Origin of the sequence: Streptomyces sp. LHD-70, from assembly GCF_031157275.1 — a bacterium.
GTDB lineage: Bacteria > Actinomycetota > Actinomycetes > Streptomycetales > Streptomycetaceae > Streptomyces.
The window spans coordinates 57429-111757 of the sequence record NZ_JAVIFW010000025.1 but is presented as its reverse complement, the minus strand read 5'-3'; the positions used below and the strand labels follow the sequence as shown (position 1 = coordinate 111757).

44 protein-coding genes (1 of these 44 only partly in view) are annotated in these 54329 nt (G+C 71.3%); 17 read left to right on the top strand and 27 right to left on the bottom strand.

Features of this window, described 5'->3' with window-relative positions; genetic code table 11:
• Nucleotides 1-325: hypothetical protein (locus tag RCO28_RS34185; protein ID WP_308945239.1), on the top strand; the 325-nt coding region annotated here is incomplete at its 5' end.
• A gap of 146 nt (nt 326-471) precedes the next feature.
• On the opposite strand, the gene RCO28_RS34180 is transcribed toward RCO28_RS34185, so the two are convergent.
• The gene (locus tag RCO28_RS34180) at nt 472-1479 is read right to left on the bottom strand and encodes a stage II sporulation protein M (protein WP_308945238.1); all 1008 of its coding nucleotides are present in this window, start codon (nt 1477-1479) and stop codon (nt 472-474) included.
• Between the two features lie 94 nt (nt 1480-1573).
• Between RCO28_RS34180 and RCO28_RS34175 the strand changes: the two genes are divergently transcribed.
• Nucleotides 1574-2515, top strand: coding sequence for an RDD family protein (locus tag RCO28_RS34175; RefSeq protein WP_308945237.1), 942 nt, complete (start codon nt 1574-1576; stop codon nt 2513-2515).
• Nucleotides 2516-2534: 19 nt separating this feature from the next.
• Here the strand turns inward: RCO28_RS34175 and RCO28_RS34170 are convergent, their stop codons facing one another.
• Together RCO28_RS34170 and ahcY are read right to left on the bottom strand one after the other, a co-directional pair.
• Nucleotides 2535-3164, bottom strand: coding sequence for a hypothetical protein (locus RCO28_RS34170; protein ID WP_308945236.1), 630 nt, complete (start codon nt 3162-3164; stop codon nt 2535-2537).
• 201 nt (nt 3165-3365) lie between these two features.
• Nucleotides 3366-4823 (bottom strand): adenosylhomocysteinase, encoded by a 1458-nt coding sequence (gene ahcY, locus RCO28_RS34165; protein WP_308945235.1) that lies wholly within the window; start codon nt 4821-4823, stop codon nt 3366-3368.
• Nucleotides 4824-5184: 361 nt separating this feature from the next.
• Between ahcY and RCO28_RS34160 the strand changes: the two genes are divergently transcribed.
• The gene (locus RCO28_RS34160) at nt 5185-7383 is read left to right on the top strand and encodes a PTS fructose transporter subunit IIABC (RefSeq protein WP_308945234.1); all 2199 of its coding nucleotides are present in this window, start codon (nt 5185-5187) and stop codon (nt 7381-7383) included.
• Between the two features lie 90 nt (nt 7384-7473).
• Here RCO28_RS34160 and RCO28_RS34155 read toward each other — a convergent pair whose 3' ends face one another.
• From RCO28_RS34155 to RCO28_RS34125, 7 genes are all read right to left on the bottom strand, one after another.
• Nucleotides 7474-8451 (bottom strand): cation diffusion facilitator family transporter, encoded by a 978-nt coding sequence (locus RCO28_RS34155; protein WP_308945233.1) that lies wholly within the window; start codon nt 8449-8451, stop codon nt 7474-7476.
• A gap of 110 nt (nt 8452-8561) precedes the next feature.
• A complete protein-coding gene (gene manA, locus RCO28_RS34150; RefSeq protein WP_308945232.1) occupies nt 8562-9713 on the bottom strand; it encodes a mannose-6-phosphate isomerase, class I in 1152 nt (383 codons plus the stop codon).
• 139 nt (nt 9714-9852) lie between these two features.
• Nucleotides 9853-10983 (bottom strand): SIS domain-containing protein, encoded by a 1131-nt coding sequence (locus RCO28_RS34145; protein WP_308945231.1) that lies wholly within the window; start codon nt 10981-10983, stop codon nt 9853-9855.
• Between the two features lie 94 nt (nt 10984-11077).
• On the bottom strand, nt 11078-11248 hold the full coding sequence (locus tag RCO28_RS34140) for a Trm112 family protein (protein WP_308945230.1): 171 nt from the start codon (nt 11246-11248) through the stop codon (nt 11078-11080).
• 406 nt (nt 11249-11654) lie between these two features.
• On the bottom strand, nt 11655-13022 hold the full coding sequence (locus RCO28_RS34135; protein ID WP_308945229.1) for a phosphomannomutase/phosphoglucomutase: 1368 nt from the start codon (nt 13020-13022) through the stop codon (nt 11655-11657).
• A 126-nt stretch (nt 13023-13148) separates the two neighbouring features.
• The gene (locus RCO28_RS34130; RefSeq protein ID WP_308945228.1) at nt 13149-14765 is read right to left on the bottom strand and encodes an L-lactate permease; all 1617 of its coding nucleotides are present in this window, start codon (nt 14763-14765) and stop codon (nt 13149-13151) included.
• Nucleotides 14766-14947: 182 nt separating this feature from the next.
• Nucleotides 14948-15373, bottom strand: coding sequence for a DUF3499 domain-containing protein (locus RCO28_RS34125; RefSeq protein ID WP_308945227.1), 426 nt, complete (start codon nt 15371-15373; stop codon nt 14948-14950).
• A gap of 330 nt (nt 15374-15703) precedes the next feature.
• Between RCO28_RS34125 and RCO28_RS34120 the strand changes: the two genes are divergently transcribed.
• The gene (locus RCO28_RS34120) at nt 15704-16165 is read left to right on the top strand and encodes a metallopeptidase family protein (RefSeq protein WP_308945244.1); all 462 of its coding nucleotides are present in this window, start codon (nt 15704-15706) and stop codon (nt 16163-16165) included.
• Nucleotides 16166-16202: 37 nt separating this feature from the next.
• Here RCO28_RS34120 and RCO28_RS34115 read toward each other — a convergent pair whose 3' ends face one another.
• The 3 genes from RCO28_RS34115 to RCO28_RS34105 form a co-directional block, all read right to left on the bottom strand.
• Nucleotides 16203-17717, bottom strand: coding sequence for a DUF5719 family protein (locus tag RCO28_RS34115; RefSeq protein ID WP_308945226.1), 1515 nt, complete (start codon nt 17715-17717; stop codon nt 16203-16205).
• Nucleotides 17714-21505 carry a glycosyltransferase gene (locus RCO28_RS34110; protein WP_308945225.1) on the bottom strand — a complete coding sequence of 1264 codons (3792 nt, stop codon included), beginning with the start codon at nt 21503-21505 and terminating at the stop codon, nt 17714-17716. Before RCO28_RS34110 ends, RCO28_RS34115 begins: the two co-directional genes overlap by 4 nt.
• A 224-nt stretch (nt 21506-21729) precedes the next feature.
• Entirely contained in the window at nt 21730-21993 is a 264-nt protein-coding gene (locus RCO28_RS34105; RefSeq protein WP_077974550.1) for a WhiB family transcriptional regulator, read from the bottom strand.
• Nucleotides 21994-22701: 708 nt separating this feature from the next.
• Between RCO28_RS34105 and RCO28_RS34100 the strand changes: the two genes are divergently transcribed.
• The 3 genes from RCO28_RS34100 to RCO28_RS34090 are packed head-to-tail and all read left to right on the top strand — an operon-like array spanning nt 22702 to nt 25508.
• Nucleotides 22702-23214, top strand: coding sequence for a cysteine dioxygenase family protein (locus RCO28_RS34100; RefSeq protein WP_308945224.1), 513 nt, complete (start codon nt 22702-22704; stop codon nt 23212-23214).
• A gap of 33 nt (nt 23215-23247) precedes the next feature.
• Nucleotides 23248-24204 (top strand): 2-phospho-L-lactate transferase, encoded by a 957-nt coding sequence (cofD, locus tag RCO28_RS34095; protein WP_308945223.1) that lies wholly within the window; start codon nt 23248-23250, stop codon nt 24202-24204.
• A complete protein-coding gene (locus RCO28_RS34090) occupies nt 24201-25508 on the top strand; it encodes a coenzyme F420-0:L-glutamate ligase (RefSeq protein ID WP_308945222.1) in 1308 nt (435 codons plus the stop codon). The genes cofD and RCO28_RS34090 overlap by 4 nt, the downstream gene beginning before the upstream one ends.
• A gap of 110 nt (nt 25509-25618) precedes the next feature.
• Here RCO28_RS34090 and RCO28_RS34085 read toward each other — a convergent pair whose 3' ends face one another.
• From RCO28_RS34085 to RCO28_RS34075, 3 genes are all read right to left on the bottom strand, one after another.
• On the bottom strand, nt 25619-26626 hold the full coding sequence (locus RCO28_RS34085) for a DNA-3-methyladenine glycosylase 2 family protein (RefSeq protein WP_308945221.1): 1008 nt from the start codon (nt 26624-26626) through the stop codon (nt 25619-25621).
• Between the two features lie 102 nt (nt 26627-26728).
• Nucleotides 26729-27811 (bottom strand): NDP-sugar synthase, encoded by a 1083-nt coding sequence (locus RCO28_RS34080; protein WP_308945220.1) that lies wholly within the window; start codon nt 27809-27811, stop codon nt 26729-26731.
• A gap of 226 nt (nt 27812-28037) precedes the next feature.
• Nucleotides 28038-29705 carry an N-acetylmuramoyl-L-alanine amidase gene (locus tag RCO28_RS34075; RefSeq protein WP_308945219.1) on the bottom strand — a complete coding sequence of 556 codons (1668 nt, stop codon included), beginning with the start codon at nt 29703-29705 and terminating at the stop codon, nt 28038-28040.
• Nucleotides 29706-29864: 159 nt separating this feature from the next.
• Between RCO28_RS34075 and RCO28_RS34070 the strand changes: the two genes are divergently transcribed.
• The 4 genes from RCO28_RS34070 (at nt 29865) to RCO28_RS34055 (ending at nt 36286) form a co-directional block, all read left to right on the top strand.
• Entirely contained in the window at nt 29865-30617 is a 753-nt protein-coding gene (locus RCO28_RS34070) for a TIGR03089 family protein (RefSeq protein ID WP_308945218.1), read from the top strand.
• 240 nt (nt 30618-30857) lie between these two features.
• Entirely contained in the window at nt 30858-32411 is a 1554-nt protein-coding gene (locus RCO28_RS34065; protein ID WP_308945217.1) for an LCP family protein, read from the top strand.
• Nucleotides 32412-32645: 234 nt separating this feature from the next.
• Nucleotides 32646-34529: an LCP family protein gene (locus RCO28_RS34060; RefSeq protein ID WP_308945216.1), complete on the top strand. Its 1884-nt coding sequence runs from the start codon at nt 32646-32648 to the stop codon at nt 34527-34529.
• Between the two features lie 68 nt (nt 34530-34597).
• Nucleotides 34598-36286: an LCP family protein gene (locus tag RCO28_RS34055; protein WP_308945215.1), complete on the top strand. Its 1689-nt coding sequence runs from the start codon at nt 34598-34600 to the stop codon at nt 36284-36286.
• Nucleotides 36287-36348: 62 nt separating this feature from the next.
• Here the strand turns inward: RCO28_RS34055 and RCO28_RS34050 are convergent, their stop codons facing one another.
• On the bottom strand, nt 36349-37386 hold the full coding sequence (locus RCO28_RS34050; protein WP_308945214.1) for a glycosyltransferase family 2 protein: 1038 nt from the start codon (nt 37384-37386) through the stop codon (nt 36349-36351).
• Nucleotides 37387-37623: 237 nt separating this feature from the next.
• On the opposite strand from RCO28_RS34050, the gene RCO28_RS34045 reads away from it, so the two are divergent.
• Nucleotides 37624-38991: an LCP family protein gene (locus RCO28_RS34045; RefSeq protein ID WP_308945213.1), complete on the top strand. Its 1368-nt coding sequence runs from the start codon at nt 37624-37626 to the stop codon at nt 38989-38991.
• Between the two features lie 28 nt (nt 38992-39019).
• Here the strand turns inward: RCO28_RS34045 and RCO28_RS34040 are convergent, their stop codons facing one another.
• Complete coding sequence (locus RCO28_RS34040) at nt 39020-39568, bottom strand: acyl-CoA thioesterase (RefSeq protein WP_308945212.1); 549 nt, start codon at nt 39566-39568, stop codon at nt 39020-39022.
• Nucleotides 39569-39677: 109 nt separating this feature from the next.
• On the opposite strand from RCO28_RS34040, the gene RCO28_RS34035 reads away from it, so the two are divergent.
• On the top strand, nt 39678-40931 hold the full coding sequence (locus RCO28_RS34035; protein WP_308945211.1) for an LCP family protein: 1254 nt from the start codon (nt 39678-39680) through the stop codon (nt 40929-40931).
• Between the two features lie 123 nt (nt 40932-41054).
• Here the strand turns inward: RCO28_RS34035 and RCO28_RS34030 are convergent, their stop codons facing one another.
• The gene (locus RCO28_RS34030) at nt 41055-42089 is read right to left on the bottom strand and encodes an acyl-CoA dehydrogenase family protein (RefSeq protein WP_308945210.1); all 1035 of its coding nucleotides are present in this window, start codon (nt 42087-42089) and stop codon (nt 41055-41057) included.
• Between the two features lie 154 nt (nt 42090-42243).
• Nucleotides 42244-43350 (bottom strand): acyl-CoA dehydrogenase family protein, encoded by a 1107-nt coding sequence (locus RCO28_RS34025; RefSeq protein ID WP_308945209.1) that lies wholly within the window; start codon nt 43348-43350, stop codon nt 42244-42246.
• 235 nt (nt 43351-43585) lie between these two features.
• Between RCO28_RS34025 and RCO28_RS34020 the strand changes: the two genes are divergently transcribed.
• Nucleotides 43586-44911 (top strand): UDP-glucose/GDP-mannose dehydrogenase family protein, encoded by a 1326-nt coding sequence (locus tag RCO28_RS34020; protein WP_308945208.1) that lies wholly within the window; start codon nt 43586-43588, stop codon nt 44909-44911.
• A 2-nt stretch (nt 44912-44913) separates the two neighbouring features.
• Here the strand turns inward: RCO28_RS34020 and RCO28_RS34015 are convergent, their stop codons facing one another.
• Complete coding sequence (locus RCO28_RS34015; RefSeq protein WP_308945207.1) at nt 44914-45462, bottom strand: CGNR zinc finger domain-containing protein; 549 nt, start codon at nt 45460-45462, stop codon at nt 44914-44916.
• Between the two features lie 99 nt (nt 45463-45561).
• Between RCO28_RS34015 and RCO28_RS34010 the strand changes: the two genes are divergently transcribed.
• Complete coding sequence (locus RCO28_RS34010) at nt 45562-45933, top strand: VOC family protein (RefSeq protein ID WP_308945206.1); 372 nt, start codon at nt 45562-45564, stop codon at nt 45931-45933.
• A 26-nt stretch (nt 45934-45959) separates the two neighbouring features.
• On the opposite strand, the gene RCO28_RS34005 is transcribed toward RCO28_RS34010, so the two are convergent.
• From RCO28_RS34005 to RCO28_RS33990, 4 genes are all read right to left on the bottom strand, one after another.
• Entirely contained in the window at nt 45960-47123 is a 1164-nt protein-coding gene (locus RCO28_RS34005) for a dipeptidase (protein WP_308945205.1), read from the bottom strand.
• A 128-nt stretch (nt 47124-47251) separates the two neighbouring features.
• Nucleotides 47252-48445 carry a dipeptidase gene (locus tag RCO28_RS34000; protein ID WP_308945204.1) on the bottom strand — a complete coding sequence of 398 codons (1194 nt, stop codon included), beginning with the start codon at nt 48443-48445 and terminating at the stop codon, nt 47252-47254.
• 171 nt (nt 48446-48616) lie between these two features.
• Nucleotides 48617-49156 (bottom strand): 5-(carboxyamino)imidazole ribonucleotide mutase, encoded by a 540-nt coding sequence (purE, locus tag RCO28_RS33995; RefSeq protein ID WP_308945203.1) that lies wholly within the window; start codon nt 49154-49156, stop codon nt 48617-48619.
• Nucleotides 49153-50292, bottom strand: coding sequence for a 5-(carboxyamino)imidazole ribonucleotide synthase (locus RCO28_RS33990; RefSeq protein WP_308945202.1), 1140 nt, complete (start codon nt 50290-50292; stop codon nt 49153-49155). The genes purE and RCO28_RS33990 overlap by 4 nt, the downstream gene beginning before the upstream one ends.
• 217 nt (nt 50293-50509) lie before the next feature.
• On the opposite strand from RCO28_RS33990, the gene RCO28_RS33985 reads away from it, so the two are divergent.
• Nucleotides 50510-51067 (top strand): GtrA family protein, encoded by a 558-nt coding sequence (locus RCO28_RS33985; RefSeq protein ID WP_308945201.1) that lies wholly within the window; start codon nt 50510-50512, stop codon nt 51065-51067.
• Here RCO28_RS33985 and RCO28_RS33980 read toward each other — a convergent pair.
• Nucleotides 51060-52340 carry an ATP-binding protein gene (locus RCO28_RS33980; protein ID WP_308945200.1) on the bottom strand — a complete coding sequence of 427 codons (1281 nt, stop codon included), beginning with the start codon at nt 52338-52340 and terminating at the stop codon, nt 51060-51062. The genes RCO28_RS33985 and RCO28_RS33980 overlap by 8 nt on opposite strands.
• Nucleotides 52341-52476: 136 nt before the next feature.
• The gene (locus RCO28_RS33975; RefSeq protein WP_308945199.1) at nt 52477-53163 is read right to left on the bottom strand and encodes a response regulator transcription factor; all 687 of its coding nucleotides are present in this window, start codon (nt 53161-53163) and stop codon (nt 52477-52479) included.
• A gap of 429 nt (nt 53164-53592) precedes the next feature.
• Between RCO28_RS33975 and RCO28_RS33970 the strand changes: the two genes are divergently transcribed.
• Nucleotides 53593-54329, top strand: partial view of an oligopeptide:H+ symporter gene (locus RCO28_RS33970; RefSeq protein WP_308945198.1) — the start only. It continues 784 nt past the right edge of the window; only the first 737 of its 1521 coding nucleotides appear in the window; it begins with the start codon at nt 53593-53595; its stop codon lies beyond the right edge, outside the window.

Genomic DNA, 54329 nt, shown 5'->3' with positions numbered 1-54329 from the left:
CGGAGACGGGGTATCAACATATCTGGCGTTGATTTTTGGCACGCTGTTGAGTTCTCAAGGAACGGACGCTTCCTTTGTACTCACCCTCTCGGGCTTTCCTCCGGGCGCTTCCCTTCGGTGTTTCCAACCTTACCAGATCCTTTTCCCGTTCCGTTTCCTGTCGGAAGCGATTCGGAATTTGAATCCGTGGCCGCTGGAGAGCCGTTTGCCTTTGAGCGCCTTTCGGCTCCCTTTCGGCGATGTTCCGAGTTTATCAGAGCATTTCAGTCGGTCTTACCGGCGTCTTGACTCTGGTGAATCGGAAGAGTGCTTCACTTGGAAATGACTTTCCGGAAGCTTGTAAATACTAACTGTTGCGGTGGAACTTGTCCAGCTCCAGGCAACTGTTCGAATCTACCTCCCCGCTCGAGCTGTGTCAACAACCTTTGCGGGCGAAGAGGAGACTAGCAGCTCAGCGGGGTTGGTCGCACATCAAGCCGCTGTCGGGGCGGACGTGCTGCGCTCGGTCGGGTCCAAGTCCCCGGTCTCCCCTCGTCGTGCCGCCCGCCGCCCCACCACGTAGACGTACGTCAGGAACGCGAGCTCCGCGGCGATGCCGATGCCGATCCTTGCCCAGGTAGGGAGGCCGGACGGGGTGACGAAGCCTTCGATGGCACCGGAGATGAAGAGGATCAGTGCCAGTCCGATCGCCATGCCCACGGCTGCTCGGCCTTCTTCCGCCAAGGCGGTGCGGCGGGTGCGTGGGCCAGGGTCGATCAGGGTCCAGCCGAGTCTGAGGCCTGTGCCGGCCGCTACGAAGACGGCGGTGAGTTCGAGGAGGCCGTGCGGGAGGATCAGGCCGAGGAAGGTGTCCAGGCGGCCTGCCGATGACATGAGGCCGAGACCCACGCCCACGTTGAGCATGTTCTGGAAAAGGATCCAGATGACCGGCAGGCCCAGGAACGCACCGAGGACCAGGCACATTGCCGCTGCTTGTGCGTTGTTCGTCCACACCTGTGCGGCGAAGGACGCTGCCGGGTGGCTCGAGTAGTAGGTCTCGTACTGCCCTCCGGGGCGGGTCAGCTCCCGTAGTTCGTCGGGGGCGGCGATCGCGGACTGCACTTCTGGGTGGGTCGCGATCCACCAGCCGATGAGCGCTGCGACTGCCGTCGAGAGAAGTGCGGTGGGCACCCACCAGTGGCGGGTTCGGTAGAGCGCCGCGGGGAATCCGGAGGTCATGAAGCGCGTGACGTCGCGCCAGCCTGCGCGGCGCGTGCCGGTCACGGCACTACGCGCGCGTGCGACGAGTTGTGTGAGCCGACCCGTGAGCTGTGGGTCAGGGGCGCTGGACTGGATCAGGGAGAGGTGGGTGGCGGTGCGTTGGTAGAGCACGACGAGTTCGTCGGCCTCGTCGCCTGTGAGGCGGCGTCGGCGGCGCAGGAGTGCGTCCAGGCGGTCCCACTCGGGCCGGTGGGCGGACACGAACACGTCGAGATCCATCAGGCCGCTGCTCCCCTCCTCGTACTGCAGCGCGCTGCGTCCACAGCTTGGCAGACTGGCTGTTCCAGGGGCAGGGCGGAAAGGGCGGGCACGCGTGAGTGAGCTGGTGACGGGCGAGGCGGTGGCGCTCGAGCTGCGTACGGCGAGGCTGCCGAGCAGGGCGTTGGCCGTGCTGATCGACCTGGCTGCGGCGTTCGCCGTGTACATCGCCGTGTCTGTGGCGCTGTTGGCGGCCACTGCTTCGCTCGATGACGCGGCTGTCGCGGCTATCTCTGTGGCGACGTTTCTTCTGGTGCTCGTAGGCGGACCGATCGCGGTCGAGACGCTGAGTCACGGGCGGTCGTTGGGGAAGCTGGCGTGTGGGTTGCGGGTGGTGCGGGACGACGGGGGGCCGATCCGGTTCCGGCATGCGCTGGTGCGTGGGGCGATGGGCGTGATCGAGATTCTGGCGACGTTCGGGATCGTCGCCTGCATCGCTTCGCTGGTGTCCGCTCGCGGGCGACGCCTTGGGGACGTTTTCGCGGGGACGCTCGTCGTACGGGAGCGGGTGCCTGCTGGGCGGGCTTCCCATGTGCCGCCTCCGCCGCCGTGGCTTGTGGGGCGGTTCTCCGAGCTTGATCTGTCGGGTGTGCCGGACGGGCTGTGGCTGGCGATTCGCCAGTACCTGACGCGGATGGGGCAACTCGATCCGCAGGTGGGTGCGGCCATGGCCGAGCGGTTGGCCGGGGATCTCGTGTCGTGCACCGGGGCGCCGCTGCAGCATGGTGTGCCACCCGGCGCGTATCTGGCCGCGGTCGTTCACGAGCGGCAGACCCGGGATGTCCGGCGGGCGTTCGCCGCTGGGGATCCGGGAGCGTCGGACGGCTTCGGGGGCGGGTCCGGGCAGCAGGCGGTTGCGTCCGTTGGACCTCGGCAGCCCGCCGTTCCGGACGTGCGGGATACGCACAACGCCGAGGCTGCGCGGGCGCGGCCGGTGGTCGGTGCGGAGCCGGAGGTTGAGGCTCCGCCTGCGACCGGGTTCGTGCCGCCGGCCTGAAGTCCGGCGGCCGTCGTCGTCAGTCGGCCGGCGTTGTGGGGAAGTGCGACGGCGGAGACTCCAGGTGCTCCAGCTCGATGCCGGGGGCTGCGAGCACGACGTCGCCGGCGATGTGCACGGTGCTCTGTTCGCCCGTGTCCAGGGCTGTGACCTGGTACGCGTCCACAAGCAGCGGGCCGTTGTCAGTGGCGTGTGGTTCTGTCTTCAGCAGGGTCCAGGACTGGTCGAGGGTGCGTGGGGCGAGGACCGGCTGGGTGAAGCAGACGAGGCGTACGCGAGTGGCGGGGGTGCCTGGGGTGAGACGCAGCAGACGGGCTGTGGCGATGAGGAATGCCGGGGAGGCGCCGGTGAAGGCGTGAGCGGCGACGTTGCCTTCGGTGGCGTGCTCGCCGGTGGGGTCGGTGCGCACCCAGGTGACGCCGTCCACGGCGGCGCCGCGCACCTGCCAGCTCGCGGCGTGCAGTTCGGCGCGGATGGGGCGGCCCAGTTCGTCGATGGCCAGGTCGACGGAGCCCGCGTGGTCGCCCGCGGGGGTGGTGAGTTGGGAGACGTAGCGCCAGCCGGACGGGCCGGGGGCGCAGTGGAAGTGTTCTTCGCCGAGGGGGGTGTGGTCGTGGGGGTCGTGGAGCGAGTAGCGGCCGCGAGGCATGAGGGGCGGGTCCTTCGTGGGGGCCTTGGTCGGCTGGGCGGGTTGAGCCGGGGGCGCGGGCCTGACCGGGCCGGCACCGGGAGGCCTTGGCGGTTCGGGTGGCCATCAAGGGTGCAGGCCCCCGCCACGAGGGCGAGGGCCTGCTTCAGGCTACGGCCGACGGTGTCCGGTGGCCGGTGCGGTCCGGACGCCGGGGTCGGGTCAGTAGCGGTAGTGGTCCGGCTTGTACGGGCCGTCGACCTGCACGCCGATGTACTCCGCCTGCTCCGGGCGCAGCTCGGTCAGCTTCACGCCGAGCGCGTCCAGGTGGAGGCGGGCGACCTTCTCGTCCAGGTGCTTGGGCAGCACATACACCTCCGTCGGGTACTCCTGCGGCTTCGTGAACAGCTCGATCTGCGCCAGCGTCTGGTCCGCGAAGGAGTTGGACATCACGAACGACGGGTGACCGGTGGCGTTGCCCAGGTTCAGCAGACGGCCCTCGGACAGCACGATGATGACCTTGCCGTCAGAGAACGTCCACGTGTGAACCTGCGGCTTGACCTCGTCCTTCACGATCCCGTCGATCGCCGCGAGACCGGCCATGTCGATCTCGTTGTCGAAGTGGCCGATGTTCCCCACGATCGCCTGGTGCTTCATCCTGGCCATGTCCGAGGCCATGATGATGTCCTTGTTGCCCGTCGTCGTCACGAAGATGTCAGCGACCTCGACGACGTCCTGGAGCGTCGCAACCTGGTAGCCGTCCATCGCCGCCTGCAGCGCGCAGATCGGGTCGATCTCCGTGACGATCACCCGGGCACCCTGACCGCGCAGCGACTCCGCGCAGCCCTTACCCACATCGCCGTAGCCACAGATGACCGCGGTCTTGCCGCCGATCAGCACGTCCGTGGCCCGGTTGATGCCGTCGACCAGCGAGTGCCGACAGCCGTACTTGTTGTCGAACTTCGACTTCGTCACCGCGTCGTTCACATTGATCGCCGGGAACAGCAGAGTGCCGTCACGGTGCATCTCGTAGAGGCGGTGGACGCCGGTCGTGGTCTCCTCGGTCACGCCGCGGATCTCCGAGGCGAGCTTGGTCCACTTCTGCTGGTTCTCGCCGAGGGTGCGGTGCAGGAGCTGGAGGATGACGCGGTGTTCGTCGGACTCCGCCGTGTCCACGGCGGGGACCTTGCCGTCCTTCTCGTACTCGACGCCCTTGTGGACGAGGAGGGTGGCGTCACCTCCGTCGTCGAGGATCATGTTCGGGCCGCCGGTGGGCGAGTCCGGCCAGGTCAGGGCCTGCTCCGTGCACCACCAGTACTCCTCCAGGGTCTCGCCCTTCCAGGCGAAGACCGGGATGCCGGCGGGGGCGTCCGGAGTGCCGTTCGCGCCGACCGCGATGGCGGCGGCGGCGTGGTCCTGGGTGGAGAAGATGTTGCAGGAGGCCCAGCGGACCTCGGCGCCCAGGGCGGCGAGGGTCTCGATCAGGACGGCGGTCTGCACGGTCATGTGCAGAGAGCCGGTGATGCGGGCGCCGGCCAGGGGCTGAGCGGCCGCGTACTCCTTGCGGATGGCCATCAGGCCGGGCATCTCGTGCTCGGCGAGAGTGATCTCCTTGCGGCCGAACTCCGCGAGGGAGAGGTCGGCGACCTTGAAGTCCTGTCGGTTGGCGACAGTCGTCATGGCGAGCTGCTCCTCGTAATCGGTCGAGGTTGGGCATGGCTGGTCTGCGGCGACGAGCATAGGAATGCCCGGCACTCGCAGCGCAGTCGTCCGAGGCCCTCTCTCCCTCGGACAGCCCGGAGGCCGCCCGACCGCCATCAGCAGCGACGTCTGGCTGGGTTACGAATCTACACCGATCAGCCCAGTGAGCCCCAGCCCCCTTCGACCGCGCCAGCGTTGAACGGCACCCGAGCAGAGCCCCGACAATTGGGACCTTTGCGGTTTCGGATCCAGCTGTACGTGTTGCAGGATGCCTTGAGATCGGGAACATATGCGCGATCTTGTTGAGCGATCTTGTTGATGAAGGCGTAAGGAGATCCACGTGACCAGTCCGAGCGACCCGCCTGAGACCGCGGGCCAGGCAGGGCAGAGAAAGTTGGTCGCGGTGACCGCCTGCCCGACCGGCATCGCCCATACGTACATGGCGGCGGAGAAGCTGCAGCAGGCGGCCGAGGGGCTCGGCATCGGGATGAAGGTGGAGACGCAGGGCTCCATCGGCTCGGAGAACGTGCTCTCCGACAACGATGTCAGAGAGGCCGACGGCGTGATCATCGCCGCCGACAAGGAGGTCGATCTCGACCGCTTCGCCGGGAAGCGGATCCTGAGCGTGGGCGTCGCCGAGGGCATCCGCCACCCCGAGGAGCTGATCGACCGGGTGCAGAGCGCGCCCGTGCACGGCGGCGGCGGTTCGGCGCCCGCGGGCGGCGCGATAGGCACCGGCGGTGGCGGCGGCAAGGAGCGCAGCCTCGCGTACAAGGCGCTGATGAACGGCGTCTCGTACATGATTCCGTTCGTCGTCGTCGGCGGTCTGCTGATCGCGATCTCGCTGTCGCTCGGCGGTCACACCGACCCCGAGGGCGGTCTGGTCATCCCGGACGGCTCGTTCTGGAAGCACGTCAACGACATCGGTGTCATCGGCTTCACGCTGATGGTGCCGATCCTGTCCGGCTATATCGCGTACGCGATCGGCGACCGGCCCGCGCTCGTGCCGGGCATGATCGGCGGCTGGATCGCCAACACCGGTGAGCTGTACGACTCCGAGGCGGGCGCCGGCTTCATCGGTGCGATCGTCACGGGCTTCCTGGCCGGCTATCTGGTGCTGTGGATCAAGAAGATCAAGGTGCCGAAGTTCGCCCAGCCGATCATGCCGATCATCGTGATCCCGATCGTGGCGACCTCGGCGCTCGGCCTGTTCTTCATCTACGTCATCGGCAAACCGATCGCGTGGATCTTCGAGCATCTGACCAGCTGGCTCAGCGGCATGACGGGCACCAGCGCGATCCTGCTCGGCGCGATCCTCGGACTGATGATCGCCTTCGACATGGGCGGACCGGTCAACAAGACGGCGTTCCTGTTCGGCGCGGGGCTCATCGCGACCGGCAACCAGAGCGTCATGGGCATGTGCGCGGCGGCCATTCCGGTCATGCCGCTCGGCCAGGGCCTCGCGACGCTGATCCGGCGCAAGCTATACACGGAGCAGGAGCGTGAGACGGGCCTGGCCGCGCTGTTCATGGGCTTCTTCGGCATCTCGGAGGGTGCCATTCCGTTCGCGGCGGCGCGGCCCGCGCAGGTGATCCCCGCGAACATGCTGGGTGGCGCGGTGGCCGGTGCGATCGCGGGTCTGGCGGGGGTCGAGGACGCGGTGCCGCACGGCGGTCCGATCGTCGCCGTACTCGGTGCCGTGGGTGGTGTGGCGATGTTCTTCGTGGCTGTGGCGATCGGTTCGGTCGTGACGGCGCTGACCACGGTCACGCTCGTCGACATCAGCGAGCGCAAGCGGCGCGGTGCGGCGATGGTCCCGGCCGGGGGCGCCGAGCCGGCGCTCGCGGGCGTCGGGGCGGGTGCGGCCGGTGCCGGGGTCGCGGGTGTGGCTGCCGCGAGTGCCGCTCCCTCCGCGGGCCCGCTGGAGAAGAGCCCGGGCACTACGGGCACTCCGGGCCCGCTGGAAAAGAGCCCGGCGCCCCCGCGTAAGGCGGATGCCGAGCCCGAGGACGCGGCCCACGCTGCTCCTGCGGCTCCCGCAGCGGGCGCTGTGGAGGGCGAGGGCGGGCCCGAGGGCGGCGCCGAAGTCCTCTCCGGTTACCTCACGGACCGGACGGTGAAGCTCCGCCTTGACTCCCAGGACAAGGAGTCCGCGATCCGCGAGCTGGCCGGCATGCTGGCGACGACCGGCAAGGTGGCGGACACCGAGGAGCTCGTCCAGACCGCGCTGCGGCGCGAGGCCCAGGGCACCACGGGTCTCGGCGAGGAGATCGCGATCCCGCACGCCAAGACGGACGCGGTGACGTCCCCGGTGGTCGGCTTCGCGCGGTCGCCGGAAGGCATCGAGTGGGGTGCGCTCGACGGTACGCAGGCCAAGCTGATCTTCATGATCTCGGTGCCGGAGGCGTCCGCGGGCGACGAGCATCTGCGGATCCTGGCGCTGCTCTCCCGCAAGCTGATGGACCCGGGCTTCCGTGAGCGGCTGATGGCGGCGCCGGACAAGCGGGCGGTCGTCGACGTACTGCGTGAGATTCAGTAGGCACGCGCATCTCGGACAAGAGACGGCGAGGGGCCCCGCACTTCCGGAGTGCGGGGCCCCTCGCCGTACGAACCGATGAGTGGGGCGGCGTCAGTGCGCGCCGTCCGTACTCGGGCCGCCCGGGGACTTGGCCGGGTTGACGCCTGCGGCGGCCGCGGACTCGCTGTAGACGTCCGGCTCCAGGTAGATGACGCGGGCGATCGGGACGGCGGCGCGGATGCGGTCCTCGGCGGCGTTGATCGCGTGGGCGACGTCCGCCGCGGTGTCGTCGTGCTCGACGGCGATCTTGGCGGCGACGAGGAGCTCCTCCGGGCCGAGGTGGAGCGTGCGCATGTGGATGACGCGGGTGACGGTCTCGCCGTCGACGAGCGCCTTCTCGATCTTCTCGACCTCGTCCGTGCCGGCGGCCTCGCCGAGCAGCAGCGACTTGGTCTCGGCAGCGAGGACGATCGCGATCAGGATGAGCAGCACACCGATGCAGAGGGTGCCGATGCCGTCCCAGACGCCGTTGCCGGTGATCAGCGCCAGGCCGACGCCGCCGAGGGCGAGGATCAGACCGACGAGGGCGCCGAGGTCCTCGAGGAGCACGACGGGCAGTTCGGGCGCCTTGGCGCGGCGGACGAACTCCTTCCACGACTGCTTGCCGCGGACCGCGTTGGACTCCTTGATCGCCGTACGGAACGAGAACGTCTCGGCGATGATCGCGAAGACCAGGACGCCCACGGGCCAGTACCAGGCCTCGATCTCGTGCGGGTGCTTGATCTTCTCGTAGCCCTCGTAGATGGCGAACATTCCACCGACCGAGAAGAGGACGATCGAGACGAGGAACGCGTAGATGTAGCGCTCGCGCCCGTATCCGAAGGGGTGTTGCGGGGTGGCCTCGCGCTTGGCCTTCTTGCCGCCGAGGAGGAGCAGGCCCTGGTTGCCCGAGTCGGCGAGCGAGTGCACGCTCTCCGCGAGCATCGACGACGAGCCACTGAAGAGGAAGGCAACGAACTTCGCTACCGCGATCGCGAGGTTGGCGGCGAGTGCCGCCACGATCGCCTTGGTCCCGCCTGACGCGCTCATGAGTGCCCGTTGTCCCTTCGTACGTTCACGTACGCCTCGTACGTGCCAAAACTCGCCGTGCTCATGCCGTGCGGTGGGTCATTGTTGCAGCACGGCCGGAGAGCGACGCCTCAGGCCACCACGGTCGCGCGGAACAGGGTGCCGTTTCCGGAGATCTCCGTTTTCTCCCCCGCGGGGACGAAGACCGACTCTCCGGGCGCGAGTTCCAGCTCTCCGGTGCGGACGGTTCCGGCGGTGCAGAGCAGGATCTGCGGCGTACGCGCCATCAGGTCGCGCGGCGCCGAACCCTCGGGCAAGGAGAAGCGGGAGAGGCGGAACTCGTCGATCGGCGTCTCGTAGACCTCTTCCCCGCCCGGGTCGGCCTCGGGGCGAAGGACGCCCGGGTCGGTGGCCTGGAAGCGGACGATGCGCAGGAGTTCGGGCACATCGACGTGCTTGGGCGTGAGTCCGCAGCGCAGGACGTTGTCGGAGTTGGCCATGATCTCGACGCCGAGGCCGTTCAGATACGCGTGCGGGACGCCGGCGCCGAGGAACAGGGCCTCGCCGGGCTGGAGTCGGACGTGGTTGAGGAGCATGGCGGCGATCACGCCGGGGTCGCCGGGGTAGTCGCGGGCGATCAGCGCGTACGGCTCGTAGTGGCCGCCGATGCGCTCGGCGGCGGCCGCGGCCTCGGTGACCGTGGCGGCCATCTCGTCGCGGTCCGCGGTCAGTACGGCGGTGAGGACCTCGCGCAGCGCGGCCTCTTCGGGGTGGGCGTGCAGCAGATCGACGTACGGCTTCAGGGAGTTGACGTCGAGGCCTTCGAGGAGGCGGGCGGCGTCGTCGGGGTCGCGGAAGCCGCACAGGCCGTCGAACGGCGTGAGCGCGCAGATCAGTTCGGGCTTGTGGTTGGCGTCCTTGTAGTTGCGGTGCGGGGCGTCGATCGGGATGCCGCGCTGCTCCTCGTCCTCGAACCCCTCCTTGGCCTGGGTGAGGTCGGGGTGGACCTGGAGGGAGAGCGGGGCGCCGGCGGCGAGGAGCTTGAGCAGGAAGGGCAGTCGGGGTCCGAACTTCGCGACCGCCTCGGGGCCGAGTTCGGCCTCGGGGTCGGCGGCGATCACCTCGTTCAACGGGCCGCGCGTGAGGCGCGAGGGGGCGCCGGGGTGGGCGCCCATCCACATCTCGGCCTGCGGTTCGCCGGTCGGTTCCACACCGAGGAGCTCGGGGATGGCGGTGGTCGAACCCCAGGCGTACGGGCGGATGGTGTTGGAGAGGCGGTCCATACGGGACTTCTTTCGTACGTGGGTCACTCGGCCTGGGCGGACGCGGGCCCGGTCCCTGCTGGGGCTGCGGGCCGGCCTGGGCGGCGGTGGCGGGCGGGGTCCGGCGGGGCCGGGTGCTGCGGTCGGTCGGCGGGGATCATCATCGGGCCCCGGAAGCGAGCGCCAGGTAAACGGCGGCGAAATCCGTGACGGCGATCAGCTCCGCGAGCGTCTCCAGTTCGGTGCCCTCTTCTGGTTCGAGCTCGCTGATGGCGGTGTCGTGGCCGAGGGCGAGTTCGCGGGCGGCCGGGGCTGCGCTGAGTGCGCCGCCCGGGCGGTCGCGCAGCAGGACGGCACGCGCGCGTAGTGCCTGTTCTTCCTCGACGCGGTCGCGGAAGAAGTCCTCGGGGTCGCCGCCCGCCGCGAGGTCGCCGGTGAGCAGGGGGCCGTGCGCGGGCAGGGCCTCGGGGAGTTCGGCGGCGAGGGCGGGGCTGCAGGCGAGTTCGCCGAGAGAGGCGGCGAAGCGGCGGCCGACGGGGCCTGCGGCGGGGCCTTCGGTCCAGATCAGCGGGAGGGTCTCGTACAGCTCGGCGGCGAGGGTCTTGGCCGGGTTGCTGTACGTGGCGATAGCGGGGCCGCAGCGCTCGGCGGTGGCGTCGAGCCGGTCGGCGACCTTGTGCAGCGCCTCGGGGCCCGCCTCGATCAGGCCGGTGCGGTCGAGGAGGACGAGCAGGGGCGTGAGCAGCGCCCACAGGACGTCGGGGCCGACGAGCGCCAGCTCCTCGTACTCCTCGTGGAGCGGCGTCGCCATCGGTACGGCCAGGCCGTGCTTGCCACCGATGGTCTCGGTCAGCGGGGATCGCGCGGGGGCGACGGAGATGACGTTCAGGCCGCGCCGGTAGGCCTGTTCGGCGAGGACTTCCAGGCCTGGTTCGGTGCCGTCGGGGGTGGCGATGAGCAGCAGGTCCACGGGGCCGGACCAGCCGGGCAGCGCCCAGCGCAGGGCTCCCGCGGCGGGGGCGACGCCGGTGGGGCGCAGCCGGACGACCGGGCAGCCGGAGCCGGCGAGCGTGTCGAGCAGGTCCGCGACTCCGGTGGCGGCCGTTCCGGGGCCGGCCACGAGCACCGCGCGGGGGCGGCCGTCGGGCCTGAGTTCGGTGAGGCCGGCATCGGTGGCGTGTCGCAGCGCCGTGCGCACTCTGGCGCCGGATTCTGCGGCGCCACGCAGTAGGCCTCGGCGGTCGGCGCGGCCGAGCGCCTCCGGATCGTCGAGCAGCGAGTCGTCGAGCACGGCTGGGGCCTCCGATCGCCGGCGTACGGCGGTGGGTTCGTGCGTACGGCAGGGGGCGGGAGTCCGGCCTGAGGACGGCTCCCGCGCGGGCTGCCTAGGCCGGGCGGCGGGCCTCGTCCACGAGGAGCACCGGGATGCCGTCCTTGACCGGGTAGGCGAGTCCGCAGCTGTCGGCGGTGCAGAGCAGCTCGGCGTCCGCCTCCTTGAGGGGGGCGTGGCAGGCCGGGCAGGCGAGGATCTCCAGGAGGCCGGCTTCGAGCGCCATGGAACGGTTCCCTTCGGGTGGCTGACCGGGTCGGCGGGGGCCGGTGGTCAGTGCTTCGGTGGTCGGAAGTGGATCGGGTGGGTGTGGGTGGGGCGGGGTTGCGGCCTGTCGGACGGCTGCCCGGACTCGGTCGGAATACGTCGCTCGGGGCCTCGGTCGGGCCTTGGTCCTGACCTGGGCGGGTGCCCCGATCAGGACTTTGAATGCGCCTGTCAGCCTACCGCCGCGCGGGTTCCGACGCCGGGCCGCACAGGGCCCGACGAGGGGTACGGGGCCGTCTGACCTGGGGCGGTCCCGTACCCGTACAGCGGTGTGCTTGACGGCCGTCGCCGGTGTGCGCCCGCCACACAGCGTGATGGTGCCGACGGTGGCTGCGGCGGTCAGGCTCTGGCCGCAGCCAGGGCGGTCAGGCTCTGACGATCGCGAGGACCTCGTCCCGGACCCGGGCCGTCGTGTCGGCGTCCCGGGCCTCCACATTGAGCCGGAGCAGCGGCTCGGTGTTGGAGGGGCGGAGGTTGAACCACCAGTCCTCGGCGGTGACCGTGAGGCCGTCCAGCTCGTCCAGGCTGAGCCCCTCGCGCCCGGCGTAGGCCTCCTTGACCGCGGCGGCGCGGCCCGCCTGGTCGTCGACCGTGGAGTTGATCTCTCCGGAGCTCGCGTACCGGTCGTACTCCTCGACCAGGGCGGAGAGCGGGCCGTCCTGGCCGCCGAGGGCCGCGAGGACGTGGAGGGCGGCGAGCATGCCGGTATCGGCGTTCCAGAAGTCGCGGAAGTAGTAGTGCGCGGAGTGCTCGCCGCCGAAGATCGCGCCGGTCCTGGCCATCTCCTCCTTGATGAAGGAGTGCCCCACGCGCGTGCGCTCGGGCGTGCCGCCGTTCTCCCGGACGACCTCGGGGACGGACCAGGACGTGATCAGGTTGTGGATCACGGTGCCCTTGCCGCCGTTCCTGGCCAGCTCGCGGGCGGCGACCAGGGCGGTGATGGCCGACGGGGAGACCGGCTCACCGCGCTCGTCCACCACGAAGCAGCGGTCCGCGTCGCCGTCGAAGGCCAGGCCCAGGTCGGCGTCCTCCTCGCGGACGCGCTTCTGGAGGTCCACGATGTTGGCCGGGTCCAGCGGGTTGGCCTCGTGGTTGGGGAACGTGCCGTCCAACTCGAAGTACATCGGGATCAGTTGGAGCGGGAGGCCCTCGAAGACGGTGGGGACGGTGTGGCCGCCCATGCCGTTGCCGGCGTCCACGACGACCTTCAAGGGGCGGATCCGCATGAGGTCCACGAGGCTGCGCAGGTGGGCGGCGTAGTCCCCGAGGCTGTCGCGCGTGGTGATCTCGCCGGGGGTCGCGGCCGCGGCGGGGGCGCCGCTCCTCGACCACTCCTCCACGAGACCGCGGATCTCGGCGAGGCCCGTGTCCTGGCCGACCGGGGCCGCGCCGGCCCGGCACATCTTGATGCCGTTGTACTGCGCGGGGTTGTGCGAGGCGGTGAACATCGCGCCGGGCAGGTCGAGGGCGCCCGAGGCGTAGTACAGCTGGTCCGTGGAGCACAGGCCGATCTCGGTGACGGCGACCCCACGGGCCGCGGCACCGCGCGCGAACGCGCGCGCGAGGCCCGGCGACGAGGGCCGCATGTCGTGCCCGACCACGATCGCCTGCGCGTCCGTGACCTGCGCGAAGGCCGCGCCGAACAGCTCGGCCAGGGACTCGTCCCACTGGTCGGGGACCACCCCGCGTACGTCGTACGCCTTCACGATCTGCGACAGATCAGCCACGGCCAACCCTCCTGGAATCCTGTGCGGTCCCCCCAACGTACCGGTCGCCGCTGACAGTCCCGCACGAGCCGGGGCCGCAAGGGGCTCACAGCGCCCCACGGCCCCTCACGGCAGCCCCGGGAGGGGCGGGGCTCAGGGCAGCATCCAGCCCAGCAGGAACGTGCTCTGGGCGACCACGATCAGGCACATCACCAGAAGCAGGCCGATGCTCCAGGGCAGCACCTTGCGGAGCAAGTCGCCCTCCTTGCCCGCGAGTCCGACGGCCGCGCAGGCGATGGTGAGGTTCTGCGGCGAGATCATCTTGCCGAGCACGCCGCCGGAGCTGTTGGCGGCGGCGAGGAGTTCGGGCGAGAGTCCGGACTGCCGCGCGGCCGTCACCTGAAGGGCGCCGAAGAGCGCGTTGGCGGAGGTGTCGGAGCCGGACACGGCGACGCCGAACCAGCCGAGCACGGGCGACAGGAACGCGAGCCCCGCGCCCGCCGCGGCCACGAAGTGCCCGATGACGGCGGCCTGTCCGGAGAGGTTCATGACGTACGCGAGGGCGAGCACCGAGGTGACGGTGAGGATCGCGAACCGCAGTTCGTGCACAGTGGCGCCCCACTCGCGCAGCGCCACGCGCGCGTGCACCCCGATCACGCCGGCCGTGAGGATGCCGGCGAGCAGGACGAGCGTGCCGCCGGTGGACACGAGCGGCAGCGTGAAGGCGTTGGCGCCCACCGGGTTGCCGTCGGGGTCGGACACGTTCAGGAACGGCCAGTCGAAGACCTGGGTGGCCCCGTCGAGGACGCTCTTGACGGCCGGGATCTGCGCGAGCGAGAAGACGACCACGATGAGGGCGTACGGGGCGTAGGCGCGCATGACTTCGCGGCCCGGGTCCTCGGTGTCCAGGTCCTCGCTGCGTACGCCGGTGAGCACTGCGGCGCGCACCGGTTCGGCGGCCGGTTTCCGGGCGCTGGGGAGCGCGACGAGGGCGGCCGCGCCGGCCAGGGCGGCGCCGATGTCGGCCAGTTGGGCGGAGACGTAGTTGGACGCCACGAACTGGGCGGCGGCGAAGGCCGTTCCGCACACCAGGGCGGGCAGCCAGGTCTCGCGGAGCCCGCGCTTGCCGTCGACGAGGCCGACGAGCACGAGCGGCACGACGAGGGCCAGGAGCGGCGTCTGGCGGCCCACGACGGAGGCGACCGAGTCCAGGGGCAGGCCGGTGACCTGAGCGAGCGTCACGACCGGTGTGCCCATGGCGCCGAAGGCGACGGGCGCGGTGTTGGCGACGAGGGCGACGACGGCCGCCTTCACCGGCTGGAAGCCGAGCGCGACCAGCATCACCGCGCTGATCGCGACCGGCGCGCCGAAGCCCGCGAGCGCTTCCAGGAGCGCGCCGAAGCAGAAGGCGATGACGAGGGCCTGGATGCGCGGGTCGTCGGAGAGCCGCCCGAAGGAGCGGCGCAGGATGTCGAAGTGCTGGGTGCGGACGGTCATCCGGTACACCCACAGGGCGTTGACGACGATCCACATGATCGGGAAGAGCCCGAAAAGGACGCCCTGCGCGCCGCTCGACAGCGTCTGCCCGAGCGGCATCCCGTACGCGAGCCAGGCGACGAGGACGGCGACGGCGAGGCCGATGAGCCCCGCGCGGTGGGCCTTCATGCGGACGGCGCCGAGCAGGATGAGGACGGTGACCAGGGGTAGTGCGGCGATCAGTGCGGACAGGCCGAGCGAGTCGGCGACGGGTTCCAGTTCCTGTACGAACACACGGGCCTCCCGGGTCCCATGAGGTTCCGTCGCTTCCCGTCATTTCCGGCATGCGGAAAGCGATCACTCACGGGTGGCGGAATCGTCGTGTCCGCGACAAGGGGAAGTCAATGCTCCGTACAACAACGATTGTTGAAGAGGAAACCTCAGCCGCTGAAGGGGTCCTGCCGGGAGGCGTGCGCTCAGTTCTCGGGTGAGCGCAGGACGCGGAGGTGGCCGCGGCGCGCGACCTCCATCGGGTCCGCCGAGCGGGCCCCGCTGCCGCCGGCCCCGGCGGCGCGCTCCTGCGGGCGGGCCGCCTCGCGGACGGCGTTGGCGAGTGCCTCCAGGTCGTCCCCGCTCGGGCGCCCAGGCGCCGACGTGTCGGCGAGGCGGACGACCTCCCAGCCGCGCGGCGCCGTGAGGCGCTCGGAGTGCTCGGCGCACAGGTCGTAGCAGTGGGGCTCGGCGTAGGTGGCGAGGGGGCCGAGGACCGCGGTCGAGTCGGCGTAGACGTACGTCAGCGTCGCGACGGCGGGACGGCCGCAAGCGGTGCGCGAACAGCGACGTACAGGGCTCACGACGTTGGACGGTACCGCACTCTTGAGCGGGCCGCGACGACTCTCCACGAGGTCACTCCCCCGTGTCGCGGTGTGATCCCTCACCCAAGGCCCTCTGAAGATGCCGCGCTGACCTGCACGGACCCCAAGAGGCAGTGGAATCAACGGTGTTGAATCTCGCCCTCATCCCGTGCAAATGCCGTCATTTGCCATGAGTCAGGTGGTCTCGGTGGGTTACGCAAACGAGCCCAAGGTTGGCCGGAATGGTCATCCGACGACATGCCCTGTGCCGTCCGGATGTACGGCCCACCGCGCCGGCCCCGCAGTTCCGGGCTCCACGCGCGCGTGGAGCCCGCGTGGCGGACGGGTGTCAGTGCGGAGGATTACCCTTCACCGGTGATGGACAAGTCCGTACCGCCCCGCGCGACCGAGCCCAGGATCCGCCGCAGAGACCGGCACGGCCGCGGCATGCGCGGTCCCGTGGCGCCGCCGCAGGTGCCGCTCGCCGCGAGCCGGGGAGAGGTCTTCGCCGACCTCGTGCAGGACTCCGTGGAGCGGCTCGAGCGGCGCTGGCCACAGCTCGCCGACATCGAGTTCCTGGTCCAGGACGTGCCGTACGTGAAAGACACAGGCGGCGGCCCCGGCGAACTGCTCAGCGACGAGACCGTCCCGCTGGGCGGGACCGCGGCCGCGCGGGACGACCTGCCCGCGCGGATCGTCATCTACCGCCGCCCGGTCGAGATCCGCACGAAGAGCCGGGACGAGCGCGCGGCCCTTGTGCACGAGGTCGTCGTGGAGCAGGTGGCCGAGCTGCTCGGCCTGTCCCCGGACGCGGTCGACCCGCGGTACGGCGAGGACTGAACCCGCCGAGGACCGACCCCGCAGCGGGCCGAGCCGGCTACTTCTGCAGCACCGACAGATCCTGCTCCGCCTGCGGCACGGTGATCATGCCGCGGTCGTCCGGCAGGGTCTGGATCGTGAACATCGGCACGCCGTCCTCCGGCAGTTCCAGCAGGCGCGCGGCGTGCACCGTGCCCGAGACCGACTCCACCGTCAGGGCGTACGAGCCCTTCAGGCCGCTGGGCACCGGCGGCTCGACGGCCAGCGTGGTGCCGCCCTTGACCGTGTACGTCTTCGTGGCCGCCGCGCCGCCCTCCGAGCCCGCTGAGGCCGTGATGCGCACCTTGGCGGTCTTGCCGGGCGCCACCAGGGAGAGCGTCGAGCCCTTGGCGCGGTTGTCCGCTGCCGTCGCGCGGTCGCCCACCGGGGCGGTCGCCGGGATGAACGCGGTCTCCTGCCGGGCGCCCTTGCCGCGCGTGACCCGCAGCGCCGCGACCACGGGCACGGAGTCCTCGGTGGGCGTGAGCAGCAGCGATCCGGCCTCGCCCTTGGTGACGTCACCCAGGTCCACCGCCGCCGTCATACCGCTCTTGACGTGCAGCGTCTCGTTCCCCGCCGGCGTGATCGAACCGTTCGGGCCCGCGAGGGAGAGCTTCAGGTCCGCGTCCGCCTCGCCGGGCGCGAAGGCGACCAGGCGCACGGACGTGGCGTCCTTCGGGATGCCGGGCAGGACGACGCTGCCCGCTGGGTCGGCGGACGCGGGCAGCCAGTCGCCGCCCAGCTTGTCGTCGGCGGACTGCACCGCGGCGCCCACTCGGCCCGCGCGGGCCGTGACGTGCGCCGTCACATTCGTCTGCGGCTCGTCCGTGAGTGTGGAGAGCAGCACCGGGACGGTGGAGTGCGGCGGCACCTTGATGTCCTCGCCGACCTCCGAGTCGAGGGCGCCGCGGGGACCGAACAGCTCGATGTCGACGACGGCCGCCGTGTCGTCCGGGTTCGTCAGGTGGACGTAGTCGCTGCGCTCCTTCGCGGTGCTCGCGCCGGGGAACCAGAAGTCGGTGTCCGGGGCACCACAGGCCAGGCCGTGCGCACCGCGACCGCTGCCCGCGCTGATCGTGGTGGTCTGCTGTACCGCCCAGCCGGGCGCGAGAGCGCCGTCCGCCGAGCCCACGAGCGCGGGGGCGTCCGCGCCGGAGGCCTCCTCGGCCACCGGCTTGCCGACGCTCTTGGCGGCCAGCACGGGCTTGCCCTCGCCGGACCGCTCCTTCGCCTTCTTGTCGTCCTTACCGGACTTGCCGTCGTCCTCCGACGCGCGCGGGGCGCCGACGAGTTCGGCCGCGCCCTTGCCGCCCGCCCCCGAGGACTTGGGCGTGAACGACGTGTACGAGGTGTCCGCCAGGTCGGAGGAGCTCGGCGCCGGGCACAGCAGGCTGCTGCGGTCCACCGGCCGCTGCTCCGCCGCCTTCGCCGCGCCGTCGGCCGCGCTGCCGTCGGGTGCGGTGAGCGTGGCGACTCCGGTGACGACGGCCAGCGCTCCACCCGCGGCGATCAGGGACAGGGTCGTGCGGTTCACTGCTGGCTCCCGTCGGGGCGCTCGCTGTCGGGCCTGAAGTCGGCGCCGCCGTAAGGCTTTTCGTGGCCTCCGTAGGGCTCGTACGGGGCGTACGGGGCGTACGGCGGGGCCTGCGGCGGCACGGGCGGCGGGGGTGGCGGGGGCGGCGGCATGGCCGGGTCGGCGGGCTGGTCGGCCTGCGTCCCGTAGCCGTAGTCGAACGAGCCGTACGGGCCAGGACCGGCCTGGCCCTGCTGGTCGTACGTGCCGGGGATGCCCGGCTGCTGGGCGTAGGGGGCGGGTTCGTACGCCCCGGAGCCGTACTGCTCGTAGCCGCCAGGCGGGTACTGCGCGGCCTCGTACTGCTCCTGGGGGTGTGCGGGCTGGTCCGCGCCCGCGTATGCCGCCGCGGACCACTCGTCGTGCGTCTGCTGCCGCGGCACGGCGGGTGCGGGCTGCGGCTCCTCGGGCGGGGCCGTGTGGCCCTGGGCGGCTGCCTCGGCCTCCTGGGCCGCACGCAGCCTGCGGGCCCGCCGGCCCTCGCCCTCGACGGGCTGCGCCGGGACGGTCACGGGCTCTTCCGGAAGGTCGTCGTCCACGGTGTCCCGGCGGCCCGGCAGGGCCAGGACCACGAGCACCACGACGAGCGCGCCCTGCGCCCAGAGCCAGCCCGTGTGCGTACCGGGAGTGTCGTACGTGACGTCCAACCGGCCGCCGGACGGGGGCAGTTCGAAGCCCTGCGCCCAGCCGTCGACCGTCTTCCTGGGGAGTTCCGTGCCGTCCACCGTCGCCGTCCAGCCGTCGGCGGTGGAGTCGGCGAGGCGGAGCGTGCGGCCCTCGGGGCCTGCGGGGATGTCGGTGTGGATCTCGACCGGGCCGGCCGCGACCGGCTCGGGCGTGCCCGAGGGGGGCACCACCGCGGCACGGGCGACCTGCCGGTCGACGCGCCACAGGGCCCTGCCGTCCTGCTGGCTCAGCCGGGTCAGACCGGGCGTGGCGTCCAGGACGCGGCTCACCCCGCGGGGCGCGCCCGCCTCCAGCAGGATGTACCGCACGGCGAAGTCGCCGAGCTGGTCGACCTGGTCGGCACCCGAGCCCGCGACGAGGTGGGCGACGGTCTTGTCGAGGCGGCCGTTGCCCTCGCCCGCCGCGGCGAGTTCGGCGTCACCCAGGCGGGCTCCCGAGCCGCGCACGAGCACGTACCCGACCTCGGCCTCGGACTCGCTGTCGATGACGAGCGTGCGGGGCTGGTCCTTGGTGCCGGACTCCTCGGCGACGAAGGCCGGGACCTGTGCGGGGTCGCGGCGCTCCAGCGGTCCGTCGGCGCCGCGGACCATCCAGCCGACGGCGGCGACGAGCGGGCCGAGCACGGCGGCGACGGCGATCAGGGCGGCGACGGGCTGACGCCAGCCGAAGCTCTGCTCGGCCACGCGCGTGTGCGCCCCTTCGGCGCCGACCACGGCGGCGGCGAGCAGCGCGATGCCGTACACAAGCGTCGCCGGGCCCGCCCAGGCGGAGCCGTTGCTGAGGGCGGCGAAGACGAAGCCGGTGAGGGCGACGGCCCAGGCGGTGCGGATCGCGAGGTTCCGCTCGCCGCGCAGCAGGGCCGCGAGGGCGGCGAGGACGAAGCCGATCAGGAGCAGCCCGCCGACCGCGCCGGGCCCGCCGGGGCTGAGGCCGAGCAGGTCGAGCCCCGACGCGGAACCCGCGCCGTAGTCGAGCCCGGTCGACCGGAAGAAGCCGAAGGGCAGCAGCGAGAGCGACCAGGGCGCGAGCACGAGCAGCGGCACCCCGAGCGCGGCGAGGAACCGCAGGCCGTACGCGCTGAGGTCGGCGCGGCGCAGTACAAGCAGGGCGATGCCGAGCACGAGCGCGATGGGCCAGACGACCGGCGTGAAGGCGGTGGCGACGGTGAGCAGCAGTGCGTACGCCCAGGTGGCGCGCCAACTGCCGCGCGCGTCGGGCGTCTTCAGGAGGAGGCCGCCGGCGGCGAGGCCCGCGCGCGCGATGAGCGGAAGCAGCATCGCGAGGACCGCCGTACCGAGGTGCCCGCCCGCGAGCGCGCCGGTGGCGGCGGGCAGGAAGGCGTACGCGACGGACGCCCAGGCGCGCAGCAGGCGCGACTCGACGAGCGGCCGGGAGGCGAAGTACGCGGCGGCGCCGGCCAGCGGGACGGAGCCGACCAGGAGCACCGTGACGGCGAGCCCGGTGGAGCCGAACAGGACAGTCGCGAGGGCGGCGACGAAGGCGAGGTACGGCGGCGCGGACTGGGTGCCGCCGGTGCCGACGGGGTGCCAGGCGTCCACGTACCGGCCCCACAGCTCGGAGACGTCGGCCGGGACGGGCAGCATGGCGCCGCCCGCGAGGGCACCGCTGCCGAGCAGCGCGCGGCAGGCGATCAGGGAGACCAGGAGCAGCACGCCGAAGAGCACGGGGCCGGGCTTGCGGCCGATCCGCTTGAGGCGGGCGAACTGCTCGACCTGCAGGAACTCGGCGTCGTCCCCGCCGGGCCCCGACTCCACCGCGCCGTGCCGGCCGCCGGAGGAGGTCTCCGGGTCGGAACGGCCGACGAGGTTGGAGGCGACCTGCTCGACGGTGAGGCGGACGGTCGCGCCGGGCGACGGGAAGAGGGGCCGCAGTTCGGCGGCCTCGACCTGCGGTTTGCCGCGGCGTTTGCGCGCGCCGAGGATCCGCTCCGGGCGCAGCAACACACCGAAGAGACCGGCGACTTCGTCCAGGGCCTGGCCGGGCACCTTGCCGACGAGATAGGCGAGCGTGCGCAGCAGTGTGCCGAGGACGAGGCGGAGCAGCACCCAAGGCAGCATCGCCGCGCGGGTGTTGACCAGGAGCGTGTAGACGGCGCCGGCCTTGTCCACGCGGTGCGGGCTGGCGGAGGTGCGGCCCACGCAGTCGACGGTGCGGCGCTCGCGCGCGGAGGCCTCGGCGTGCCGCAGCACGGCGTCGGGTGCGATCAGGACGCGGTGCCCGGCTTCCTGGGCCCGCCAGCAGAGGTCGACGTCGTCCCGCATGAGGGGCAGGCGCCGGTCGAAGCCGCCCAACTCCTCGAAGACGTCACGCCGGATGAGCATGCCGGCGGTGGACACGGCCAGGACGGGCCTGACCTGGTCGTGCTGGCCCTGGTCCTGCTCGCGGCGGTCGAGGTTGGTCCAGCGGCGGCCGCTGTGCGCGATGGAGACGCCGACCTCGAGGAGCTGCCTGCGGTCGTACCAGCCGCGCAGTTTCGGTCCTACGACGGCGACTTCGCGGTTCGCCTCGTGCTCGCGCTCGACGGTGCGCAGGAGCGCGGCGAGGGCGTCGGGCTCGGGGGCGCAGTCGTCGTGCAGCAGCCAGAGCCACTGGACCGGTTCTCCGTACGGGAGTTCCGGCATGTCGTACGCCTCGTCGCGCCAGGTGCGCGTGACCGGGTCCCAGCCGCTGGGGCGCTTCAGATAGGGCAGGTCGTCGGGCGTGAGCACGCGCGCGGTGCGGGCGGCCTCGTCGACGGCGGTGCCGAATCCGGAGCGGCGGGCGAGGTGCAGGACGCGCTCGGGGCCCAGGGCGTCCGTGACGATCGCGGCGGACTCGTCGGCGCTGCCGGTGTCCGCCGCGATCACGTTCTGCACGGGGCGTTCCTGGCCGAGCAGGCCGCTGAGGGCGTCGGGCAGCCAGCGGGCGCCGTCGTGCGAGACGAGGACCGCGGTGACGACGTGCCTGGGGAACTCAGGCGTCTGGGCCTGCGGGGACGCGGCTGCGGCAGCGTCGTACTGACTTGCCGAGTACTGGCCTGCCGAATGGCTGTGCACGGACATCGAGGTACGGGCCCCGGTTCGATGGACTGCGGTGGACGCCTGGGCCGGGCTGTGCTCGGGGGGCGTCTCGGACGGGGGCCACACTAACGGCTGGGAATCACAGCGGTCCGCCGCCTGTGGATAACCCACGGGCGGCGGAGAGTTCGTTACGTCGGGGTGTGTGCCTTTTGCTCGGCACGGGTCGGGGTCGGGTGGTCTTCGGTCGCCGGGTGATCGGCGAGCGTTCAGACGGCGGCCTTCTTGAGTCGTCGGCGTTCTCGCTCCGACAGGCCGCCCCAGATACCGAATCGCTCGTCGTTGGCGAGTGCGTATTCGAGGCATTCGGACCTGACCTCACAGGCGAGGCAGACCTTCTTGGCCTCGCGGGTGGAGCCGCCCTTCTCGGGGAAGAAGGACTCGGGATCGGTCTGGGCGCAGAGTGCGCGCTCCTGCCAGCCGAGTTCTTCTTCCGCGTCCTCGACCAGGAGTTGCTGGAACAGCTCGGTCATGTGCGCCCCTCGTCTGTCTGTGCAGTCCCCGTGATGCTGCCGTTACCGATTTCGGCCGAACGACACGAGTGAAATTACAAGTGTGCCGATCCGGGCCAGTCAAGCCGGGATCTGCTATTGGGTCCCTTATTCACTCTGCGGAACCAAGGCTTTGCGGAAAGTGTTCAAATCGCCTTAAACATGGACACCTCTCGGCGCCGATCCCGCACACCCTGCCGACACCCGTAAAGACGCACCGGAGAGCGGTCCCGTTGCCGGGCGCACATCGAAGCGGTCCCGATCACGAACGAGTCACGAGACGGCAACGGCGTTTACGCGCCCGGATGCAGCGCCACCTGTCCGATTCGGCCGATGCACAAACCTTTCGGCAGAACGAACAACCGGATACGGTGAACCATATCCCGCAATACGGACATCAGGTTGACAGCAGACGTGTGAACCGGTCTCCTGTTGGGCATGCTCGCGAACTTGGCGCTCGCTCGGATCCACACCGGTGGATCTCTCTGTGCTGCCCTGGAGAGCTGTCGCTGTACCTGTTGCTGTTGAGCCCATCGCGCTCCAGCCGTTCCGCACCGCCGAGCCCCCTTCGGGCCCCGCAACCCCGCGCCCACATCCGGGCCACACCTCGCTCGTGACCCGAGCGACTGTCCGCGGATCCATGGACAGTGACACCCCCGCACCTCTCCCCGCCGAGGAACCACCGCACCGATGAACAGCGACAGCGACCTGCAGATCGCCGGCGACATCCTCGAGGTCCAGCACCTCCTCCAGCCCGCCCGTGAACACCCCGCCACCGTCGCCGAATTCGCCGGGCTCGCCCGCGCCGTCGCCGCCGACCGCTCCCAGTGGGAGCACCTCGTGGAGTACGACGCCACGAGCCGCTGGTACCACCGCCTGCGCACCGGGCCCGGTTACGAGATCTGGCTGCTCAGCTGGGTGCCCGGACAGGGCAGCGGCCGCCACGACCACGGCCCCTCCTCCGGCGTACTGACCGTCCTCCAGGGCGAGTTGACGGAGCGCACGGAGCGCGGCACGCGCGCGTTGCGGGCCGGTTCGCAGCGGGTCTTCGCGCCCGGCTACGTCCACGAGGTGGTGAACGACGCGCTTGAGCCCGCCGTCAGCCTGCACGTCTACTACCCCGGGCTCACCGAGATGCCGATGCACGCCGCCCAGTGCTCCGGTTCGGTGGCCGAGACCGTACGGGATGCCGTCACCGCCTGAAGCACTGTCGTACCCACCTGACATGCTGGGCGCATGCGCATTGTGGTTCTGGCCGGAGGCATCGGTGGTGCCCGTTTCCTGCGCGGTCTCAAGGCCGCCGCGCCCGACGCCGACATCACCGTCATCGGCAACACCGGTGACGACATCCATCTGTTCGGCCTGAAGGTCTGCCCGGACCTGGACACGGTGATGTACACGCTCGGCGGGGGCATCAACGAGGAGCAGGGCTGGGGGCGTTCGGACGAGACCTTCCAGGTCAAGGGCGAGCTCGCGGCGTACGGCGTCGGTCCCGAGTGGTTCGGTCTGGGCGACCGGGACTTCGCGACGCACATCGTGCGGACGCAGATGCTGAGCGCGGGTTACCCGCTCAGCGCCGTCACCGAGGCGCTGTGCGAGCGCTGGCAGCCCGGGGTACGGCTCCTTCCGATGTCGGACGACCGGATCGAGACGCATGTCGCCGTGGAGATCGACGGCGAGCGGAAGGCCGTCCACTTCCAGGAGTACTGGGTGCGCCTGCGCGCCTCCGTGGACGCGCTGGCCGTCGTCCCCGTGGGCGCCGAGCAGGCCAAGCCCGCGCCCGGAGTGCTGGAGGCGATCGGCGCGGCCGACGTCGTGCTCTTCCCGCCGTCCAACCCCGTGGTCAGCGTCGGCACGATCCTCGCCGTGCCCGGCATCCGCGAGGCCATCGCCGAGGCCGGGGTCCCGGTCGTCGGGCTCTCCCCGATCGTCGGGAACGCGCCGGTGCGCGGCATGGCCGACAAGGTCCTGGCCGCCGTGGGCGTCGAGTCCAGCGCCGCCGCGGTCGCCGAGCACTACGGCTCGGGGCTGCTCGACGGCTGGCTGGTCGACACCGTGGACGCGGACTCCGTACCGCGCGTGGAGGCGGCCGGGATCCGCGGCAGAGCGGTGCCGCTGATGATGACGGACATCGAGGCGACCGCCGCCATGGCCCGCGAGGCGCTCGCCCTCGCCGAGGAGGTACGCGCGTGAACGCGCCCGCGTACCGCGTCTGGGCGGTGCCGGGGCTGCCCGAGGTGAAGGCCGGGGACGAGGTCGCGAAGCTGATCGCCGCCGCCGAGCCGGGCCTCGTGGACGGGGACGTCGTGCTCGTCACGTCGAAGATCGTCTCCAAGGCGGAGGGGCGGATCCTCGCCGCCGCCGACCGGGAGGCGGCGATCGACGCCGAGACGGTACGCGTAGTGGCGCGCCGTGGAACGCTCCGGATCGTCGAGAACCGGCAGGGGCTCGTGATGGCCGCCGCCGGAGTGGACGCCTCCAACACCCCTGCGGGAACCGTCCTGTTGCTGCCCGAGGACGCGGACGCCTCGGCACGCGCGATCCGCACCGGGCTGCGGGACACGCTCGGCGTGAACGTCGGCGTGCTCGTCACCGACACCTTCGGCCGCCCCTGGCGCAACGGCCTGACGGACGTGGCGATCGGCGCCGCGGGCGTGCGCGTACTGGACGATCTGCGCGGCGGCGTGGACGCGTACGGGAATCCGCTGAGCGCGACCGTCGTGGCCACCGCCGACGAACTCGCGGCGGCGGGCGACCTGGTGAAGGGCAAGGCCGCCGATCTGCCGGTGGCCGTGGTCCGCGGGCTGCCGCATGCCGTGACGGACACGGCCGACGAGGACACCGGCGCGCGGGCCATGGTGCGCGTCGCCGCGGACGACATGTTCCGGCTCGGCACGTCGGAAGCGGTGCGCGAGGCGGTCACGCAGCGGCGCACGGTGCGGAGTTTCACCGACGATCCGGTGGACCCGGGTGCCGTGCGCCGGGCGGTCGCCGCCGCCGTGACCGCGCCCGCGCCGCACCACACGACGCCCTGGCGGTTCGTGCTCCTGGAGAGCCCGGAGGCGCGGACCGGACTCCTCGACGCCATGCGGGACAAGTGGATCGCGGACCTGCGGGCCGACGGCAGGTCGGCAGAGTCCATCGCCAAGCGCGTGCGCCGCGGGGATGTGCTGCGGGACGCGCCGTATCTCGTGGTCCCCTGCCTGGTGATGGACGGCTCGCACCGCTACGGGGACGCGCGCCGGGACACGGCCGAGCGGGAGATGTTCGTGGTCGCGACCGGCGCCGGCATCCAGAACTTCCTGGTCGCGCTCGCCGGGGAGCGGCTCGGCTCGGCGTGGATCTCGTCGACGATGTTCTGCAGGGAGGTCGTACGGGACGTGCTCGGCCTGCCGGAGAGTTGGGACCCGATGGGGGCGGTCGCGGTGGGCCGTCCCGCCGAGGAGCCACGCAGTCGGACCCCGCGCGAGGTGGCGGACTTCGTCGAGGTGCGCTGATCCGGGCTCCCGGGGTTTCTCCCCGCCCCGCCCCTTCCCGAAAGCTTGCAGCAGCTTCGGGGGCTCCGCCCCCGGACCCCCGCTCCTCAAACGCCGGAGAGGCTGATTTTTCACAGCCTCCCGATGTCCACCCGCGGCATCTTCGGTGTGCGTCGTGGCGGTGTGCGGCCGGACAGGAGGATGAAGCGGGCGGCGCGGTGGCGTTGGCCGCGGTAGGGCTCCAGGAGTTCGAGCATCCGTGCGTCGTCGCTGTCCCGCTCCCCCGCCAGGGCGTACCCGACGATGCCGGGCAGATGCAGGTCGCCGACGGTCACCGCGTCCGGGGCGCCGTGGCTGCGCTGGACCGTCTCCGCCGAGGTCCAGGGGCCGATGCCGGGCACCAACTCCAGGCATTCCTGGGCCTGTTCGGGCTCCATCGCGGCCGCCTCCTCCAGGCGGTGCGCGACGCGTACGGCCCGCAGGACGGTCGACGCGCGCTTGTTGTCGACGCCCGCGCGGTGCCACTCCCAGGACGGGATCATCCGCCAGGTGCGCGGCTCGGGCATCACGTGCATGCGCTCGGGGGCGGGGCCCGGTGCCGGTTCGCCGTACTCGCGGATCAGGAGGCGCCAGGCGCGGTACGCCTCGTCCGTGGTGACCTTCTGCTCCAGGATCGACGGGATCAGCGACTCCAGGACGAGTCCGGTCCGCATCAGCCGCAGTCCGGGGCGGCGCCGGTGGGTCGCGGCGACCAGGCGGTGCCGCGGCTCGAACACCTCGGGTTCGTCCGACTCGCCGAGCATGTGCGGGAGTTGGCCGAGCAGCCAGCCGGCGCCCGGCCCCCAGGCGTCCGCGTGCACGGTGCCGGAGCGCTGGACGACCCGGAGCGTGCCGGGCCCCTCGGGCGTACGGCTGGCCCGCCAGAAGGAGCCGTCGGGCGTCGCGCGGTACGTCGGATCGCTCGGCCCGCGCCGCAGCGGGCCGAGGACCAGGCGCAGGTCGAGAGGGCCGGGCGGGGTCCAGCGGCGGGACTCGGCGGTGGCCTGGCGCGGGACGGCTCCGGGGCGTGCGGGCAGGCGTGAGCCGCGGTGCGGGAGCGTGCGCTCGGGCACCGGCTTCTGGGCGAAGCGACCAGCCACAGGGGTCCTCGGGGTCGGACGGGACGACTCTCCGAGGGTAGGCGCTCGAAGCGGCCGTACGCGCCGGAAGCCGCCAGTCCCGCCCCCAGGGCTCTCCAGGGCCTACTGGTCCGAGGAGAACCTCACACTGCCGTCGGCCAGTTCCGCCCCGCACCAGACGCGGATGCCGTCGCGCAGCTCGTTGTCCGCGCCGACCCGGGCGCCGTCGCCGACGACCGCGCCCGACAGCACCGTACGAGCGCCGATGCGCGCGCCGGCGCCGATCAGTGAGTCGGTGACGACCGCGCCGGGCTCGACCACCGCGCCCTCCAGGACCGTGCTGCCCGCGATCCGGGCGCCCGCGCCGATCCGCGCGCCCGCGCCGACGACCGTGCCGCCGGTCAGCTTGGCGTCGGCGGCGACCTCGGCGGTGGGCAGGACGAGCCGGTCGCCGCGGCGGCCGGGCACCGCGGGCGAGGGGGCGCGGCCGAGCACGAGGTCGGCCGAGCCGCGCACGAAGGCCTGCGGGGTGCCGAGGTCCAGCCAGTACGTGGAGTCGACCATGCCCTGCAGATGGGCGCCGGAGGCGAGGAGTTCGGGGAAGGTCTCGCGCTCGACGGAGACCGGGCGGCCCTCGGGGATGGTGTCGATCACCGAGCGCCGGAAGACGTACGCGCCCGCGTTGATCTGGTCGGTGACGATCTCCTCGGGCGTCTGCGGCTTCTCCAGGAAGGCCTGGACGCGGCCGGTGCCGTCGGTGGGCACGAGCCCGTACGCACGCGGGTCGTCGACGCGGGTGAGGTGCAGCGAGACGTCGGCGCCCGAGGTCTCGTGGGTGGCGACGAGGGCGCGGATGTCGAGGCCGGTGAGGATGTCGCCGTTGAAGATCAGCACCGGGTCCTCGGGCGCCGAGCGCAGCCGCGAGGCGACGTTGCGGATGGCGCCGCCGGTGCCGAGCGGCTCGACCTCGGTGACGTACTCCAGGTGCAGTCCGAGCTCCGAGCCGTCACCGAAGTACGGCTCGAAGACCTCCGCCAGATAGGAAGTGGCGAGCACGATGTGTTCGACGCCCGCCGCGCGCGCCCGCGCCAACTGGTGTGTGAGGAACGGCACTCCCGCGGCCGGGACCATGGGTTTGGGCGTGTGCACGGTGAGCGGCCTGAGCCGGGTCCCCTTGCCGCCGACCAGGAGGATCGCTTCTGTCACCTGTCGCCTCTGCTTCCTGCCGGGGGCGGGGCCTGTCGTCGGACACCGGACTGGTCGGGTCCGGTGCGGCCGGACTGGTCTGGTCCGGCCGGTCAGTGTAGGCAGACCGTTCACGGGCGTTTTCAGTTGCGTCTGTGTGCGTGTTGTTACGTGTCCTGATCGCCTGGTCGTCCGCGTGCCGGTGGCGTGCGGCCGGGGCGGTCGGCGGGCGCCCCGGCCGGTCGGTTCAGCGGCCCTGGTAGCGGGCCGAGGACGTACGGGCCGTGCCGAGCTTGCCGTAGAGCCGTCCGCCCGGGCACTCCGTGGCGAAGCCGTCACGGTGCCCGGAGATCACGTTGAGCCGGACCTTCGCGCCCTTCTTGTACAGGTTGCTGCCGGCCGACTTCAGCAGCGCCTTGCCCTTCGGGTTCGCGCCGTACAGGCCGAGCTTCCAGGCGGTCAGCCTGGCGACGGCGTTCACCGCGGCCTTGGGCGGGTTGGTGTTGCTGTACGTGCCGAGGACCGCGATGCCGGTGCTGTTGCTGTTGAAACCGAGAGTGTGGGCCCCCAGGACGGGTTTGGCCACACCTCCGGCACGTCCTTCGTAGATGTTTCCGCACTTGTCGACGGCGAAGTTGTAGCCGAAGTCCCGCCAGCCGCTGCTCTTCACGTGGTAGCGGTAGATGCTGCGCAGCAGCGAAGGCACCTGCGAGCAGCTGTAGTTGTTGCCGGACGCGCTGTGGTGCACGAAGGCCGCGCGGACCGACTTCGTGTACACGAAGTTCCGCTCGCGCAGCTTCTCGTCCGCGCCCCAGCCCTTGCGGGTGACGATGCGCGGGCGCGGCCCGATGTACGGCTTCGCGTGCGCGGCCTGGACCACGCCGCGGGACTCGATGAAGTCGTTCTCGGTCTCCTCCTTGGTGAGCGCCGGGATGACGGTGGCGCCGAGGTCGGCGAGGTCCGCGTTGACCGCCGAGCTGGCCGCGTCCTCCGCGCCGAGCGCCGAGACCTGGGCGCCGTCGGCCAGTGGGCCCTGGGCGGGCGGGTCGTCGCCGGGGTCGACGAGTTCGAGGCGAAGCCCGGCCGGCAACGGCGCCACGGCCTGCACCCCGGAGGGCGGACCGGCGACCGGCTGAGCGGCGGGGGCGGAGGCGGTGGAGGCGGACGCCGGGGCGGAGGCCTGCGCTGTGACGACCGAGGTGGCGGGCCTCGTGGGGGCGGGGGCCTGGCGGGACTGGTCGGAGTGGTCCGGCTGCTCGGAGGGGTCGCCGTGACCGCCGTGACCGCCGTGATCTGCGGAGTCTCCTGTTTCGTTGCTGGCGGAGTCTCCGGCTCCGTGATCGGTGGCGGTTCCGTGATCGGTCACGGCTCCCTGGTCGGTGGCGGTTCCCTGGTCGGTGGCGGCTCCGTGGTCAGTGGCGGCTCCGTGGTCGTGCCGGGCGGTGGACGCCGGGGCGCTCTCGACCCGGATCTCCACGCCGTCCGAGTCGCCGACCCACAGCGGGGCCGTGGAGCCGTGCAGTTCGGCGCCGGCCCGTTCGGGGCTGTCGAGGTCGGCGGCGTGCTCCTGGTTGTGGGTGTCCACGTCCTGCCAGTCGGACCAGCGGCCGGTGCCGGTGGCGCGGGTGCGGACCTGGACGCGGCCGTGCAGTTCGGCGGCCGGGTCGTCCCAGACGACGCCGACCAGCGAGAACGGCCGTACGTCCCGACGGGTCAGGCCCTGCGCCGGGGCGCCGCCCGAGCGGTCGGAGGTGAGCGGGCTCAGCGGAAGCGACTGGGTGGAGCCGGGCACGGAACCGGCCGGCTCCGCCACCGGGGCGGCGACCGCGGCCCGTACGTCCTGCGGCACGGCGAGCGGCAGGGCCAGGGCCGCCGCACAGGCGACGCCGATCGAGGAAGCAAGGTATCCACGCATGGCGTCGATCGTGCGGCAGTACGGACATACCTGCATGTTGTACGACGCACCGGGATGCACTTCTCCCGAAGGGAACTGACGATCCGTCGACCCGATCCGGTCCCTCCGCTGCGCCGACCGGGCGGACGTACCCCGCTTGCTGCGCGTACGCTTGCGCCCGTGAACGCGACCGACCGCACCCCCGCCGACCTGCTGCGATCCGCGCTCGCCGAGGATCCTGCCCGCCCCTTGGTGACGTTCTACGACGACGCCACCGGTGAACGCGTCGAATTGTCCGTCGCCACCTTCGCCAATTGGGTGGCCAAGACAGCCAATCTGCTCCAGGACGACCTGGGCGCCGAACCCGGCGACCGGCTCGCCCTGCTGCTGCCCGCGCACTGGCAGACCGCGGTGTGGCTGCTCGCCTGCTCCTCGGTCGGCGTGCTCGTCGACGTGGGCGGAGCGGCGGCCGACGCGGACCTCGTCGTCAGCGGCCCCGACTCCCTCGACGCGGCCCTCGACTGCTCCGGCGAGCGAGTGGCCCTCGCCCTGCGCCCGCTCGGCGGCCGCTTCCCGCAGCCGCCCGCCGGGTTCGTGGACTACGCGGTGGAGGTCCCGAGCCAGGGCGACCGCTTCGCGCCGTACGCCCCCGTCGACCCGCAGGCGCCCGCGCTCGCCGTCGGCGGTACGGAGCTGACGGGTGCGGAGGTCGTGCGGCACGCGCTGTCCGACGCCGCGGAGTTGGGCATCGACGGTGGGGCGCGGCTGCTGTCGGCCCGTTCGTACGAGACGTGGGAGGGCCTGTCCTCCGGGCTGTTCGCGCCGCTCGCGGCCGGGGGGTCCGTGGTGCTCTGCCGGAACATCGAGCAGCTGGCGGAGGGCGGCCTGGAGAAGCGGGTCGAGAGCGAGCGGGTCACCGTCACCGTCGCCTGAGCCTGCGGCGCGTCCTCTTCCCCGTACCCGCCCCTTCCCGAAAGTCCTGCTGGACGGGCCTGCTCAAACGCCGGAGGGGCTGAATTCACCGCGCCCCGGGAGATACGTCAAAGTCCACCCGTCCGGCGCAGGCAAGAACCCGGTCCGCAGGCGCCGGAGGGCCGCGCCGGGCCATGGTCGTAGGAGTGCGCTTCAGGGGAGCGCCTCGTACTGCCGACGCCACGAGGGGTGGACCACGACGTGACCGACACCGCAGGCACCCCCGCCGAACCGGAACAACCGGCCGACGAAGTGTCTGAGGCGAGTCACGAAGGCACCGCCGAGCAGATGGCCGGGGACGCCGAGGGCAAGGACCCGGGGGGCGAGGACACGGGAGGCGAGGACGCGTCCGCCGATACCGAGCGGCCCCCGCCCACCGACGATCCCCCCGCAGACGAACCGGCCACCGACAAGCCCGACCCCGAACCCGAACCCGCTTCCTCCAGAATCCCGCACCACTGGCTCCGCTGGACCGCCCTGGGGGTCGCCGTGGTCGTCCTGGCGGCCGCGGGGGTCGGCTGGAGTCTGTACAAGAAGCTCGAGGGGAACATCACCCAGGACACCGGCGCCGCCGCCGAGTTGGAGCGGTACGAGCGGGAGCGGCCCGCGCCCTCGGAGCACGACGCGCAGAACATCCTGCTGATCGGCTCGGACACGAGGTCCGGGAAGGGCAACCGCCCGTACGGCCGGGACCCGGGCACGCAGCGGTCCGACACCACGATCCTGCTGCACCTCGCCGCCGACCGGAAGAGCGCGACCGCCGTGTCCGTGCCGCGCGACCTGATGGTGGACATCCCCGGCTGCCGAAGGTCCGACGGCTCCCGTACGCGCCCCCAATTCGCCCAGTTCAACTGGGCGTTCGAGTTCGGCGGGGCCGCCTGCACGATCCGTACCGTCGAGAAGCTCACCAAGATCCGGGTCGACCACCACATGATCGTCGACTTCCAGGGCTTCAAGAAGATGGTCGACGCCGTGAAGGGGGTCGAGGTCTGCCTCAAGGAGCCCATCAACGACAAGGGCGCCAAGCTGAAGCTCAAGGCCGGGTGGCAGAAGCTCAACGGCGAGCAGGCGCTCGGCTATGTGCGCGCCCGCAAGTCGATCGGCAACGGCAGCGACACCGAACGCATGGACCGCCAGCAGCAGTTCCTCGCCGCGCTCGTCAACAAGGTGAAGAGCAACGGCGTCCTGCTGAACCCGACGCGGCTCTACCCGGTGCTCGACGCGGCCACCTCGGCGCTCACCACGGACCCCGCGCTGGCCGGATTGACAGATTTGTACGAGTTGGTGCGCAGCATGCGCAACATCCCCACAGAGAAGGTGCAATTCCTCACGGTCCCTCGCCGCTCGTACACCTACGACCCCAACCGGGACGAGCTCGTCCAGCCGGACGCGGGGCGGCTGTTCGACCGGCTGCGCAACGACGTGCCCGTCGAGGTCACCCCGCGAGGTAAGGATTCCGAGCGCCGGAAGAAGGGTTCGGGCGACGGGTCCGGGGAGGATTCCGCGTCCGATTCCTCCGCCGATTCCGCCTCCGCGTCAGGGGAATCGGGGGGAAACGAGGAGGATTCGCCCGAGGGGGGTTACTGGGACGACGAGGGCTCGTGGGTCGACGAAAAGCCCGGAGGAACCGATTCCGCGGCGGATCGAGCCACCCCCCGCGCGACCGGCGACGACAAGCGGGACGAGCCGAGGCGCACGCCGAGTCCGACGCCGACCTTTCGCGGAAACACCGCCGCCGGAACGAGTTGTGAGTAAAAGCGGTACCAAGTACGTCACCGAGCGGCAGAAGACCGGGGCGGTTAAGGGCGGTATTGCCCAGTTGTAGGGGAGTGGATTTCGTCACCGCCGTCGCCTGGCGCTGAACTGGTCGGATAGCGTGAGCGATCCGGTGCGTGAGGCCACTCGTTTTGGCCACGCACCGCGTACGTGTGACCGGGCGCCTTTGGAGGGGGAGGCGCCGCGTGGCCCCGACGGAGGACTCAAGCAACCGTGGACGCGCAAGGCCGTGGGCGGGCGGAGAACATCGATCCCGCAGACCAGTGGGTACTCAACCCGCAGACCGGCGACTACGAACTGCGACTGAGCCCTTCCGCAGGGCAATCATCGGGAATCCCGGCACCTCGCAGATCCCCCCACACCGAGGGCCAGGCGGCCGGTGGGCAGCAGCGCTTCGCGCCGTCGACCCGCCGCTTCCCGACGGCGAACGGACCCGTCGGCCCCGCGGGCCCCGTCGTACCGAACGGACCGGACGCACCGTCCGGACCCGCCGGGCCGGGCGGGCCGAGTCGGCAGGGCGGACCGAGCGGCCCTCCTGGACCGCGCCGCCCCAGGGACCCGGAAGAGCCCGACGCGCCGAGCCGTGAGGTGCCCGGGCCGCGCAGGCGCCGGGGCCGACCGCAGGAGAGCGCGCCGCCGAGCACCGGCCGGCGCCGTCCCAGGCCGAAGCAGTCCAAGGGCAAGAAGACCCTCAAGTGGGGCTTCGGCATCCTGGCGGTGCTCCTGGTCGTCGCGCTGACCGCCGGATTCCTCTACTGGCAGCACCTGAACGACAACATCACCGCCGTCGACGACGACGGCGCGGGCACCGGCGGCTTCAGCGCGAACCGCCCGATCAACGTCCTGCTCATCGGCACGGACAAGCGCACCGGCAAGGGCAACGAGGGCTACGGCGACGCGGGCAGCGCCGGGCACGCGGACACCACGATCCTGCTGCACGTCTCCAAGGACCGTACGAACACGACCGCGTTGAGCATTCCGCGCGACATGATCACGGACATCCCGGACTGCCCGACCACCCAGGCCGACGGCTCGAAGAAGACCATCCCGGGCACCAGCCAGACCCGGTTCAACGAGAGCCTCGGGCAGAGCGGGCGCACCCCGAGCTGCACGATGCGTACGGTCACGGAGCTCACCGGCATCAAGATCGACCACTTCATGGTGGCCGACTTCAACGCGGTGAAGACGCTGTCCACGGCCGTCGGCGGTGTGCCGATCTGCCTCGCCAAGGACATCAACGACCCCAAGTCGCACCTGAATCTGCCGAAGGGCGAGCACGTGCTGAAGGGCGACGACGCGCTCGCGTTCGTCCGCACCCGGCACGCGGTGGGCTTCGGCGGCGACCTCGACCGCATCAAGCTGCAGCAGCAGTTCCTCACGTCGCTGATGCGCAAGATGAAGTCGAACGACACCCTGACCAGCCCCAGCAAGATGATGGACCTCGCCGAGGCCGCCACCAAGGCGCTCACCGTCGACTCCAAGATCTCCGACCTGAACAAGCTCAAGGACCTCGGACTCGAGCTCGCCAAGGCGGACTTGGAGAACATCTCCTTCGTCACCGCGCCGGTCGTCGACAACACCGACGGGGCGACCGTGCTGCTCGACGACCCCAAGGCGAAGCCGCTGTTCTCGATGTTGCGCGCCGACAAGTCGCTGACGGACGTGAAGAAGCAGAAGAAGAAGGCAGAGGAGGCCCGCCTCAAGGGCCCGAAGTCCGCCGCCTCCGACGTCCGCGTCAACATCTACAACGGCTCGGAGACCGCGGGCGCCGCACAGTCCACGGTCACCTGGCTGCAGACCGACCAAGGCGTCCTGAAGTCGAGCCAGTTGGGCAACGCGCCCAAGCCGCAGGCCAAGACGACCCTGGAGTACGCCCCCGACCAGGCCGACCAGGCCCGCAGGCTCGCCGACATCATGGGCCTGCCCGCCTCCGCCATGAAGCCGGGCAAGAGCGAGGAGAACTCTCAGGGGCTGCCCGCCATGAAGCTCGTCCTCGGAGACGACTTCGAAGAGGCCGGAACGCCCATCTCCGCTCCGTCGAAGGCGCCGGAGGGGATCCAGAAGGTCGAGGCAGACAAACCGGTCTGCGCGAAGTAGCAGCACCCGCGCCCCACCCCGGCCCCGGCGCCGGGGCCGGGCGGGCCGGGACGGGGAGGGGCTGGTGCATGAGGCAGGGCAGCGTACGAAGACAGGGCACGGTCCCGCGTCCGCGCAGCGCCGGCGAACTGGGCTGGGACGAGAGCCTCTACGAGGACGAGAGCGAGGGCGAGGGCGAGAACAGCGGCACCGGTGACGGTGACGGTGACGGGCAGCAGCGGTCGGGGGGCCGCAACGACACCGGAACCACCCGGCCCCGCAAGGGCCGCCGTGCGCTGCGCTGGTTCGCGATCGTCCTCGCCGTACTGATACTCGGCACGGCCGCCGCCGGATACCTCTACTACGAGCACCTCAACGGCAATATCGACACCTCGCCGATGCCGGAGGGCAACCGGGCGCCCGAGGCCACGCCCAACGCCGCCGGGCAGACCCCGCTCAACATCCTGCTCATCGGCTCCGACGCCCGGAACAGCGCCGAGAACCAGAAGCTGGGCGGCGCGAAGGAGACGTTCGACGGGACGCCCCTCGCGGACGTACAGATGCTGCTCCACCTCTCCGCGGACCGCAGCAACATGTCCGTGATCAGCATGCCGCGCGACACCCTGCTGCAGATGCCCGAGTGCACCGACCCCCACAGCGGCAAGGTCTACCCCGCGACGCAGGGCCGCGTGATGACCAACACCAGCCTGGGGCGCGGCGGTCCGGGCTGCACGGTGCTTGCCTGGGAGAAGCTGACGAACATTCACATCGACCACTTCATGATGGTCGACTTCGCCGGCGTGGTGTCGATGGCCGACGCGATCGGCGGCGTACCGGTCTGCGTGGACGCCAACATCCACTCCCGCAACAGCAAGGGCGCGGGCTCGGGCCTGAAGCTGGAGAAGGGCACCACGTACATCCAGGGCGAGCAGGCCCTGCAGTGGCTGCGCACCCGCTACGGCTTCGAGGACGGCAGCGACATCGGCCGCGCCAAGGCCCAGCACATGTACATGAACGCGATGGTCCGCGAGCTGCGCGAGAACGCCACCCTGAGCAGCCCGGGCAAGCTCCGCAGGCTCGCCGAGGAGGCCACCTCCGCCCTTGAGGTCGACGAGGGCCTCGACACCGTCAAGAAGCTCTACGACCTCTCGAACGAACTGAAGCGCGTACCTCCGCAGCGCATCACCATGACGACCATGCCGTACGAATACGTGGGCGCCCGCGTCCAGCCCAAACCCGGCGACGCGGAGCAGCTGTTCCGGCTCGTACGGGACGACGTGGCGCTCGACGGCAAGGACAGCGAGGCCAAGAAGAAGGACCAGGAGAAGAAGCGCGAGGAGTCCGACTCCGACGACCCTGCGGCGGAGCCCGGCGAGATCGGCGTGCAGGTCGTCAACGGCACCGCGACGCCCACCACGGCCTCGGTGCCGGGCCGCGCCTCGGCCCTGGTGGCGCTGCTGCAGGGCAAGGGGTACGCGCGGGCGGCCGCCGACCAGTCACAGCTGCCGCGGCAGGAGCGTACGGTGATCCGCTTCCCCAGCGCCGAGCTTGAGGGGGACGCCCGGGCGGTCGCGGAGTCCCTCGGTCTGCCGCCGAGTTCGGTCGAGGAGTCCAAGGAGGTCACGGGCGTCACGCTGGTCGTGGGCTCCGACTGGCGCACCGGCGACGTACCGCCGAAGCCGGAGGAGCAGGACGACAGGACGCCGGAGTCGGCCGACGCCATGAACGGCGCGGACGACAAGGCCTGTATGCACGTGAACCCGAACTTCACCTGGTAGCGGGGAAGTTCGGGTCCGACGGACGTGCGGCGGCGCTCAGGCCTGCTTGAGGACCGCCGGGCTCAGGCCTGCTTGAGGACAGCCGGGCGGCGCGAGGCGATGACCTTCTTGGCCAGCGCCCGCGGGCTGGTCAGGAAGCCCCAGCCCCACGACATGTGCATGGTCGCGAGCGCGACGGGGATCTGCAGCCGCGCCTTCGCCGGGAGCCCCTTGCCCGCGGGCACCGACCCCGCCGCGATCGCCGCGAGATAGCCGCCGGGGATCACGAAGCCCCACGGCGTGAGCAGCGCACCCACGACGGTGCCCGCGGCGATGGCGCACACGGCGGTCGGCGGCGCGAGATAGCGCAGGTTGATGGAGCCCTCGTGGTACCGGGCGACGACGTGCCGCCAACGCCCGTAGTCCTTGTACTGCTTGGCGAGCGCCTTGACGCTCGGCCGCGGGCGGTACGAGACCTTCAGCTCGGGCGAGAACCAGATCAGACCGCCGGCCTCACGGATGCGGAAGTTCAGCTCCCAGTCCTGGGCGCGGATGAACTCCTCGTTGTACCCGCCCTGCTGCTCCAGGGCCTCGCGGCGGAAGACGCCGAGGTAGACCGTCTCGGCGGGCTGCGCCTCTCCCCCGGTGTGGAAGGCGGCGTTGCCGACGCCGATCTTCGAGGTCATGGCGGCGGCGACCGCGTGCTCCCAGTCGTTCTCGCCCTCGGCGAACATCAGACCGCCGACGTTCTGCGCGCCCGTCTCCTCCAGGAGGCGGACGGCGGTGGCGATGTAGTTCGCGGAGAGCATGCCGTGGCCGTCGACGCGGACCACGATGGGGTGCTTGGACGCCTTGATCGCGGCGTTCAGCGCGGCCGGCGTACGACCCGTCGGGTTGGGCACCGTCGTGACCCTGGGGTCTTCCGCGACCAGCTGGGCGGCGATCTCGTCGGTGCGGTCCGCGGACGGGCCGAGCGCGACGACGACCTCCATCTCCCCCGCGTACTCCTGCTGGAGGATCGCCTCCACCGCATGCCGCAGGTGCCGCTCCTCGTTGAGGACGGGCATGATCACCGATACCGCCGGGTGCTGCACGGCGGACTCCTGGATTTTCTCGCTCATCAGACGTCACGTTACCGCGAACGGGGGACACGGACGCGCGCCATCCGGGTCGCTGCCCCGGGCCGCATTTCGTATCGACTTACGGTTGCACGCGTCCCTGCGCCCGTTCCGCGGAGGTGTCCCGCGTTGTCCCGTCCGCCCCGCCATCCCGCCCGTCCACCCCGGCAGAGGCCACGGCCGCAGGCGCAGCAGCCGTCCCGCGCGCGGCGGCGGCAGCCGGCGAAGCCGCGGTGGGCCATGCGGGCGGCCACCACGCTGTCCATGGTGGTACTCGCCGCCGCGGGCATCGGGCACGCGGTGGTCACCGGCCTGGACACCGGGATCTCCCGGGTCGACCCGTTCCGCGACATGAAGAACCGCCCCTCGGGCGGTGACGGGACGAACATCCTGCTCGTCGGCACCGACGGCCGCGACAAGATCACCGAGGCGGAGCGCAAGAAGTACCGCCTCGGCGGCGCGCCCTGCCGCTGCACGGACACGATCATGATCGTGCACATCTCGGAGGACCGGGACCGCGCCAGCGTCGTGAGCCTGCCCCGCGACTCGTACGCGGAGGCCCCCGCGCACACCGACCAGAACTCCGGAGAGAAGCACCACACCCACCCGATCAAGCTGAACGCGGCGTACGCGGAGGGCGGGCCGAACCTCACGGTGCGCACCGTCGAGCACATGACCAAGGTGAAGATCGACCACTATCTGGAGGTCGACTTCACCAGCTTCATGAAGACGGTCGACGTCCTCGGCGGCGTGGAGATCTGCACGGTCGGGCCGCTGAAGGACTCGTACACCGGACTCGATCTGCCCGCGGGCAAGCACCAGTTGAACGGCGGCCAGGCACTGCAGTACGTGCGCTCGCGGCACATCGACGGGGCCGCGGACCTGGGCCGGATGCAGCGGCAGCAGCGGTTCATGGCCGCGCTGATCGCGAAGGCCACGTCCTCCGGAGTGCTCCTGAACCCGGTCAAGTTCCGCAAGGTGACGCAGACGGTGCTCAGCTCCGTACGGGCCGACCGCAGCTTCGGCACGGACGAGATGCTGGACCTCGGCCGCGCGATGCGGAACTTCACACCCGCATCGTCGGAGTTCACCTCGGTGCCGATCGGCACCATGGGCCACAAGGTGCCGGGCATCGGCTCGACGATCAAGTGGGACCCGGTGAAGTCCGGCAAGCTCTTCAAGGCCCTGCGCGAGGACCGGCCGCTCGCCCCGTACAAGGTGCGCAGGCCGAAGGCGCTCGCGGTGGACGTGGCGCCGCAGCAGATCCGGGTGCAGGTGGAGAACGGCACGAAGACGCCGGGCCTCGGCAAGAAGGTCGACAAGGCGCTGCGCTCGACGGGCTTCCGCACCTCGGGCGTCCCGGTCTCCGCCGCGCAGCCGAACCTGCCGCGCACGGTGGTGGCGTACGACCCGCGCTGGGACCGCTCGGCGAAGTCCCTCGCGGCGGCGCTGCCCGGCTGCCAGTTGAAGCCGGTCAAGGGCCAGGGGTCGCTCCTGAAGGTGATCGCGGGCGCGGACTACAAGGGCGTGCAGCGGGTGCGCGCGGAGGACCCGTACCAAGGGGAGTTCGGGGTGGCTACGGGGGATCAGGTGGTGTGCGGCAACTGAGGCTTCCGGGGGCTCCGCCCCTTACGCCTCAGTCCTCGATCCCCTCCGCCACCCGCTGCTCGCGGAGCTCCTTGATCGCCCGGCGCCGCGCCAAGCGATGCGTACGACGGATCTGCGCCTCCTGATAGCGCCGCTTGTCCCGCTCCGTCTCCGGGAGCACCGGCGGCAGCGAGCGCGGCTTGCCGTCCGCGTCGACGGCGGCGAAGACCAGGTACGCCGAGCCGACCTGCTGGGCGGGCGTCGACTCGTTCCAGCGCTCGGCGAGAACGCGGACGCCGACCTCCATCGACGTCCGGCCGGTCCAGTTGACCTGAGCCTTCACATGGACGAGGTCGCCGACCCTGACCGGCTCCAGGAAGACCATCTCGTCCATCGAGGCCGTCACCGCGGGCCCGCCGGAGTGCCGGCCCGCCACGGCGCCCGCCGCGTCGTCGACGAGTTTCATGATCACGCCACCGTGCACCGTGCCCAGGAGGTTGGTGTCGTTGTGGGTCATGATGTGGCTGAGCGTGGTCCGGGAAGCCGCGGTCGGCTTGCCCGGAATATCCGCCTCCGGGGGACGGGCCTGGTCTGTCATGTCGTCCACCTTATGCCGGGCGCGCTTTGCATCAGCTCTGCAACAGCCGGGCCCCGAACCCACCCCAGGCCTTGTCGGGCGCCTCATCGAGGCCTGCACACTGGTGCGTATGAATGACTGGCCCAACCGAGACCAGGGGTATGGACGCGGCAGCGCGCACCCCGAGCCCGAGGGCGCCCGCGTGATGCGTCATGTCCAGCGCGGCGGGGCTCCCCGTCCCCCCGCCGCCCCGCCGAGGGCCTCCGTGCCCCCGCAGCAGGGGTACGGCTACGACGACGGTTACAGCGAGGGCCAGGTCTACGGCGGTGGCGGTCGCGGCCGGGGCGGCGACGGATACGACGACGGCTCCTACGGCGACCAGTACGCCACCCGCCCGGCACCGAACCGGGGCCGCCAGTTCAAGCGCATCCTCGGCACACTCCTGGTCGTCGTCCTGGTCTGGGGCGTCGGCACGTACTTCTGGGCCGACTCGCAGCTCAAGGGCGAGGTCGACCTGGCCAAGGTGATCGAGCGGCCCGAGGCGGGCGACGGCACGAACTACCTGATCGTCGGCTCGGACAGCCGCGAGGGCCTGACCTCCGCGGACCGCAAGCGCCTGCACACCGGTTCCGCGGGCGAGGGGTCGAGCCGCACGGACTCGATGATGATCCTGCACACCGGCAGCAACGGCGACACCCTGATCTCGCTGCCGCGTGACTCCAACGTGGAGATCCCGTCCTTCGTCGGCTCGGACTCCGGCAAGAAGTTCCCGGGGACCGGCCGCACCACCAAGCTGAACGCCGCGTACTCCGAGGACGGCCCCGAGCTCCTCGTCCGTACCGTCGAGCACAACACCGGCCTGAAGATCGACCACTACGCGGAGATCGGCTTCGGCGGCTTCGCCAAGATCGTGGACGCGGTCGGCGGCGTGGACATCAAGGTCGAGCAGCCGATGAAGGACAAGAAGTCCGGCTCGGACTTCGAGCCCGGCACCCACACCATGAACGGCGAGCAGTCGCTGGCCTTCGTCCGGCAGCGCTACGGCCTGGCCGGCGGCGACCTGGACCGCACGAAGAACCAGCAGAAGTTCCTCTCGGCGCTCGCCAACCAGACGGCCACCCCGTCGACGATCATCAACCCGTTCAAGCTCTACCCGACGATGGGCGCGGGCCTGGACACGCTGGTCGTGGACAAGGACATGAGCCTGTTCGACCTGGCCGGGATGTTCTGGGCGATGAAGAACGTCTCGGGCGGCGAGGGCAAGTCGATGAACATGCCGGTCTCCGGCAGCGTCAACGGCAACCTCGTCTGGGACAAGGCCAAGCTGCAGCAGCTGGTGGAGCAGCTCAAGAACGACGAGAAGGTCACCGTCAGCGACGAGTGAGCCAGCCGGTCCGTACGTACGAGGGGCCGCGCGCCGGATGTCCGGTGCGCGGCCCCTCTCGTATGCCCAAGTCCCTTGCGTACCAGGTCAGTTCTCGTACGCCCAAGTCCCTTGCGTACGAGGTCAGTTGCGGGGTGTCGTGAGCCGGTCGAGGAGGGCCGTGCGGATGCCGGGGCGGGAGCCGAAGAGGAGCAGGAACGTCGCCTCGCGGACCAGGCGCTGGGCGTGCTCCTGGAGCAGGACCGCTCGACTTCCGTGGGCGACGGCACAGGCGGACGCGGCCCGCAGCGCCAGCTCCGAACCGGCCGCGCGGGCGTCGGGGACCTGGTCGGGGTCGACGCTCAGGAGCCGGGCGCGGACCTGGTCGAGCTCGTCGGGGAGCCCGCCCGCGTCCCCGTCGAGCAGGGCGATCGCGCGCTCGGCGATGCCGAGGGCCAGGGCGCCGGTGAACCGCACCGACTCGGCGTCGCCCTTCAGGTGCTCCTGCTGCGGGGTGGTGCCGAGCACCCGCTCGTCGGGCACGAAGTGGCGGTCGAACCTCAGGGTCACGGTCCGGCTCGCCTGGACGGCGACCAGGTCGAGGACGGGCCCGACGGACAGGGTGGCGCTCTCCTCGGCGTCCAGGAGTGCCCAGACCACGGTGTCGTCCGCGTCGCGGCCCGCGGCGTACAGGGTGTCGACCATGTCCCAGCCGGTGACCCACGGGGCGACGCCTTCGAAGAGCCACCCGCCGTCGGCCCGCACGGCCCGCACGAGGGGCGGGCCCGGGCGGACCGCGGCGCCGACCGCGAGCCCGGCCCGCCGCCGCCCGGACACGTGATCGGCCAGGTGGTCCGCGCGCAGCGCCTCGTTGGCGGTCTCGCCGAGGGCCATCACGGCGCCGTGGTGCTGCACCCACACGAACGTCGTTGTCAGACAGCCCCCGGCGAGGGCCTCCACGAGCCGGAGCACGGCGGGGTAGTCGGGCAGGTCGAGGGTGGTCAGGTCCTCCGGCGCGGCGAGCCCGTAGAAGCCCTCGGCGGCGAGCAGGTCCAGGTGGGAGCGCGGGACCCGGCCCGCCCCGTCGACGTCGGGGGCCGCCGGGAACAGCACGTCGTCGGCGATCTCGCGGGCTCGGCGCAGCGACCGGGACGCGTGCGCGGCTTCGGTCTCGCTCATGGCGCCGACGGTACGCCCGTCGCGCGGACCCCGCACACGCAGAGCTCCCGGGGCGCTGTTCGTGCAGCGCCCCGGGAGCGGTCCTGTCAACTGCCGTACGGCTAGGGGGCGTTTCCCCGATGTCGCGGGCCCGCAAAGATCGGGGAGACGGCCCCTACGGCAGGTTGCGGGCCATGACGATGCGCTGGACCTGGTTGGTGCCCTCGTAGATCTGGGTGATCTTGGCGTCGCGCATCATGCGCTCGACCGGGTAGTCCCGGGTGTAGCCGTAGCCGCCGAGGAGCTGCACCGCGTCCGTGGTGACCTCCATGGCGACGTCCGAGGCGAAGCACTTGGCCGCCGCGCCCTGGAACGTCAGATCCGCATCGCCGCGCTCCGACTTCGCGGCCGCCGCGTACGTCAGCTGCCGGGCGGCCTCGACCTTCATGGCCATGTCGGCGAGCATGAACTGCACACCCTGGAAGTCGCCGATCGGCTTGCCGAACTGCTTGCGCTCCTGGACGTAGCCCTTGGCGTAGTCGAGGGCGCCCTGCGCGATGCCGAGGGCCTGCGCCGCGATGGTGATGCGGGTGTGGTCCAGGGTCTTCATCGCGGTGGCGAAGCCGGTGCCCTCGGCGCCGATCATGCGGTCGGCGGGGATGCGGACGTTGTCGAGGTAGACCTCACGGGTCGGCGAGCCCTTGATGCCGAGCTTCTTCTCCGGGGCGCCGAAGGACACGCCCTCGTCGCCCTTCTCCACGACGAACGCGCTTATGCCCTTCGACCGCTTCTCGGGGTCGGTCACGGCCATCACGGTGTAGTACTCCGAGACACCGGCGTTGGTGATCCAGCGCTTCACACCGTTGAGCACCCAGAAGTCGCCGTCGCGCACGGCCTTGGTCTTCATCCCCGCGGCGTCCGAGCCCGCGTCCGGCTCGCTCAGGCAGTACGAGAACATCCCGTCGCCCTTGGCCAGCGGCGCCATGTACTTCTTCTTCAGCTCCTCGGAGCCGGACAGGATCACCGGCAGCGAGCCCAGCTTGTTCACCGCCGGGATCAACGAGGACGAGGCGCAGACGCGGGCCACCTCCTCGATCACGATCACCGTGGCGAGCGCGTCGGCACCCGCGCCGCCGTACGCCTCCGGCACGTGCACGGCATGCAGGTCGTTCGCCGTCAGCGCGTCGAGGGCCTCCTGCGGGAAACGGGCCTCCTCGTCGACCGCGGCGGCGAACGGCGCGATCTTCGCCTCGGCGAGCGCACGCACCGACTCGCGGAGCATGTCGTGCTCCTCGGCCGGACGGTACAGGTCAAAAGCCGAGGAATCGTTCGTACCCGCCAAGATCTCTCACTCCCCAAGAGTGCTAACTACCGTTAAGTAACCCTGATTTTAGGGCCCCGGCCCGCATTGGCATACGTGAGCTTCCCGACAGCTTCCGGACAGCGGATCAGCCCCGGCCGCCGCCCCGACTATGCTCGGGCAGCGCATTCCCCCGTAACCCCTCTGGAGCAGCTTCATGGCCCTCAAGATCACCGTGATCGGCACCGGATACCTCGGCGCCACCCACGCAGCGGCCATGGCTGAGCTGGGCTTCGAAGTGCTCGGGCTCGATGTCGTCCCCGAGAAGATCGAGCTGCTCTCGCAGGGCCGCGTGCCGATGTACGAGCCGGGCCTGGAGGAACTGCTCCGCAAGCACGTCGCCGGCATCGAGGGCTCCAGCGGGCGGCTGCGCTTCACCACGTCCTGGGAGGAGCTCGGCGCCTTCGGTGACGTGCACTTCGTCTGCGTGAACACCCCGCAGAAGCACGGCGAGTACGCCTGCGACATGAGCTACGTCGACTCCGCCTTCGCCTCGCTCGCCCCCGTGGCCCGCGAGGGCTCCCTGGTCGTCGGCAAGTCGACGGTCCCGGTGGGCTCGGCGGCCCGCCTGACCGAGGTGCTGCCCGAGGGCGTCGAGCTGGCCTGGAACCCGGAGTTCCTGCGCGAGGGCTTCGCCGTGCAGGACACCCTGCACCCGGACCGGCTCGTGGTCGGCGTGCAGAGCGAGCGCGCGGAGAAGCTGCTTCGCGAGGTGTACGCGACGCCGATCGCCGAGGGCTCGCCGCTGGTCGTGACGGACTTCCCGACGGCCGAGCTGGTGAAGACCTCCGCCAACTCCTTCCTCGCCACGAAGATCTCCTTCATCAACGCGATGGCCGAAGTCTGCGAGGCCGCGGGCGGTGACGTGGTCAAGCTGGCCGAGGCGATCGGGTACGACGAGCGGATCGGCGCGAAGTTCCTGCGCGCCGGTATCGGCTTCGGCGGCGGCTGCCTGCCGAAGGACATCCGCGCGTTCATGGCCCGCGCCGGTGAGCTGGGCGCCGACCAGGCCCTGACGTTCCTGCGCGAGGTCGACTCCATCAACATGCGGCGCCGCGGCCACATGGTCGAGCTGGCCCGCGAGGCGCTCGGCGGCGGCTCCTTCCTCGGCAAGCGGGTCGCGGTCCTCGGCGCGACGTTCAAGCCCGACTCGGACGACGTGCGGGACTCCCCCGCGCTCAACGTCGCCGGCCAGATCCATCTGCAGGGCGGCCAGGTCACGGTCTACGACCCGAAGGGCATGGCCAACGCCCGCCAGGTCTTCCCGACGCTCGGGTACGCGGAGTCGGCGCTCGACGCGGTGCGGGGCGCGGATGTCGTCCTGCACCTGACGGAGTGGCGGGAGTTCCGGGAGCTGGACCCGGCTCAGCTGGGCGCGGCGGTTGGTCAGCGGGTGCTGCTCGACGGGCGCAACGCGCTCGACCCGGCTCGCTGGCGCGAGGCGGGGTGGGTGTACCGGGCCATGGGCCGGCCGGCGGCGTAGCGCTAGCCGGAGGTCCCGGGCGTCCCGGGCGTCCCGGAGGTCCCGGAGGGGCCGGACCTGGCCCGATAGGTCCGCATCTTCGCCCGCGCCCCGCACACCTGCATGGAACACCAGCGCCTGCGGCCCGCCGGGCTGCGGTCGTAGTACGCCCACAGGCAGTCCTCGGCCTCGCAGGCCTTGAGGCGGAGCCAGCTGCCGTCCGCCGTCGCGCGGGCGATCGCGTGCGCGACGCGGGCGGCGAGCGGCGCCGGGTCGGCAGGCTCCAGGCTTGCCGCGCCCGCCTCGTCCACGGTCACCAACAGCGGTGCCCCGGCGAGGAGTTGGGAGAGCGTGCGGGCCGTACGGTGCGGGGCGTGGCCCGCGTGCGCCAGGCACGCGACACGCAGCGCCTCGCGCAGCTCCTTCGCGTCGCCCGCCTCCCGCTCGCTCACGCCGAACTCCGCGCGCCCCTCCGCGGTGTCCAGAAAGTCGCGCCCGGTCTCCACGTCGAGGGTGTTGACCAGCGCCGCCACGAAGGCCAGCTCGCCGGGGGCGGACGCTTTCTCGTTCATGGTTGCGACGTTACCTCCGTTGCGGGAGCATGGGGTAACCGTTACCGGTTGCGCCGGGTAAACGGTAACCCGTGCGTACGCCTACGGAGGGATCCGATCATGTCCATCGCCAAACTCGGGGCCGTCGTCCTGGACTGTCCCGACCCCCTGGCCCTCGCCGAGTTCTACGCGGCGATCGTCGGCGGCACGATCAAGCCGATGGAGGAGAACGGCGACAGCTGGGTCGACCTGGAGGACCACGGCGGCAGCACCCTCGGCTTCCAGGCCGCGCCCGACTACGTACCGCCGCGGTGGCCCTCGCCGGGCGGCGCGCAGCAGTTCCATCTGGACCTGACCGTGGACGACCTGGACGCCGCCGAGAAGCAGGTGCTGGCGCTCGGCGCGAAGGTCCTCGACGCGGAGGACCGCTCCCGCAGCTGGCGGGTGTACGCGGATCCGGCGGGGCACCCGTTCTGCCTCTGCGCCTGCTGAGCGCCCCTGAACCTCGCCCTACGGGCTCAGTTCTCGCCGTCCAGGCGGTCCAGCGTCGCCGTAGACGGTGCGCGGCGGATCTGGGCCGCCTTGGCGGTGAAGTCGGCCTCGCGCAGCACGCGTTGGACGTTGCCCCAGGTCAGCAGGGACACGTCGGCGTCGGGCCAGCCGCGGTCCAGGAGTTCGGCGATCAGCTGGGGGTAGCGGGAGGTGTCGTGCAGGCCGTCCGGCAGGGCGCTCCCGGTGTCGTACATGCCGGAGATGCCGACGCACTCGGGGCCCGCCACGCGGCGGACATGGTCGAGATGGTCCGCCACGTCCCGCAGCGCCGGGCCCGTCTGCGCGGCCGTGCACGGCACCAGGCACAGGCCGTTGTGGTCGCGCAGGGCGGCGAGCAGGTCGTCGGGGACGTTGTCCGGGTGCGGGGTGAGCGCGTGGGCCGCCGAGCGGGAGAAGATCACCGGGGCCCGGGAGACGGTCAGGGTGTGCTTGACCGTGGCGGTCGAGCTGCCGCTGAGGTCGGCGAGGACGCCGAGGCGGTTCATCTCGCGGACCACCTCCTCGCCGAAGCGGGACAGCCCCCGCTCCCCCGCCCAGCGCGTCCCGGACAGGGTGAGGCTGCGGACGCCGAGCCGCTGCAGGGCGCGCAGCGTGCCGAGGCAGTCGTCGATCGCCGCCGCGGCCGCGGGGCCGAGCAGGCAGGCGATCCGCCCGTGCGCGCGGGCGTCGGCGGTGTGGGAGGCGGTGTGCGCGAGCCGCAGGCCCTCCGGGTAGGCACGGACGACGGTCTCGGCGAGGTCGATCAGGGCGAGGGTGGCGCTCACGGCACGGTTGGCCTCGTACGCCTGCGGCAGCCGCAGCGACCAGAACATCGCGCCGACCGCGCCCTCGCGCAGCCGCGGCAGGTCGGCCTGCAGCGCGGTGTCGCCCAACTCCAGGTCGTACCAGGTCAGTCGGGACAGCGCCCAGGCCAGTCCGCTGTGACCGTCGGCGACGGGGTGTTCGGTGAGCAGGGCGCGCGCCCGCTCCTCGGGCGCGGGCGTGTGCGCGGATGTGCGCGCGGATGTGTGCGTGGATGTGTGCGGGCCGGGTCTCAGCTCCTCCGCTTCCCCCTCCGCCCCCTCCTCGGCGTGGGCGCTCGCGCCGCCGGTGGAAAGGGGGATGTCCTCGTCGTCCTGAAGATCGGCCATGGTGGGGCTCCGGTGGGGTGGTGCAGCACTCTGTACGCCAACCGTGGCACGGGACCAGGTCCGGGTCTCGGCGGTGTGGGCCGTACGGGGGACGCCGCCGAGGAGCGGCACCGTCCCCCGTGAGCCGCTCAGCCGTCCAGCTGGTCGAGGGTCGCCACCGACGGGCCGCGGCGGGCGCCCAGGTCGCGGGCCGCGTCCTCCGCCGCGCCGAGCACCCGCACCGCGTTCCGCCAGGTCAGCTTGGCGAGATCGGCCCGGGACCAGCCGCGCGAGAGCAGCTCGGCGATCAGGTTGGGGTAGCCGGACACGTCGTCGAGGCCGTCCGGCGTGAACGCCGTGCCGTCGTAGTCGCCGCCGATGCCGATGTGGTCGACGCCGGCCACCTCGCGCATGTGGTCCAGGTGGTCGGCGACCGTGGCGGCGGTGGCGACGGGGCGCGGGTGGGCCGCCTCGAACGCCTCGTGGACCTTCATCGCCTCCGGCGTCGTGTCCAGGTGGTGGAAACCGTGCGCGCGCATGTTGTCGTCGGCGGCCGCGGTCCAGTCAACTGCCGCCTGCAGCACGAACTTCGGTACGAACGTGGCCATCGCGACGCCGCCGTTCCCGGGCAGCCGCTCCAGGACGTCGTCCGGGATGTTGCGCGGGTGGTCGCAGACCGCGCGGGACGACGAGTGGGAGAAGATCACCGGCGCCGTGGAGGTGTCCAGGGCCGCGCGCATCGTGGTGGCCGCGACGTGCGAGAGGTCCACGAGCATGCCGATGCGGTTCATCTCGCGTACGACCTCGTGGCCGAAGGGCGAGAGGCCGCCGACGCCCGGTTCGTCCGTCGCCGAGTCCGCCCACGCGATGTTGTCGTTGTGGGTGAGCGTCATGTAGCGCACGCCGAGGGTGTGCAGGGCGCGCAGCGTGGCGAGGGAGTTGTTGATGGAGTGGCCGCCCTCGGCACCCATCAGGGAGGCGATCCGCCCCTCGGCGCGGGCCGCCTCCATGTCGGCGGCGGTCAGGGCGCGGCGCAGCTCGGCCGGGTGCCGGTCGAGCAACTGCTGGACGCAGTCGATCTGTTCGAGCGTCGCGCTGACCGCGGCGTCACCGGTCAGGTCGGTGCGTACGTACACCGACCAGAACTGTGCGCCGACGCCGCCGGAGCGGAGCCGGGCGAGGTCGGTGTGCAGCCTGCCGGTCTGGTCGGCTGCGATGTCCAGGCGGTCGATGTCGTAGCGGACCTTCTCGCGGAGCGCCCAGGGGAGGTCGTTGTGACCGTCCGCGACGGGGTACGCCGTGAGGAGTTCTCGGGCGGAGTGCAGGTGGTCGGTTGCTGGCATGCGGGCCATTGTTCCCGCACCGTCGGCGGGGGCGCCGTCGGTTTGATCCCCTCCCCGCCCCTTCCCGAAAGCCTGCGGCGCTTCGGGGGCTCCGCCCCCCGGACCCCCGCTCCTCAAACGCCGGAGGGGCTGAATTTGACGGCGGGAAAGCCGAACGACAGAGCCCGGCTGCTACTGCCCGAAGCCGAATCCTGCCCCCGCGCCCTCGACCTTCGCCCGGAGCCGCTTGCCCTTCTCCGTGGCCTGGTCGTTGAGCTCCCGCTGGAACTCCCGCATGCGGGTGAGGAGTTCGGGGTCGTGGGCGGCGAGGATGCGGGCCGCGAGCAGGCCCGCGTTGCGCGCGCCGCCGACCGAGACCGTCGCCACCGGCACGCCCGCCGGCATCTGCACGATCGAGAGCAGCGAGTCCATGCCGTCCAGGTACTTCAACGGGACCGGCACACCGATCACCGGCAGCGGCGTCACCGAGGCGAGCATGCCCGGCAGATGGGCCGCGCCGCCCGCGCCCGCGATGATCGCCTTGAGGCCGCGCTCGGCCGCGTCCTCGCCGTACGCGACCATCTCGCGCGGCATGCGGTGCGCGGAGACGACGTCGACCTCGTACGGAATCTCGAACTCGTCGAGCGCCTTCGCGGCGTTCTCCATGACGGGCCAGTCGGAGTCGGAGCCCATGACGATGCCGACCACAGGGGAGTTGGTGGGGCTGGTCATTCCGTGATCGTTCCTCGCAGGTAGCCGACTGCGTGACGGGCGCGCTCCAGCACGTCGTCCAGGTCGTCGCCGTAGGTGTTGACGTGGCCCACCTTGCGGCCCGGCTTCACGTCCTTGCCGTACATGTGGATCTTCAGCTGCGGGTCGCGGGCCATGCAGTGCAGGTACGCCTGGTACATGTCCGGGTAGTCGCCGCCGAGGACGTTGGCCATGACCGTCCACTTCGCCCGCGGGCGCGGGTCGCCGAGCGGCAGGTCGAGGACCGCGCGCACATGGTTGGCGAACTGCGAGGTGATCGCGCCGTCCTGGGTCCAGTGCCCGGAGTTGTGCGGGCGCATGGCGAGCTCGTTGACGAGGATCTGTCCGTCGGCGGTCTCGAAGAGCTCCACCGCGAGGTGGCCCACCACGCCCAGCTCCTGCGCGATCCGCAGGGCCAGCTCCTGGGCGCGGCCCGCGAGGTCCTCGGAGAGGCCGGGCGCGGGTGCGATCACCGTGTCGCAGACGCCGTCGACCTGCTGGGACTCCACGACCGGGTACGCCACGGCCTGGCCGTGCGGCGAGCGGACGACGTTCGCCGCCAGCTCGCGTACGAACGCGACCTTCTCCTCGGCGAGGACGGGGACGCCGGCCTTGAACGGATCGGCGGCGTCCGCGGCGGAGCGCACGAACCACACGCCCTTGCCGTCGTACCCGCCGCGCACCGTCTTGAGGATGACGGGGAAGCCCGCGCCCTCCTCGGCGAACGCCACGACGTCGTCGGGGTCCGTCACGAGGCGATGGCGCGGACACGGGGCGCCGAGTGCGTCGAGCTTCGCCCGCATCACGCCCTTGTCCTGGGCGTGCACCAGCGCGTCCGGACCGGGGCGCACGGGGATCCCGTCCGCCTCCAGGGCGCGCAGATGCTCCGTGGGCACGTGCTCGTGATCGAAGGTGATCACGTCACAGCCACGGGCGAACTCACGCAGGGTGTCCAGGTCGCGATAGTCGCCGATGACGACATCGCTGACGACCTGGGCCGCCGAGTCCTGGGGAGTGTCACTGAGGAGCTTGAACCTGATGCCGAGCGGGATGCCTGCTTCGTGCGTCATGCGCGCGAGCTGCCCACCGCCGACCATGCCGACTACGGGGAACGTCACATCATCCAGGGTAAGGGGCCCTGGGATACGTAGAGACCCACGAGTCCTGCGTCACATCTCACAGCCGTGAGCCCGGTCTCGCCTGCGCTGTCTGGGCTACGCGCGTCACACCGCCGTTCCACGGTTTCCACAGGCCAGGCACGGGAAGTCCACGCTGGTTAGCATGACGGGGTAATCCGAGAGGCCGACCACCGAACGGACGGGGCGAACGATCACCATGAGTGAGCGGGGCGCACTGCGCGTGCAACTGGACCAGCTCATCCGCGAGATCGCCAAGTTCGGCGTGGTGGGCGGCATCGGCACGCTGGTGAACCTCGGAGTGTTCAACCTCCTGCGGCACACGACGGAGATCCCGGTGGTGCGCGCCTCGATCATCGCCACGGTCGTCGCGATCTGCTGCAACTACGTGGGCTTCCGCTACTTCACGTACCGGGACCGCGACAAGAGCGGTCGTACGAAGGAGATGACGCTCTTCCTGCTGTTCTCCGCCGTAGGCCTGGTGATCGAGAACGGCGTCCTGTACGCGGCGACGTACGGGTTCGGCTGGGACAGCCAGCTGCAGAGCAACATCTTCAAGTTCCTCGGCATCGGCATCGCGACGCTCTTCCGCTTCTGGTCGTACCGCACCTGGGTGTTCAAGGCGCTCCCCGCGCGCAAGACGGTGGCCGGCGGCGCCGAATCGTTCCTGGAGGCGGAGGCGTCCTCCAAGAAGGAGTTCCTGGAGGCGTCCTCCAAGAAGGAGCAGGCGGAGCGGCGCCGCCAGCACGTCATCTGACCGTCGGTTCCGTTTCGGTGCGCGCGGCGTCGTCGTCCGTGGGGCGGGAGCGGGACAGGAACAGGCCGAAGACCGGCGGCTTCTGCTGCAGCATCTCCAGGCGCCCGCCGTCCGCCTCCGCGAGGTCGCGGGCCACGGCCAGGCCGATGCCGGTGGAGTTGCGGCCGCTGATGGTCCGCTCGAAGATCCGCGCACCGAGCTCCGGCGGCACCCCCGGGCCCTCGTCGGTCACCTCGATCACCACCTGGTTGCCGGTGACGCGGGTCCGCAGGGCGACGGTGCCACCGCCGTGCATCAGGGAGTTCTCGATCAGCGCGGCGAGGACCTGGGCGACCGCGCCGGGCGTGCCCTCCACCATCAGGTGCTGCTTGCCGGAGCGGACGAGGGCCCGGCCGGCGCTGCGGTAGGCGGGCAGCCACTCGGCGATCTGCTGCTTGACGACCTCGTCCAGGTCGAAGGTGACGGCGGAGCCGGTGCGCGGGTCGCGGGAGTTGGTGAGCAGCCGCTCGACCACGTCCGTGAGCCGCTCGACCTGCGCGAGCGCGATCGTCGCCTCCTCCTTGACCGTCTCCGGGTCGTCGGTGAGCGTGATCTCCTCCAGGCGCATGGAGAGCGCGGTCAGCGGGGTGCGCAGCTGGTGCGAGGCGTCCGCGGCGAGGCGTCGCTCGGCGGTGAGCATGCGGGCGATGCGCTCGGCCGAGCTGTCCAGTACGTCCGCGACGCGGTCGAGTTCGGGCACCCCGTACCGCCTGTGCCGTGGGCGCGGGTCGCCGGAGCCGAGGCGTTCGGCGGTCTGGGCGAGGTCGGTGAGCGGGGAGGCGAGCCGGTTGGCCTGGCGCAGCGCGAGGAGCACGGCGGCGATCACGGCGAGCAGCGCGACCAGGCCGATCATCAGGAGCGTGCGGCCGACCTCGCCGGTCACGGTGGAGCGCGGCTCCTCGACGGTGACGGTCTCGCCCTGCTCGCCGGTGGCGGTGGCCTTGATGACGTCGCCCTCGGGCTTGGTGCCGATCTCGATGGGGGCGCGCTCGGGGATCTCGATACGGGCGTACCGCTCGGTGCCGACCTGCTCCGTCAGGACGCCCTCGGTGATCCGGTCGGCGGCCATCAGGCGGCTGTCGACGATCGCGACGAGCCGGCTCGCCTCGGACGCGACGCGCTCGCGGGCGCTGGTGGTGATCGTGCGGGTCTCCACGATCACCAGGGAGACCCCGAAGACGGCGATGACGACGAGGACTACGGCGAGGGTGGAGTTGATCAGTCGCCGCCGCATGTTCTCTCCGAGGGTGCGCTGTTCTTACGTTGCCGTCTTGTTGCCCTTGACGTGGGCGCCGTTGATCGCCCTTCGGGCTCGTCCTCAAACTCCCCCAGCCTTCGGCCGGGAGGTGCCCCCAGACAGGCTCAAATTCTCAGCTCTTCTCGAAGCGGAAGCCCACGCCCCGGACCGTCGCGATGTACCTCGGGTTGGCCGCGTCGTCGCCCAGCTTCTTGCGGAGCCAGGAGATGTGCATGTCCAGGGTCTTCGTCGAGGACCACCACGTCGTGTCCCAGACCTCGCGCATCAGCTGGTCGCGGGTGACGACCCGGCCCGCGTCCCGGACCAGGACCCGCAGGAGGTCGAACTCCTTGGCCGTGAGCTGGAGTTCCTCCTCGCCCATCCAGGCGCGGTGCGATTCGACGTCGATGCGGACGCCGTGCGTCGCGGGGGCCTGGGCCGGCTCGGCGGCGCCGCGGCGGAGCAGGGCCCGGACTCGGGCGAGGAGTTCGGCGAGGCGGAAGGGCTTCGTCACGTAGTCGTCGGCGCCGGCGTCCAGGCCGACCACCGTGTCCACCTCGTCCGCGCGGGCGGTGAGGATCAGGATCGGGATCGTGTGCCCCTCGGCGCGCAGCCGCCGGGCCACCTCCAGGCCGTCCATACCGGGCAGGCCGAGGTCGAGCACCACCAGGTCGACTCCGCCGACGCCGCCCTGCAGCCCTGCTTCGAGCGCCGCCGGTCCGTCCTCCCGCACCTCCACCTCGTACCCCTCCCGGCGCAGGGCGCGGGCCAGTGGCTCCGAGATGGATGCGTCGTCCTCGGCGAGCAGTACACGGGTCATGGAGAGATGGTAGTCCGCGCCACCTCGCTGACTTGGGCGGATACCGGGGTTCCGGCCGTCCGGTGAGCGGTGGCCCGAATCCGCTGGTCGGACGCGATTCTTTCAGCGCCAGGACTCCGTACGAAATGCTCTTGCGCTACCTTCGAAACCGTGGCGTGGTTCCATGGTTCCCTGTGATCCATATCTCAGGACCTTCCATATCCCGCCTTAACATGCCGTAATGGAGTGTCAACGCCCTTGCGAACATTGCGGAGCTTCTGGAGTTCGGCATCGCTCGGGGCCTTGTGTGCGCCGACTGGATTCGCAGTCCCGTAGCAAGGGTTTGACCAGTGGGCCGGGTCCGCGCGCGACGCCGTACGGTTCCGGCCGCCCCCCACCCGGGCGCGCGTGCGCGTGCGCGGCGCTTCCCCGAGCGTAGAAGGAACCCCCATGGCGTCCAGCCTGACGAAGGACTCCGCCGGTACCGGCAGCGAGAAGACCTTCTTCGGCCACCCCCGCGGCCTGGCCACCCTCTTCATGACCGAGATGTGGGAGCGCTTCAGCTTCTACGGCATGAGGGCTCTCCTCGTGTACTACCTGATCTCGGGCGGTGCCGACGGCACCAAGGAAGGCATCCAAGGCGGCGGCCTCGCCATGACGATGGCCACGGCGACGGCCATCTACGGCGTCTACCTCGCGATGGTCTACCTGCTCACCATGCCCGGTGGCTGGTTCGGCGACCGGGTCTGGGGCCCGCGCAAGACCGTCACCATCGCGAGCGTCGTGATCATCGCCGGTCACCTCACGCTCGCACTGCCCGGCCAGGCGATGTTCTTCGTCGGCATGGCGCTCGTCGCGGCCGGTTCCGGTCTGCTGAAGGCCAACATCTCGACGATGGTCGGCCAGCTCTACGACGGCCCGGACGACCCGCGCCGGGACGGCGGCTTCACCGTCTTCTACATGTCGATCAACATCGGTGGCTTCGTCGCCCCGCTGGTCATCGGCACCGTCGGCGAGACCGTCAACTGGCACCTGGGCTTCGCCCTCGCCGGCGCCGGCATGGCGCTCGGCCTGGTCCAGTTCCTGCTGGGCACCAAGCACCTCAACCCGCGCAGCAGCCAGGTCCCGAACCCGCTGAGCCCCGCCGAGCGCAAGTCGGTCCTGGTCAAGTCCCTGGTCGCGGTCAT

Bases quoted from the DNA above. Each gene is read 5' to 3' on its own strand.
- RCO28_RS34045 (WP_308945213.1), top strand. From the start codon at position 37,624: ATGCGGGCGGCCACCACGCTGTCCATGGTGGTACTCGCCGCCGCGGGC.
- RCO28_RS34100 (WP_308945224.1), top strand. From the start codon at position 22,702: ATGAACAGCGACAGCGACCTGCAGATCGCCGGCGACATCCTCGAGGTC.
- RCO28_RS34005 (WP_308945205.1), bottom strand. From the start codon at position 47,123: ATGGCCGATCTTCAGGACGACGAGGACATCCCCCTTTCCACCGGCGGC.
- RCO28_RS34105 (WP_077974550.1), bottom strand. From the start codon at position 21,993: ATGACCGAGCTGTTCCAGCAACTCCTGGTCGAGGACGCGGAAGAAGAA.
- RCO28_RS34075 (WP_308945219.1), bottom strand. From the start codon at position 29,705: ATGCGTGGATACCTTGCTTCCTCGATCGGCGTCGCCTGTGCGGCGGCC.
- cofD (WP_308945223.1), top strand. From the start codon at position 23,248: ATGCGCATTGTGGTTCTGGCCGGAGGCATCGGTGGTGCCCGTTTCCTG.
- manA (WP_308945232.1), bottom strand. From the start codon at position 9,713: ATGGACCGCCTCTCCAACACCATCCGCCCGTACGCCTGGGGTTCGACC.
- RCO28_RS34035 (WP_308945211.1), top strand. From the start codon at position 39,678: ATGAATGACTGGCCCAACCGAGACCAGGGGTATGGACGCGGCAGCGCG.
- RCO28_RS34140 (WP_308945230.1), bottom strand. From the start codon at position 11,248: ATGGCGCTCGAAGCCGGCCTCCTGGAGATCCTCGCCTGCCCGGCCTGC.
- RCO28_RS34055 (WP_308945215.1), top strand. From the start codon at position 34,598: ATGAGGCAGGGCAGCGTACGAAGACAGGGCACGGTCCCGCGTCCGCGC.
- RCO28_RS34050 (WP_308945214.1), bottom strand. From the start codon at position 37,386: ATGAGCGAGAAAATCCAGGAGTCCGCCGTGCAGCACCCGGCGGTATCG.
- RCO28_RS34030 (WP_308945210.1), bottom strand. From the start codon at position 42,089: ATGAGCGAGACCGAAGCCGCGCACGCGTCCCGGTCGCTGCGCCGAGCC.
- RCO28_RS33980 (WP_308945200.1), bottom strand. From the start codon at position 52,340: ATGCGGCGGCGACTGATCAACTCCACCCTCGCCGTAGTCCTCGTCGTC.
- RCO28_RS34155 (WP_308945233.1), bottom strand. From the start codon at position 8,451: ATGAGCGCGTCAGGCGGGACCAAGGCGATCGTGGCGGCACTCGCCGCC.
- RCO28_RS34020 (WP_308945208.1), top strand. From the start codon at position 43,586: ATGGCCCTCAAGATCACCGTGATCGGCACCGGATACCTCGGCGCCACC.
- RCO28_RS33975 (WP_308945199.1), bottom strand. From the start codon at position 53,163: ATGACCCGTGTACTGCTCGCCGAGGACGACGCATCCATCTCGGAGCCA.
- RCO28_RS34000 (WP_308945204.1), bottom strand. From the start codon at position 48,445: ATGCCAGCAACCGACCACCTGCACTCCGCCCGAGAACTCCTCACGGCG.
- RCO28_RS34170 (WP_308945236.1), bottom strand. From the start codon at position 3,164: ATGCCTCGCGGCCGCTACTCGCTCCACGACCCCCACGACCACACCCCC.
- RCO28_RS34120 (WP_308945244.1), top strand. From the start codon at position 15,704: ATGGACAAGTCCGTACCGCCCCGCGCGACCGAGCCCAGGATCCGCCGC.
- RCO28_RS34015 (WP_308945207.1), bottom strand. From the start codon at position 45,462: ATGAACGAGAAAGCGTCCGCCCCCGGCGAGCTGGCCTTCGTGGCGGCG.
- RCO28_RS34040 (WP_308945212.1), bottom strand. From the start codon at position 39,568: ATGACAGACCAGGCCCGTCCCCCGGAGGCGGATATTCCGGGCAAGCCG.
- ahcY (WP_308945235.1), bottom strand. From the start codon at position 4,823: ATGACGACTGTCGCCAACCGACAGGACTTCAAGGTCGCCGACCTCTCC.
- RCO28_RS34180 (WP_308945238.1), bottom strand. From the start codon at position 1,479: ATGGATCTCGACGTGTTCGTGTCCGCCCACCGGCCCGAGTGGGACCGC.
- purE (WP_308945203.1), bottom strand. From the start codon at position 49,156: ATGACCAGCCCCACCAACTCCCCTGTGGTCGGCATCGTCATGGGCTCC.
- RCO28_RS34010 (WP_308945206.1), top strand. From the start codon at position 45,562: ATGTCCATCGCCAAACTCGGGGCCGTCGTCCTGGACTGTCCCGACCCC.
- RCO28_RS33985 (WP_308945201.1), top strand. From the start codon at position 50,510: ATGAGTGAGCGGGGCGCACTGCGCGTGCAACTGGACCAGCTCATCCGC.
- RCO28_RS34025 (WP_308945209.1), bottom strand. From the start codon at position 43,350: ATGCTCCGCGAGTCGGTGCGTGCGCTCGCCGAGGCGAAGATCGCGCCG.
- RCO28_RS34110 (WP_308945225.1), bottom strand. From the start codon at position 21,505: ATGTCCGTGCACAGCCATTCGGCAGGCCAGTACTCGGCAAGTCAGTAC.